Origin of the sequence: Vibrio sp. V31_P5A7T61 (assembly GCF_009904895.1) — a bacterium.
In the GTDB taxonomy this organism is placed as follows: Bacteria; Pseudomonadota; Gammaproteobacteria; order Enterobacterales; family Vibrionaceae; genus Vibrio; species Vibrio metschnikovii.
Genome location: NZ_WXWI01000071.1, coordinates 1 through 57,671, shown reverse-complemented (window position 1 = coordinate 57,671; position 57,671 = coordinate 1). Strand labels below are relative to the sequence as shown.

49 protein-coding genes and 1 other annotated feature (1 of these 50 running past the window's edge) are annotated in these 57,671 nt (G+C 44.0%); of the genes, 31 read left to right on the top strand and 18 right to left on the bottom strand.

Annotation, left to right across the window (positions count from 1 at the left end):
* Positions 1-461: the start of a sensor domain-containing protein gene (locus tag CAG58_RS15680; protein ID WP_161426257.1), read on the bottom strand. The gene continues 1,582 nt to the left of window position 1, outside the view; 461 of the gene's 2,043 nt are visible here — the first part of the coding sequence; the start codon lies at positions 459-461; the stop codon falls past the left edge of the window.
* 206 nt (positions 462-667) lie between these two features.
* Between CAG58_RS15680 and ubiT the strand changes: the two genes are divergently transcribed.
* The 4 genes from ubiT (at position 668) to rimI (ending at position 2,637) form a co-directional block, all read left to right on the top strand.
* A complete protein-coding gene (ubiT, locus tag CAG58_RS15675) occupies positions 668-1,195 on the top strand; it encodes a ubiquinone anaerobic biosynthesis accessory factor UbiT (RefSeq protein ID WP_040903790.1) in 528 nt (175 codons plus the stop codon).
* Complete coding sequence (locus CAG58_RS15670) at positions 1,179-1,700, top strand: GNAT family N-acetyltransferase (RefSeq protein WP_158138848.1); 522 nt, start codon at positions 1,179-1,181, stop codon at positions 1,698-1,700. The genes ubiT and CAG58_RS15670 overlap by 17 nt, the downstream gene beginning before the upstream one ends.
* Positions 1,701-1,785: 85 nt before the next feature.
* The gene (locus CAG58_RS15665) at positions 1,786-2,187 is read left to right on the top strand and encodes a DNA polymerase III subunit psi (RefSeq protein ID WP_040903788.1); all 402 of its coding nucleotides are present in this window, start codon (positions 1,786-1,788) and stop codon (positions 2,185-2,187) included.
* A 3-nt stretch (positions 2,188-2,190) separates the two neighbouring features.
* Positions 2,191-2,637 carry a ribosomal protein S18-alanine N-acetyltransferase gene (gene rimI, locus CAG58_RS15660; protein ID WP_040903786.1) on the top strand — a complete coding sequence of 149 codons (447 nt, stop codon included), beginning with the start codon at positions 2,191-2,193 and terminating at the stop codon, positions 2,635-2,637.
* Between the two features lie 56 nt (positions 2,638-2,693).
* On the opposite strand, the gene CAG58_RS15655 is transcribed toward rimI, so the two are convergent.
* Positions 2,694-4,718: a putative bifunctional diguanylate cyclase/phosphodiesterase gene (locus tag CAG58_RS15655; RefSeq protein ID WP_161426258.1), complete on the bottom strand. Its 2,025-nt coding sequence runs from the start codon at positions 4,716-4,718 to the stop codon at positions 2,694-2,696.
* A 192-nt stretch (positions 4,719-4,910) separates the two neighbouring features.
* On the opposite strand from CAG58_RS15655, the gene prfC reads away from it, so the two are divergent.
* Positions 4,911-6,500 (top strand): peptide chain release factor 3, encoded by a 1,590-nt coding sequence (gene prfC / locus CAG58_RS15650; RefSeq protein WP_161425558.1) that lies wholly within the window; start codon positions 4,911-4,913, stop codon positions 6,498-6,500.
* A gap of 65 nt (positions 6,501-6,565) precedes the next feature.
* On the opposite strand, the gene srmB is transcribed toward prfC, so the two are convergent.
* Together srmB and CAG58_RS15640 are read right to left on the bottom strand one after the other, a co-directional pair.
* Positions 6,566-7,801 (bottom strand): ATP-dependent RNA helicase SrmB, encoded by a 1,236-nt coding sequence (gene srmB / locus CAG58_RS15645; protein WP_004394142.1) that lies wholly within the window; start codon positions 7,799-7,801, stop codon positions 6,566-6,568.
* Positions 7,802-7,890: 89 nt separating this feature from the next.
* Positions 7,891-8,613 (bottom strand): tRNA1(Val) (adenine(37)-N6)-methyltransferase, encoded by a 723-nt coding sequence (locus tag CAG58_RS15640; protein WP_161425557.1) that lies wholly within the window; start codon positions 8,611-8,613, stop codon positions 7,891-7,893.
* A gap of 305 nt (positions 8,614-8,918) precedes the next feature.
* On the opposite strand from CAG58_RS15640, the gene brnQ reads away from it, so the two are divergent.
* The 4 genes from brnQ (at position 8,919) to vpsR (ending at position 14,853) form a co-directional block, all read left to right on the top strand.
* Positions 8,919-10,232: a branched-chain amino acid transport system II carrier protein gene (brnQ, locus tag CAG58_RS15635; RefSeq protein ID WP_158138845.1), complete on the top strand. Its 1,314-nt coding sequence runs from the start codon at positions 8,919-8,921 to the stop codon at positions 10,230-10,232.
* 229 nt (positions 10,233-10,461) lie between these two features.
* Positions 10,462-11,560, top strand: a protein-coding gene (gene prfB / locus CAG58_RS15630; protein WP_115152517.1) for a peptide chain release factor 2 whose coding sequence is annotated in 2 segments (ribosomal slippage) — positions 10,462-10,536 and positions 10,538-11,560 — 1,098 coding nt in all. Because the reading frame shifts where the segments join, the coding sequence is not laid out codon by codon here.
* Positions 11,561-11,592: 32 nt separating this feature from the next.
* Positions 11,593-13,125: a lysine--tRNA ligase gene (gene lysS, locus CAG58_RS15625; RefSeq protein ID WP_004394138.1), complete on the top strand. Its 1,533-nt coding sequence runs from the start codon at positions 11,593-11,595 to the stop codon at positions 13,123-13,125.
* Positions 13,126-13,524: 399 nt separating this feature from the next.
* Positions 13,525-14,853, top strand: a complete 1,329-nt coding sequence (gene vpsR, locus CAG58_RS15620) for a cyclic-di-GMP-binding transcriptional regulator VpsR (RefSeq protein WP_158144731.1) — start codon at positions 13,525-13,527, stop codon at positions 14,851-14,853.
* Between the two features lie 58 nt (positions 14,854-14,911).
* On the opposite strand, the gene CAG58_RS15615 is transcribed toward vpsR, so the two are convergent.
* Both CAG58_RS15615 and mutH read right to left on the bottom strand, forming a co-directional pair.
* Entirely contained in the window at positions 14,912-15,946 is a 1,035-nt protein-coding gene (locus CAG58_RS15615) for an NADP(H)-dependent aldo-keto reductase (protein WP_154170256.1), read from the bottom strand.
* 237 nt (positions 15,947-16,183) lie between these two features.
* On the bottom strand, positions 16,184-16,852 hold the full coding sequence (mutH, locus tag CAG58_RS15610) for a DNA mismatch repair endonuclease MutH (RefSeq protein ID WP_161425082.1): 669 nt from the start codon (positions 16,850-16,852) through the stop codon (positions 16,184-16,186).
* Between the two features lie 620 nt (positions 16,853-17,472).
* Between mutH and rppH the strand changes: the two genes are divergently transcribed.
* From rppH to CAG58_RS15585, 5 genes are read left to right on the top strand one after another with little or no spacing between them, the layout of a single operon-like run.
* Positions 17,473-17,991 (top strand): RNA pyrophosphohydrolase, encoded by a 519-nt coding sequence (rppH, locus tag CAG58_RS15605; RefSeq protein WP_040903856.1) that lies wholly within the window; start codon positions 17,473-17,475, stop codon positions 17,989-17,991.
* 1 nt (position 17,992) lies between these two features.
* Positions 17,993-20,239: a phosphoenolpyruvate--protein phosphotransferase gene (gene ptsP / locus CAG58_RS15600; RefSeq protein ID WP_154170260.1), complete on the top strand. Its 2,247-nt coding sequence runs from the start codon at positions 17,993-17,995 to the stop codon at positions 20,237-20,239.
* Positions 20,240-20,256: 17 nt separating this feature from the next.
* Complete coding sequence (locus CAG58_RS15595; RefSeq protein ID WP_154170262.1) at positions 20,257-21,054, top strand: sulfite exporter TauE/SafE family protein; 798 nt, start codon at positions 20,257-20,259, stop codon at positions 21,052-21,054.
* 30 nt (positions 21,055-21,084) lie between these two features.
* Positions 21,085-21,912: a prolipoprotein diacylglyceryl transferase gene (gene lgt, locus CAG58_RS15590; protein WP_004394132.1), complete on the top strand. Its 828-nt coding sequence runs from the start codon at positions 21,085-21,087 to the stop codon at positions 21,910-21,912.
* A complete protein-coding gene (locus CAG58_RS15585) occupies positions 21,909-22,760 on the top strand; it encodes a thymidylate synthase (RefSeq protein WP_158144733.1) in 852 nt (283 codons plus the stop codon). The genes lgt and CAG58_RS15585 overlap by 4 nt, the downstream gene beginning before the upstream one ends.
* Before the next feature lie 189 nt (positions 22,761-22,949).
* Here the strand turns inward: CAG58_RS15585 and CAG58_RS15580 are convergent, their stop codons facing one another.
* Complete coding sequence (locus tag CAG58_RS15580; protein ID WP_004394130.1) at positions 22,950-24,098, bottom strand: Na/Pi symporter; 1,149 nt, start codon at positions 24,096-24,098, stop codon at positions 22,950-22,952.
* 360 nt (positions 24,099-24,458) lie between these two features.
* Between CAG58_RS15580 and nhaR the strand changes: the two genes are divergently transcribed.
* Together nhaR and CAG58_RS15570 are read left to right on the top strand one after the other, a co-directional pair.
* The gene (nhaR, locus tag CAG58_RS15575; protein ID WP_161425083.1) at positions 24,459-25,349 is read left to right on the top strand and encodes a transcriptional activator NhaR; all 891 of its coding nucleotides are present in this window, start codon (positions 24,459-24,461) and stop codon (positions 25,347-25,349) included.
* Positions 25,350-25,654: 305 nt separating this feature from the next.
* Positions 25,655-25,951: an ArsR/SmtB family transcription factor gene (locus CAG58_RS15570; protein WP_158138840.1), complete on the top strand. Its 297-nt coding sequence runs from the start codon at positions 25,655-25,657 to the stop codon at positions 25,949-25,951.
* A gap of 157 nt (positions 25,952-26,108) precedes the next feature.
* Here the strand turns inward: CAG58_RS15570 and rpsT are convergent, their stop codons facing one another.
* The gene (gene rpsT, locus CAG58_RS15565) at positions 26,109-26,369 is read right to left on the bottom strand and encodes a 30S ribosomal protein S20 (protein ID WP_004394128.1); all 261 of its coding nucleotides are present in this window, start codon (positions 26,367-26,369) and stop codon (positions 26,109-26,111) included.
* Positions 26,370-26,722: 353 nt separating this feature from the next.
* Between rpsT and murJ the strand changes: the two genes are divergently transcribed.
* From murJ to ispH, 6 genes are all read left to right on the top strand, one after another.
* The gene (gene murJ / locus CAG58_RS15560) at positions 26,723-28,285 is read left to right on the top strand and encodes a murein biosynthesis integral membrane protein MurJ (protein ID WP_161425084.1); all 1,563 of its coding nucleotides are present in this window, start codon (positions 26,723-26,725) and stop codon (positions 28,283-28,285) included.
* 185 nt (positions 28,286-28,470) lie between these two features.
* Positions 28,471-29,439, top strand: coding sequence for a bifunctional riboflavin kinase/FAD synthetase (ribF, locus tag CAG58_RS15555; protein ID WP_040903781.1), 969 nt, complete (start codon positions 28,471-28,473; stop codon positions 29,437-29,439).
* Positions 29,440-29,469: 30 nt separating this feature from the next.
* Positions 29,470-32,316: an isoleucine--tRNA ligase gene (gene ileS / locus CAG58_RS15550; RefSeq protein WP_161429678.1), complete on the top strand. Its 2,847-nt coding sequence runs from the start codon at positions 29,470-29,472 to the stop codon at positions 32,314-32,316.
* 33 nt (positions 32,317-32,349) lie between these two features.
* Entirely contained in the window at positions 32,350-32,847 is a 498-nt protein-coding gene (lspA, locus tag CAG58_RS15545) for a signal peptidase II (RefSeq protein WP_040903778.1), read from the top strand.
* A gap of 219 nt (positions 32,848-33,066) precedes the next feature.
* A complete protein-coding gene (fkpB, locus tag CAG58_RS15540) occupies positions 33,067-33,498 on the top strand; it encodes an FKBP-type peptidyl-prolyl cis-trans isomerase (RefSeq protein WP_040903775.1) in 432 nt (143 codons plus the stop codon).
* 29 nt (positions 33,499-33,527) lie between these two features.
* Positions 33,528-34,490, top strand: coding sequence for a 4-hydroxy-3-methylbut-2-enyl diphosphate reductase (ispH, locus tag CAG58_RS15535; RefSeq protein ID WP_161426153.1), 963 nt, complete (start codon positions 33,528-33,530; stop codon positions 34,488-34,490).
* 115 nt (positions 34,491-34,605) lie between these two features.
* Here the strand turns inward: ispH and CAG58_RS15530 are convergent, their stop codons facing one another.
* Positions 34,606-36,093 (bottom strand): carbon starvation CstA family protein, encoded by a 1,488-nt coding sequence (locus CAG58_RS15530; RefSeq protein WP_158138835.1) that lies wholly within the window; start codon positions 36,091-36,093, stop codon positions 34,606-34,608.
* A 225-nt stretch (positions 36,094-36,318) separates the two neighbouring features.
* Here CAG58_RS15530 and CAG58_RS15525 point away from each other — a divergent pair, with 225 nt between their 5' ends.
* Complete coding sequence (locus CAG58_RS15525; RefSeq protein ID WP_040903772.1) at positions 36,319-36,660, top strand: DUF2799 domain-containing protein; 342 nt, start codon at positions 36,319-36,321, stop codon at positions 36,658-36,660.
* A gap of 21 nt (positions 36,661-36,681) precedes the next feature.
* On the opposite strand, the gene CAG58_RS15520 is transcribed toward CAG58_RS15525, so the two are convergent.
* The gene (locus tag CAG58_RS15520; protein WP_161426154.1) at positions 36,682-37,791 is read right to left on the bottom strand and encodes an anhydro-N-acetylmuramic acid kinase; all 1,110 of its coding nucleotides are present in this window, start codon (positions 37,789-37,791) and stop codon (positions 36,682-36,684) included.
* Positions 37,792-37,975: 184 nt separating this feature from the next.
* On the opposite strand from CAG58_RS15520, the gene nagZ reads away from it, so the two are divergent.
* Positions 37,976-38,965, top strand: coding sequence for a beta-N-acetylhexosaminidase (gene nagZ, locus CAG58_RS15515; RefSeq protein ID WP_161426155.1), 990 nt, complete (start codon positions 37,976-37,978; stop codon positions 38,963-38,965).
* A gap of 41 nt (positions 38,966-39,006) precedes the next feature.
* Here the strand turns inward: nagZ and btsR are convergent, their stop codons facing one another.
* Positions 39,007-39,729, bottom strand: coding sequence for a two-component system response regulator BtsR (gene btsR / locus CAG58_RS15510; RefSeq protein ID WP_154170280.1), 723 nt, complete (start codon positions 39,727-39,729; stop codon positions 39,007-39,009).
* A gap of 3 nt (positions 39,730-39,732) precedes the next feature.
* Positions 39,733-41,412 carry a sensor histidine kinase gene (locus tag CAG58_RS15505; RefSeq protein WP_161426156.1) on the bottom strand — a complete coding sequence of 560 codons (1,680 nt, stop codon included), beginning with the start codon at positions 41,410-41,412 and terminating at the stop codon, positions 39,733-39,735.
* Positions 41,413-41,658: 246 nt separating this feature from the next.
* On the opposite strand from CAG58_RS15505, the gene CAG58_RS15500 reads away from it, so the two are divergent.
* A complete protein-coding gene (locus CAG58_RS15500) occupies positions 41,659-42,732 on the top strand; it encodes a 3-deoxy-7-phosphoheptulonate synthase (protein ID WP_004394115.1) in 1,074 nt (357 codons plus the stop codon).
* 14 nt (positions 42,733-42,746) lie between these two features.
* Positions 42,747-43,871 carry a bifunctional chorismate mutase/prephenate dehydrogenase gene (gene tyrA, locus CAG58_RS15495; RefSeq protein WP_161426157.1) on the top strand — a complete coding sequence of 375 codons (1,125 nt, stop codon included), beginning with the start codon at positions 42,747-42,749 and terminating at the stop codon, positions 43,869-43,871.
* A 6-nt stretch (positions 43,872-43,877) separates the two neighbouring features.
* Here the strand turns inward: tyrA and CAG58_RS15490 are convergent, their stop codons facing one another.
* Positions 43,878-44,243, bottom strand: coding sequence for a PilZ domain-containing protein (locus CAG58_RS15490; RefSeq protein ID WP_040903853.1), 366 nt, complete (start codon positions 44,241-44,243; stop codon positions 43,878-43,880).
* A 137-nt stretch (positions 44,244-44,380) separates the two neighbouring features.
* A complete protein-coding gene (gene ettA, locus CAG58_RS15485) occupies positions 44,381-46,048 on the bottom strand; it encodes an energy-dependent translational throttle protein EttA (RefSeq protein WP_158144741.1) in 1,668 nt (555 codons plus the stop codon).
* Between the two features lie 272 nt (positions 46,049-46,320).
* Here ettA and CAG58_RS15480 point away from each other — a divergent pair, with 272 nt between their 5' ends.
* Positions 46,321-48,282 (top strand): transglycosylase SLT domain-containing protein, encoded by a 1,962-nt coding sequence (locus CAG58_RS15480; RefSeq protein WP_161425348.1) that lies wholly within the window; start codon positions 46,321-46,323, stop codon positions 48,280-48,282.
* Between the two features lie 55 nt (positions 48,283-48,337).
* Positions 48,338-48,631, top strand: a complete 294-nt coding sequence (gene trpR / locus CAG58_RS15475) for a trp operon repressor (protein WP_212752405.1) — start codon at positions 48,338-48,340, stop codon at positions 48,629-48,631.
* 114 nt (positions 48,632-48,745) lie between these two features.
* Here trpR and yjjX read toward each other — a convergent pair whose 3' ends face one another.
* The 4 genes from yjjX to CAG58_RS15455 form a co-directional block, all read right to left on the bottom strand.
* Positions 48,746-49,312 carry an inosine/xanthosine triphosphatase gene (gene yjjX / locus CAG58_RS15470; protein WP_154170289.1) on the bottom strand — a complete coding sequence of 189 codons (567 nt, stop codon included), beginning with the start codon at positions 49,310-49,312 and terminating at the stop codon, positions 48,746-48,748.
* 286 nt (positions 49,313-49,598) lie between these two features.
* A complete protein-coding gene (gene pheA, locus CAG58_RS15465; RefSeq protein ID WP_161425345.1) occupies positions 49,599-50,780 on the bottom strand; it encodes a prephenate dehydratase in 1,182 nt (393 codons plus the stop codon).
* 11 nt (positions 50,781-50,791) lie between these two features.
* Positions 50,792-50,916, bottom strand: a sequence feature (Phe leader region).
* 111 nt (positions 50,917-51,027) lie between these two features.
* Entirely contained in the window at positions 51,028-51,354 is a 327-nt protein-coding gene (gene hpf, locus CAG58_RS15460; RefSeq protein ID WP_004394106.1) for a ribosome hibernation-promoting factor, HPF/YfiA family, read from the bottom strand.
* A gap of 432 nt (positions 51,355-51,786) precedes the next feature.
* Positions 51,787-52,515, bottom strand: a complete 729-nt coding sequence (locus CAG58_RS15455; protein ID WP_154170293.1) for an outer membrane protein assembly factor BamD — start codon at positions 52,513-52,515, stop codon at positions 51,787-51,789.
* A gap of 154 nt (positions 52,516-52,669) precedes the next feature.
* On the opposite strand from CAG58_RS15455, the gene rluD reads away from it, so the two are divergent.
* The 3 genes from rluD (at position 52,670) to clpB (ending at position 57,183) form a co-directional block, all read left to right on the top strand.
* Positions 52,670-53,644, top strand: coding sequence for a 23S rRNA pseudouridine(1911/1915/1917) synthase RluD (rluD, locus tag CAG58_RS15450; RefSeq protein ID WP_154170295.1), 975 nt, complete (start codon positions 52,670-52,672; stop codon positions 53,642-53,644).
* Positions 53,645-53,647: 3 nt separating this feature from the next.
* Positions 53,648-54,373: a peptidoglycan editing factor PgeF gene (gene pgeF, locus CAG58_RS15445; protein WP_161425346.1), complete on the top strand. Its 726-nt coding sequence runs from the start codon at positions 53,648-53,650 to the stop codon at positions 54,371-54,373.
* Positions 54,374-54,609: 236 nt separating this feature from the next.
* Positions 54,610-57,183, top strand: a complete 2,574-nt coding sequence (gene clpB / locus CAG58_RS15440; RefSeq protein ID WP_158138824.1) for an ATP-dependent chaperone ClpB — start codon at positions 54,610-54,612, stop codon at positions 57,181-57,183.
* Positions 57,184-57,671: the final 488 nt, after the last annotated feature.

Genomic DNA, 57,671 nt, shown 5'->3' with positions numbered 1-57,671 from the left:
ATACAATCATCTTCAATTAAGAAAACCCCTTCATTAAGGAGTGCACTGAGTGCGCTGAACTTAAGTTCAGATTCTTGCAGTGAATGTAAGAGCCGGTGTTGTTCTGAGGTCTCTAAGGCATGAACAATAATATAATCAGGGTGGTGAGGCGTCTGAATCAGTGGTGTAATATTGAGGTGCCATTGACTCGTGCTACGTGATGGATGATTGAGAGTTAATGTCAGTTCTTGTGCCTGTCCAGCAAAGGCATTGATATAATAAGGTTTTACTTGCTGATAGAAAGCGTCTCCGAACGTATCGCTATCATTCATACCAATCAATTCAAAGCAAGTTAAACCGGTTAGTTCGGCATAACGCTCATTGATTAAAACATAGTGATGTTGGTTATCTAAAATAGCCATAAACGCCGGACTAGAATCGGCAAGATGGCCAAACCAATAGGATAAATCTTGAGCGGCCATCAAAATATGACCAATGCTATACAGTATGTGCTATTCACGGTAAGAATTACTCATCAGAAACCCATCAACTATAACCTTGATTTGATACGCTGGAAAGCGTCATTGCTCATCTTAATCGATAACCATTTTTTGATGCATAACAGGTATTGTGACCTTAACATCCATTATGATGGGCGTTCAGTCTCTTAAGGTAACGGATAATACGCGTGATAAACAAGATTCGTCGTCAACTCGTACAAAACGCCCCATCAATTTTGCGATCTCCAGTCCATTTATTGCCTCATCGAGTACAAAAAACAGCCTTGTTAGAGGGGCTGAAGTTAGTGTTTCAAGAAGCACTCGCTGATGGCGATTTTGAGTTTCTTGAGGGAAAATGGCTTAAAATCGAAATACATGATCTCGCATTACGTTGGTTTATTAGCTATCAACATCCGCAGTTAATTGTGGCCGATCGCCCTTGCCAAGAAGATGTCAGTTTTAGTGGGTATTTGAATGATTTTATTTTGATTGCTGGTCGTAAAGAGGATCCTGATACCTTGTTCTTCCAAAGACGTTTGTCGATTGAAGGAGATACCGAATTAGGATTGGCTGTCAAAAACTTGATGGATAGTGTGGATCTTGAACAATTACCTCCAGTATTGCAAATTTTGCTTCACCAGTTGGCTGATTTTGTGCATAAAGGCATGCAGATGCCAAACACACAAAATGAGGTAATGAATGCTTATTCGAACTGAAGCTCCTGCGGATATTCTCGCTGTTGAGCGATTATTAAGCGCGGTATTCGCTACCAATAGTGAAGCTAATTTGGTGACATCACTACGTGAGAATGGACGTCGAACGCTGTCATTAGTGGCTTGTGACGAGCAAGGAGAGATTGTCGGCTACGCTCTGTTTAGTCCAGTGACACTCAATGGTGAGGATCTCAACTGGCAAGGGTTAGCACCATTAGCCGTGGCGAAAGAACATCGCCAGCAAGGCATCGGTGCATTGCTGGTGAATGAAGGGTTAAGTTCACTCGGTGAGCTTGGTTATCCTGCTTGTGTGGTGTTAGGTGATCCTAATTACTATCAACGGTTTGGGTTTAAAGAAGCACAGACTCATGGTTTTTCTTGTCCATGGCCTGAGCTTGCCTCTGCTTTTCAAGTGGTCGCTTTATGGGAGGATGCCTTCATTGATCGTCAAGGTATCATTGAATATTGCCCTGAATTTACCGATGCCTTTAAGCATTTAGATAAGTAACAGAATAGCTCTCAATACTTCCGCTATAGGCTTGATGGTCGATATTTGTTAGCATATGCAGATAAATTTCGTGAAGTAGAACACTATGTTTGAGCAGCAACATTATTTACAAGCGATGGGTATTCAAGAGTGGCAGCTTATTCATCCACAGCGATTGGCTGGCTACTCCCCCCCGATAGAGTCTCTCGATAAACAGTGCCGATTATTATTGGTTAGCTCGCTTTTGCCTTCCGGTTCACAATTGGTTTGGTTGGAACGAGTATTAAACAGTTTTAATCTCAATTTATCACAAGCCAGACATGTCTATCCTCAGCAACTCTGTCAATTGGAACTCAATGATCTGCAATGGATATGGTATGTCGATTGTCAAGCAAGTGCCGTCACAACGGCAAATGCATTACACACGCCAGCGTTAAGCGAGGTTGAAGGCAACACGCATTATCGACGAGATTTATGGCAACAAATCTGTGCCTACGGAGCGCAATAAATAATGAGTATCCATTTTGTTCCCCTTTCTGTTGAACATTTACGCCAAGTTTGGTCGATAGAACAACAGGCTCATTCTCACCCTTGGTCACAGAGCATGATTAATGATTTAGCTAGCCGTGGCGCATGCCATCGAGCTATGTTACTTAACGATCAGCTATTGGGGTACTATTATGCGCAGCATGTTGTCGGTGAAATTACCTTACTTAACTTAGCGATTGCGCCAAGTGAGCAGGGTAAAGGTTACGGTAAGCAATTGATTGAAGACTTTATTCAGCAAGGTGAGCGCTTGCAAGCACAAAGTGCTTGGTTAGAAGTGCGAGCGAGTAACCAACGCGCTTTTCAGCTGTATCAAGATGCAGGTTTTAACGAGATTGATCGACGTTTTAATTATTACCCGACCGAGCATGGCAAAGAAGATGCGATCATCATGAGTTATTTCTTCCTTTGATTTCTTCATTCACTAATACTTCAGCGTTGTGGGTATCGCGCTCTTTTTATTCATCGCTAAGACGTTTTTGAGTAACAATGGTGAGTAAATCGTTGCTCAAGTTCTTGACAGGTCAACGGCTTATCAAACAAATAACCTTGAAACTGTGTGCAACCCATAGTTTTTAGTGCTTCTAGCTCGAACTTATCTTCAACGCCCTCGGCAATCACTTGCAAATCAAGACGTTTGGCAATCAATAAAATAGTATCGACAATCGCCTGTGCGCTAGGATCTAAGTGTAATTGGGTAACAAAAGAACGATCGATTTTTAATACGTCAACCGCAAGATCTTTTAAGTAGCGTAGCGATGAATACCCCGTGCCAAAATCATCAATCGCCAGATGCAGCGACTGACTTTTTAGTAGGGCAATTTTTTGAATGGCTTCATCGATATTCTCTAACAGTAAGCCTTCAGTGATTTCTAACTCAATATAATCACCACTGATCCCGCTTTGCTGCAAAGTTGCGACGATATGCTCTACAAAAGAAGCCTGTGAAAATTGAAGAGGGCTAATATTGATCGCTAGACGACGAAAATGTTCAGGAAGCACGCCACGTTTTTGCCATTGAGAGAGTTGATAACAAGCTTGCTCGATGATCCAGCGGCCAATCGGTAAAATCTGTCCGGTCTCTTCGGCGACCGGCATAAAAATACCGGGAGGAAGTAACCCTTTTTCTGGATGATGCCAACGGATTAACGCTTCGACACCGATCAATTGATGCTGCTCATTCACTTGTGGTTGGTAATAAAGCTCTAATTGATGGAATTGCAAAGCTTCATGAAGCCCCTTCTCTATATCAAGAAACGTCTCTACTTGCGCCTGCATTTCGGGTTCATAAAATAAATATTTATTTCGCCCACAGATTTTTGCACGATAAAGGGCGGTATCCGCTTGTCGAAACACATCTAAACTGGTGACCCCTTCAGAAGGGAAGGTGGCAATGCCAATGCTGGCAGTACAATACAGCTGGTGGCCATCGATCGAGTGAGGATTAGCCAACAAAGCCAGTAACTGCTGAGCGATACTGGAAATTTGTTGATAAGGTAAACTAGGAATAATGATTGCAAATTCATCACCACCGACTCTAGCGGCAGTATAACTATGGTTTGCCCAAGCTTGTAAACGGTGGGCAATGGATTGAATTAAGGTGTCACCAATCGTGTGTCCTAAAGAATCATTAATGGTTTTAAAGCGGTCTAAATCTAAGTAAAAAAGCGCACCCGTTTGCTGGCGTTGATGTGCGTATTCAATCGCTTGAGTCAGTGTTTGCAGCAATAGTCCTCGGTTAGCTAATCCAGTTAAGCCGTCGTAGTAGGCTAAATAGTTTAGTTTGGCTTGCGCTTTTTCTTTGTCTTGCCATAAAGAATGAAAGCTAGAGGCAAGCTCGCTTAATTCATCTTTGGGGCGTAGTAAATTGGTGGGGATGGGTGATTGAGCCGTAGGTAATGAACGTACCCAGTCAATTAAGCTGGTGATAGGACGCGAGAGTTTGCGGTAAAAAAAGGCCAGTAAAATAACCGTTAATAACGTATTACGCAGTAAGTCAAACAGAATCACTCGGGTGGTTTTGGCGATAAACGCATGAGCAATGCTATTGCCATCAATCATAAAAGTCAGTTTGCCGACCACAATCTGTGAATCGGGTTGATGTAATTCACTGACAAAAACTGGACTTTCAGGTGTAAGGTAACTCACCAAACCGTTTATCATTAATGAGTGATGACTGATAGGTCGTTGCTGCTTAGCCAGTACATCACCAAAATCATCAATCACTGCTGCGTTAATGATGGCAGGATCTGTCATTAAAGAAGAGACCACTTGCTCTGCCAATAGATGATTAAGGTGGTAAGCCGCTTGGCTGGCATTGGTGTAATTTTGCACGAGTTTGAATTGATAATATTCTTCAACTCGTTTTTGTTCATGATGCAAATCGACCAAAGTATGGTACATGCTAAAGCACAGGCCAACCAACACGGAGACCCAAAATACGGTGTTCGCTTGTCGAAACGCAAGGGAGTTGATAGGCTTTAATGTCATCAGCGTTGAATCTATTTTTAGGTGTTTAGTATTTATAGTTCATAATGATAGATAAATTAACTTTTCTGATTAAATAATGCGATACGCCTTTAGTTGCTCCAAGCCTTAAGATCAGCGAGAATATCCGATAATTTGAACCATAAGGTCGACACCTCGCATTGAGTTAGCTGTCGGCCGAAAAAGAAGATACCTTGCATGTCAACGACTCCTTTTATCGGCGAAGTCTCAAAGCGCCGAACCTTTGCTATTATTTCGCACCCCGATGCGGGTAAAACTACCATTACCGAAAAAGTCTTATTATTTGGACGCGCTATTCAAACCGCAGGTACAGTAAAAGGCCGTGGTTCTGCACAGCATGCTAAATCTGACTGGATGGAGATGGAGAAAGAGCGCGGCATTTCTGTCACCACATCGGTAATGCAGTTCCCTTATCAAAATGCGTTGGTCAATCTCCTTGATACTCCCGGACACGAAGATTTCTCGGAGGATACCTATCGGACATTAACCGCGGTCGATTCATGTCTGATGGTGATCGATGCGGCAAAAGGGGTTGAGGATCGAACGCGTAAGTTGATGGAAGTTACTCGTCTGCGCGATACGCCAATTATTACCTTTATGAATAAATTGGACCGCGAAATTCGAGATCCGATGGAGCTGCTCGATGAGGTCGAAGATGAGCTAAACATTGCTTGTGCACCGATCACATGGCCGATTGGTTGTGGTAAGGCGTTTAAAGGGGTATATCACATCCATCGTGATGAAACCATTTTATACTCTTCTGGACAGGGACATACTATCCAAGAGCAACGAGTGATCAAAGGGCTAAATAACCCGGAGTTAGATACTCAAATTGGGACTGATTTAGCCAATCAATTACGTGAAGAGTTAGAGTTGGTGTTGGGTGCCTCTCACGAGTTTGATCTTGATCTCTTTATGCAAGGTGCGCTGACGCCGGTATTTTTTGGTACCGCACTCGGTAACTTTGGTGTTGATCATATGCTCGATGGGCTAACCGAGTGGGCTCCTGCGCCTTTGGCTCGTCAAGCAAATGAGCGCGTGGTTGAAGCGACGGAAGAGAAGTTCTCCGGTTTTGTCTTTAAAATTCAAGCCAATATGGATCCTAAACACCGAGATCGTATTGCCTTTATGCGCATTGTTTCTGGGACGTACAAACAGGGCATGAAGATGAATCATGTTCGCCTTGGTAAGCAAGTCAGTATTTCTGATGCGGTGACCTTTATGGCTGGTGACCGCTCACGTGCCGAAGAAGCTTTCGCTGGAGATATCATTGGTTTGCATAACCACGGTACGATTCAAATTGGCGATACATTTACCCAAGGTGAATCATTGAAATTTTCTGGGATCCCTAACTTTGCTCCAGAGCTGTTCCGTCGCATTCGTCTGCGCGATCCTCTTAAACAAAAACAGCTACTGAAAGGGCTAGTGCAACTCTCTGAAGAGGGAGCCGTGCAAGTTTTCCGTCCACTGCAAAATAACGATTTGATTGTTGGTGCGGTGGGGGTACTGCAGTTTGACGTGGTCGTGGCACGTTTGAAATCAGAATACAATGTGGAAGCGATTTACGAAGGCGTCAATGTGGCAACCGCGCGTTGGGTTGAGTGTGCTGACGCGAAGAAGCTCGAAGAGTTTAAGCGTAAAAACCAAAGTAATTTAGCTCTGGATGGCGGTGATAACTTAGCGTATATCGCTCCAACCATGGTTAACCTTAACTTAGCGCAAGAACGTGCTCCGGAGATTATTTTCCGAGCGACACGTGAACACTAGCGGCATCGTTAACGGATGAGTAATAAAAAAGCCGATGGATTGTTCATCGGCTTTTTTGATTGGGCTTATTTCTTTTTCTTGGTTTTTTTCTTTACGCTTTTGGCGGCAACTTTCTTTTTACTCTCGTCTTTTTTCTTTTTCTTAAACACTGATTTTTTATGTGTTGGGCGTAATCCATCAATAAAGCGTTCTTTAATCTCTTCTTTTACATAGCGAGCGACACGATCCATCATCATTTGATCATGCGCTTCGACTAAAGAGATCGCATTGCCTTTTTTACCGGCTCGAGCAGTTCGACCAATACGGTGGAGATAGACGTCTGCACTGCGTGGCATATCAAAGTTAATCACGTGGCTGACATCGGGAATATCAATGCCTCGCGCAGCAACATCGGTCGCAAGTAGGATATTGATATCGCCTTCACGAAAACGACTGATGGCATTATTACGTCGATCTTGTGGCATTTCACCTTGGATCCAAGCGCAAGGGATTTGAGCCCGCTCTAACTCTCCGCGTAGTTCTGCTAAACGTTCACGAGTTTTGATAAACACGATTGAACGCTCAGCTTGCTGGGTAAGAATCACTTTCAATAGCTCGAGTTTATGCTTCATGCTGTCAGCACGATGATACCACTGTGCGATTTTTTTTCGTTCACGACGAGGCGGCTCTGCGGTAATTTCTGCTGGATTATTCAGGAGATCCGCGGTAAACCCTTCAACACCACGGCCTTCTAAGGTCGCGGAAAAGAGCAAGGTTTGTTTACGCCAGCGGCATTCGGCGGCTAAACGGTCGACCACAGGACCAAAGCCCATGTCCAGCATGCGGTCTGCTTCATCAAGGATCAACCACTCAATCGCTCGGCAATCAAAGCGCTCAGCGTTAATGTATTCAAGCAGACGCCCCGGCGTAGCCACTACAATATCTTGTGTGGTCGCTAAAATATCGGCGTGTTCTTGATATTGCACACCACCAGTGATGGTGAAGATATTCAGCCGAGTATGTTTGGCGAGCTGACGAGCTTGCTCAGTGATCTGCATCGCTAATTCACGTGTTGGGGTTAGGATCAGCATGCGCGCTGGTCCCGGTTTCTTACGTGGAAAATCTTGTAAATATTGCAGAGCTGGAATCACAAACGCTGCCGTTTTTCCGGTGCCTGTTGGAGCAGAGGCAAGAATATCTCTACCGTCCAGGGCGTGGGGAATCGCCTCCTCTTGCACTTGAGTTGGGCGTTCGAAGCCTAATTCTTTAATCGCATCAAGGAGATTGTCATCCAGTTCTAGGTCAGCAAAGGTTTTAGTCACAGTTTATTTACTCCGCAAGGCTCGGGCTGAATAGTCTAAAATAGAGGGCGCACATTATAGTTGGATCCTCGTCTAGATCACATCTTTAATTACACCATCTTAAGATAAAAAGCACGGGTAAGCTGAATAAATGCTTCACTATAGTCATTGGATTCACGAATGATCAGCTCGCTAGCTTGTAATGGTTGATGAATTCGGCTCAGTTCAAATAATAGCCGTTGAATCGGTTTGTGTGGTGTGGTCCTAACTTGACAGAGTCGAGTTAAATACCAACCTTGTTGCTGCGCTTGATCAATAAAAACTTGCCCTTCTTGCTGAGGTAAAATCAAGCTGGCGGTACCTTGCACGGATAAATGTTGTGCGAAACCGTCTAGTAATTGTTGGTGAGACAGTGTTTCTGTGTGGCGTGCGATCGCTCGCGTTTGTTGTTGAGCGGGTTGCCCGCTATTAAAATAGGGCGGGTTACAGATGATGGCATCAAACGACTGAGTAAAACGCAAGGTGGTAATATCACCATGCCTCACTTCAATGCGTGACGACCATACTGAGCGACGAATATTATTTGAAGCGGCTAAAAATGCTTGTTGGTCAATATCGACAGCGCAAATTTGGCTATTGGTAAAGCGTTGCGCACACATCAAGCTTAATAAGCCAGTACCACAACCGATATCCAGTAAACGATCGGGTGGTCGGCTGAAAGCCCAAGCTCCCAAGAGTACGCCATCAGTACTGACGGGCATCCCACTGTGTCCTGTTTCAATGGTAAATTGCTTAAAATGAAAGCCTTTGGTTATCGGTAAATCAGTATTCATTAAATATCGCTATGGATTTGTTTTTAGAAAGTTAAGCTACTGTTGGTTTTTTGTTTGGTGTTTTATGCTGGTCAACACCGGAACGTTTGGGGTGATAATTGAAATATCATTCCGTTAATGTTTTTAAAGTTAGTGTATTCAACTGCTATTGAACCTTCGGTATAAATTAATGTAGTGTTTTTCCCTTAGCTATTGCGAAATGCGGATAGGTTGTTCATTATTCGCCTTCACTAAAAATTAGATGGCTTGTACTGTCTAAAGATGCACACACAACATTCATTAAATACGTAATATAAGGGTTATCTGTGAAACAGACGTTAAAATTAACAGATATTGCCGCATTAGGCTTTATGCTATTTGCCTTCTTTTTAGGCGCAGGCAACATTATCTTTCCGCCATTAGCGGGTCAACAAGCTGGGATAAACTTGATGTCCGCCATGAGTGGCTTTTTATTGACGGCGGTAGGACTGCCTTTAGTGACGATCATTGCGGTGGCGATCGCTGGAGGCAGTTGGAATCACCTCACTAAAGATCTCCCCGCCAAAGTGGCGACACTGATTGCTGTATTGATCTTCATTATTATTGGTCCGGCTTTTGCTGCGCCACGAACCGGGCTCGTTGCTTATGAAATGGCCGTTAGTCCGCTCTTTGCTGATAGCTCCCAAGCTCACCTGACTATTTTTTCGATCCTTTTCTTTTTGGTGGCGATGTTTTTCTCTTGGTCGCAAGGGCGTTTAATTGATTTGATCGGTAAAGTGTTGACACCGGCCTTATTTATCGGTCTTGTAGTGTTGGCGATTGGCGTATTCCTAGACCCTCAAGGCGATTGGATGCCGGCCACCGGGCCTTATGCTACTCAGCCTTTCACTAAAGGTTTCTTGGAAGGTTACAACACCATGGATACCTTAGCAGCCTTGATGTTTGGGATGTTAATTGTTGATGCCTTGCGTAGTAAGGGCATCACCGAGCAGCGAGCGACGACGAAATACCTCATCAGTTCAGCCTTTATTGCTGCCTTTGGTCTTGCTTCGGTGTACATTTCTCTGTTTTATCTTGGCGCAACCAGCTCAGCCATCGCGGGTGGGGCGGACAATGGTGGCTTTATATTGAGCCAATATGTCCAAGCTTTATTTGGTCCTTATGGTCAATTAGTCTTATCCACGATCGTGCTTTTAGCCTGTTTAACGACGGCGATTGGTCTTATTTCTGCATGTTCTGACTATTTCTGCTCCTTGACGCCTCTTCCATACCGCGCTTGGGTAGTGATTAATGGCGTTGCTTGTGCAGTGGTTGCTAATGTTGGTTTATCTCAGCTGATTGCTTTATCGATTCCAGTCTTGGTTGCGCTTTATCCTGTCGCGATAGCTCTGGTGGTTCTCGCCTTTGTGCGCCACAAAATGCCGAATCCTAAAGTGGCATTTCGAGTCGTGACCTTGGTTGCGTTCTTGTTTGCTTTAATTGATGCTGCTCAGGTTGTCGGGCTTGATATGTCAATGTTCGACATGTTGCCACTGTTTGATGTTGGTATGGGTTGGGTTTTACCGTCTTTAGCGGCGCTAATATGCATGTTCTTTATGGCTCGCTCAGTGGTAGAACAATCTTCTAATGATGTCGCTTAGTGGCACTGTTGATTGGGCGTATTAATGAGGAGTCTCTCCTCTAGGTACCAAAAGTGCTTTACCGCCATTCATCCGAGTGATGGTTAATGGCGGCTTGTCGCTAAAATCAAACTTTCCCCTCGGCGGAGTCGTTGACTCCGCCTTTTTTCTAGACAACTTTTCCTGTATCTTCGTCACATTTTTCAGTAGAATTCTGCGGTTAAATTCTATTCATAAAGTCAAAATAACTATGTTTGAAATCAATCCGATTAAAACCCGTATCCAGGACGTGTCACAGCGCACATCGATCCTCAGGGGGTATCTTTGACTATGACGCTAAGCAAGAGCGTCTAGAAGAAGTCAATGCTGAACTTGAACAACCCAATGTCTGGAATGAACCTGAGCGCGCACAAGCGTTAGGCAAAGAGCGATCTTCGTTACAAGCGGTAGTGGAAACCATTAACCAGCTTGAACAGGGGGTTGATGATGTCGAAGGTTTACTTGAACTGGCGATTGAAGCTCAGGATCAAGAAACGTTTGATGAAGTTTTGCCTGAACTCGAAGAGCTTGAAGCGAAACTCGCGCAATTAGAGTTTCGGCGTATGTTTTCTGGTGATCACGATGCTGCGCATTGCTACATTGATTTGCAAGCTGGTTCTGGTGGTACAGAAGCTCAAGACTGGACGTCAATGCTGTTGCGGATGTATTTGCGTTGGGCGGATGATAAAGGCTTTAAAACCGAAGTGATTGAAGTTTCCGAGGGTGATGTTGCTGGACTTAAATCGGCGACTGTGCGTATTATCGGGGACTACGCTTATGGCTGGCTAAGAACCGAAACGGGAGTGCATCGTTTAGTTCGTAAATCCCCGTTTGATTCTGGCGGCCGTCGTCATACTTCTTTTGCTTCAGCATTTGTTTACCCAGAAATTGACGAAAATATTGCCGTAGATATTAACCCTGCAGATTTACGTATTGACGTATATCGTGCATCGGGGGCTGGTGGTCAGCACGTTAACACCACAGAATCGGCGGTGCGTATTACCCACGTTCCGACCAATACCGTGGTGCAGTGCCAAAACGATCGTTCTCAGCATAAAAACAAAGACCAAGCGATGAAGCAACTACGCGCCAAATTGTTTGAGTTGGAATTACAAAAACAAAATGCTGAAAAACAAGCCAATGAAGATGCTAAATCGGACATTGGTTGGGGAAGCCAAATTCGCTCTTACGTATTAGATGATTCACGGATCAAAGACTTGCGTACTGGAGTTGAGAACCGTAATACACAAGCGGTTCTCGATGGTGATTTAGATAAATTTATTGAAGCTAGCCTGAAATCAGGTCTGTAAGCTTTTTACCGACAAAACAAGGTACATGCAAAATGACTGATGCTGTTCAAAACGAAACGAATCAAGAGCAAATCGCGCAAGAAGAAAACAAACTAATTGCAGAGCGTCGTAGTAAGTTAGAGCACATCCGTAAAAGTTGTAAGGCGAACGGTCACCCGAATGACTTTCGTCGTGATAGCTTAGCGGGTGATCTACAAGCAGAGTTCGGTGAGAAGAGCAAAGAAGAACTGGAAGCACTCAATCATGTTGTTTCCATCGCGGGTCGAGTGATGGCTAAGCGTGGTCCTTTTTTAGTTATTCAAGAGACGTCTGGTCGTATTCAAGCTTATGCTGATAAAACGGTACAAGCTGAGCTAAAAGAAAAATATCAAGGGCTTGATATTGGTGACATTATTGGTGTAAAAGGCGCTTTGCATAAGTCTGGTAAAGGCGATCTTTACGTGAATATTGAGCAGTATGAACTGCTCACTAAAGCGCTGCGTCCATTACCTGAAAAGTTCCATGGTTTAACCGATCAAGAGATGCGTTATCGTCAACGTTACGTTGATTTGATAGTCAATGAAGATTCTCGTCAAGCGTTTGTCATCCGCTCTAAAGTGATGTCAGCGATTCGTAATTTCATGACTTCAAAACAATTTATGGAAGTCGAAACCCCGATGATGCATGTCATCCCTGGTGGTGCCAGTGCACGTCCATTTATCACCCATCATAACGCGCTTGATATGCCGATGTATTTACGTATTGCGCCAGAGCTTTACTTAAAACGTTTGGTTGTCGGTGGCTTTGATCGCGTTTTTGAAATCAACCGCAACTTCCGTAACGAAGGTTTGTCGCCGCGTCATAACCCAGAATTCACCATGATGGAATTCTATATGGCGTATGCAGATTATAAAGATTTGATGGATTTCACTGAAGAACTACTGAGTACGGTTGCGCTTGAAGTCCTCGGCTCAACGTCGATGCCTTATGGTGATGAAACCGTGGAATTTGGTGGTAAATACGCTCGCATGAGCATGTTTGAAGCCATCAAGCACTACAATCCTCAGCATGCGCAAATTCAAGCATTAACCGAAGATGATCTGCAAAATCGTGATCTTATGGTCTCGATTGCCAAATCGGTTCATGTTGATGTCGAACCTTTCTGGACTTGCGGCCAGCTTCTTGAAGAAATTTTTGGTGAAACCGCAGAGCCGAAACTGATGCAGCCGACATTCATTACTGGCTATCCAGCGGATATCTCACCATTGGCTCGTCGTAGTGATGATAATCCATTCTTTACTGATCGCTTTGAGTTTTTCATTGGCGGTCGTGAAGTAGCAAACGGCTTCTCAGAACTGAATGATGCTGAAGATCAAGATGCACGCTTTAAATCACAAGTTGAAGCGAAAGAGTCTGGTGATGATGAAGCGATGTTCTACGACGCAGATTATATTACTGCGCTTGAGCATGGTTTGCCGCCGACGGCAGGTCAAGGAATTGGTATTGACCGTTTAGTGATGTTATTGACTAATACGCATACGATTCGTGACGTTATTTTATTCCCAGCGATGCGTCCACAGCAGTAATGGTTGATGATGATTTGAAAACCGCCCACGAGGCGGTTTTTTTATGCTTGATACTGGGGAAGATGCATTGACGATGGCATTAACGAGTAATGGATTGGTGTAATAAAGGCCGTGCGATCAAAAAAACCGTCATTACCCCTTCGTTTATGGGTGATATTTCCTATAGTCTTACTCGTGAGATAGATTCTATTTTAGAGTACCGCTAAGGTAGCGAAAACGATCTTTGCTTTTTGGCCAATTGGTGCGCTAATCCGATTGGTTAAGCGGGGCTTTTTGTCATCGTTAGTGGTATTGATAGGCGGACCAAGCCCGTTTTGGTTGCCGACCGTATCTCCAAGCTGTATGGGTATCAATCAATTCAGCGCTGTATAACAATAATACTCATAAGGAAACCTGTTGATGGGCACTCAATTTCGGATGGATTGTGTTCCCGGTTCGCTGATTGTCGTTGGGGGCAGCTACGAACCGTGGTTAACCGTTTTAGAAAAGGCCGGATGGCGTTGCATGCAATGTGCTGATTTGCGTAAAGCAGACCAACAATTTACGAATACTGGGCCATGCATTGGTATTGTTGATCTTAGCCATGATGAATTTAGCTTAAATGGCATCGCTAATTTGGTGAGTAGCCATAAGCAGGTTCGTTGGTTGGCATTCATTCGTGAGTCTCAACTCAGCTCTGATACGATTTGCCAGTTTATCGTCAATTTCTGTATCGATTTTTTTACCGCACCAATCCCTGATGCTCAATTACTGAGCACCATTGGCCATCAATTGGGTATGTTGCAATTAGAAAAAAAAGTATGGCCGAACTACGGTATTAATAACCAAATGGACTTATTGGGGGAATCACTGCCAATTAAACGGCTACGCGATCAAATTAAACGCATCGCGCCAACGGATGTCAGTATTCTTATCTCCGGCGAAAATGGAGTCGGTAAAGAAAGGGTCGCCAGAGCCATTCATAATACCTCGTCTCGCGCTCATCAACCTTTTGTCAGTGTTAATTGCCGAGCGATACCCGAACATCAACTTGAAGCCGAGTTATTTGGTATTGGACATCCCGATTCAATCCCCCCTTTATTAGCGAAAGCTCATCAGGGGACACTATTACTCAATGACATCCTGGCCCTACCGAAACGACAACAGCTCAACTTATTGCATTTTTTCCAACAAGGGACCTTACCGGCGTCAATTGGTGCAAAGGCGGTGGATGTCAGAATTCTAGCCACCCATACGACTGATATTGAAAAAGCCTTGATTGATGGTGATTTTAATGAAGAGCTTTATCATTACATCAATGTACTGCGGATTAATGTGCCTAGCTTGCGAGAGCGAGCAAGTGATATTGCACTGTTTGCTGGCCATTTTTTAAAGGAGTACTCCAAAGAGTACAACGCGCAAGCCCGCAGCTTTTCTGAACAGGCGCTACAAAGTATGGAGCGATATGATTGGCCGGGTAACGTACGTGAGTTAATGAATCAAATTAAGCGAATGGTATTAATGTCTGATTCGATCATGCTTGATGAAACGCAGCTTGATCTACCTAAACGTGAAAGTAAAAGGACGTTAAAAAGTATTAAAGAGCGTTCAGAGCGAGAGGCATTAGTGCAAGCGTTAGAGTCTCATCGAGGGCAAATCACTCATGCAGCAAGAGAGTTGGCCATATCCAGAGCGACTATGTATCGTCTCTTGAATAAGCATGGCTTGCTCTCTGACTCGATTTTTTAGTGCTATTCACCTCAGCCGTTAGGCTCCTGAAAAAGAACCTAACGGTGCCGTATCGCGTTTATGGGCAGGGATTTGAGTATTGAATCGCAATCTGATTGATCTTACCAAGCAGCTCTTCGCTCAGCACAACCTCTACGCTATCAATATTGGCTTTTAATTGCTCAAGCGTCGTTGCCCCAATGATATTAGCAGCGACAAATGGTCTTTGATTAACAAAAGCCAGCGCCATCTGTGCGGGATCCAAATCAAACTCATGCGCTAAATCAACATACGCTTGTGTCGCGGCTATCCCTTGCGGTGTGAAATAACGCTGAAAACGTTCGTATAAAGAGCAGCGTGCACCGCTAGGGCGTGCACCATGTAAATATTTACCACTCAAGGCACCAAACGCCAATGGAGAGTAAGCGAGTAACTTAACGCCTTCGTGGTGGCTTATCTCTGAAAGCCCGACTTCAAAACTACGATTCAGTAAGTTGTAAGGGTTTTGGATCGAGACCATGCGTGGTAAATCGTGTTTCTCCGCCAGACGAAGATACGTCATTAATCCCCAAGGAGTTTCATTTGAAACGCCGATATAACGCACTTTTCCCATCCGAACCAAATCGTTCATGGCTTCTAAGGTTTCGATCAAGGTGATCTCTTCTTGAGTCTCCGGATAAGGGTAATTGAGGAGACCAAAGGTATTGGTTTGACGTTGCGGCCAGTGCAATTGGTAGAGATCGACATAATCGGTTTTTAAGCGACGTAAACTATCGTCGATCGCTTGATGAATATTACGATGATCCAGAGCCATTTTATCGCGAATATAACTGACACTACGCGGGCCTGCCACTTTGGTGGCGAGAACGACTTTTTCGCGTTTCGAAGATTTCTCTAACCAGCGACCGATGTACTCTTCGGTTAGGCCTTGGGTTTTTGCGCTGGGTGGGACAGGATACATCTCAGCCGTGTCGATAAAGTTGACGCCACGTTCAAGAGCGTAATCCAGTTGCTGAAAGGCCTGTGCTTGATCATTTTGTTCACCAAACGTCATGGTACCTAAGCAAATTTTGCTTATTTCTAATGTTGAATGCGGTAATTTTGTATATTGCATTGTACTTCCTTGTTACCGTTAAGCTCCCTTACCTCTAGTCGGCGCTTCGTAAAACCGTAGGGACGAAAAGTCCTCGTTTGTCGTAAACGCTCAGGATTTCGGGAGATAGAAACTGAATAGATTGATTCCACTATAATCCAAGGGACAGGGTAAAGTCACTGCCCGTTTCACCTTAAACGGGTTTCACCTTAACGTAGAAGAGAAGGGATCACCCGTTGACAGTTTGGTGAGCATGGCTTAATACAGATAATGCTGTTGGAGTATTTGCGCGGTAAATTGAGTACGCAGATAAAAGCCACGTGGCAACGTTCGGATAGGGCGACCATTGGCGCCATAGGCTTCGGTTAACGCTCGGCTATTAGCGGCTTTCGGCCTAAGTTGTAATACTTCACCATGTCTTGCGGTAATATCAGCAATTCTACCGAGTACAATAAACTCCATCAATTCTTCCCAATCGGCTTTTAATTGTGCTTCTTCTGTAGCTGAAGGGCTCCAAATCAGAGGCGATCCTACTCGACGTTCCGCTAACGGGATCTCTCGCTCTCCTTGAACGGGGATCCATAACACGCGAGACAGTTTATGTCGGACATGACTATTTTCCCATGTCAGTCCTTGGACACCCGTTAACGGTGCGACGCACACAAAGGTGGTTTCAAGAGGCTTACCAGTATAACCAATCGGAATGCTTTTTAGCTCGATACCTAAATCGGCAAAGTCTTGTTGCGGTTTACTGCCAGCACTTGCGCCTAAATGCCACTCTAATAGTTGACCCACCCAACCTTTATCTTTTTTTAGATCCGCAGGAACGGGAATCCGCGCATGCTCAGCAAGTTCTGCAAAACTCAGTCCTGCAATGTGTTGTGCTCGATAAAGAAGCTCTTGTTCACTTTTAGGTTCTAATGGCATAGGAAAGGCACTGAGGTAAAAGTCCTAGTGTAACAAAAACTCCTTTCCGGGAGTAATAGACTCTTTACGATGAAGTGATGAAAAGATCATCATTAAAAGTTATCCACAACCGAACCTAAATAATCGTCGATAGTTAGGGTTTATCTAATTCATGTATGAATAAACAGGGTTTTCACTAGCGATATGAGCGATGAAAAACCAATATTAGGCTGATAAATTCATTCAAGTGTGGATAACCACACATTTGATGGATCTTTGAGCGGCGTAGTTATACGTTTGATCTTTCCCTCGATATTCTAAGTGTTATATTTTAATTATGTTCATCCTTTTGTTTTTTAAGGTTTATTTCTCGTTTTATTTTTTGTTATCGGTTTAATGATAGGATTAAATGTAGCATTTCTTTCCTAGCTCTTCGTTTTCTTCACATGGTTATTCACAGAAAACGTGAATAAATGTGCTCTGTCTCTCATTCTGTTGTTGATAACTATAGGAGTGAGTGAAAGTTATGCAGTTTTCTCTTGATCGTTAATAAATCTCGCTTGAATCACACGAGTTCGTTTGCTCCTGCTGGGGATATGTGGAAAAATCAACATCATTAAGATTTTATGAGAGGTTTGCCAGTGATCGATGGCGATGGTTACCGACTCAATGTAGGTATTGTGATTTGTAACAATCATGGTCAGGTATTCTGGGCGAAACGATATGGACAACACTCATGGCAGTTTCCTCAAGGGGGAATTGATGAGGGTGAATCTCCCGAACAAGCAATGTTTAGGGAGCTTTACGAAGAGGTTGGCTTAACGAAGAAAGATGTCAAAGTCATTGCCACTAGTCGTCATTGGTTAAGATACAAATTACCAAAACGCTTAGTGCGATGGGACTCTCAACCTGTCTGTATTGGACAAAAACAGAAATGGTTCTTACTGCGTCTGGAATGTGATGAATCAAAAATCAACATGCAACGCGGTAGTACCCCTGAATTTGATGGTTGGCGCTGGGTAAGCTATTGGTATCCAGTTAGGCAAGTTGTGTCTTTTAAGCGTGATGTTTATCGGCGAGCAATGAAAGAGTTTGTCTCTTTAGCCATGCCGTTTAAGGAACGTAAAATAAAAGGTAAACGAAAAAACCGTAGGGGATAACATGCTCTCTCAGCTAAGGGATATTGTTGAACAAGTATCAAAAGTGGAAGATGTTTATCAAGCATTGGATATTTTTGTCAAACAGACGTGCACAGCGATGAGCACCGAGTGTTGTACGGTCTACTTAGCAAATGAAGAGATGTCTCGCCTCGAGTTAATGGCGACGCAAGGGTTAAAATTCAAAGGCGATAAAATTCATATTGGCTTTGATGAAGGCTTAGTGGGTTTAGTCAAACGCACCGCTGAGCCGATTAACCTTGCTAAAGCGTCACAACATCCTAATTTTAAATATTTTAAACAACTGGGAGAGGAGGTTTATCACTCTTTTCTTGGTACGCCCATCATTTATCGTAAACAAGTGTTGGGAGTTTTGGTGGTACAGCAAAAATCGCCCCGTCTGTTTAGCGAGATGGAAGTCTCTTTCTTGGTGACGCTGGCGGCTCAGTTAGCGGTGATCATTGCCCACTCACAAACGCAAGGACATTGGCTGTTATCTAAGAAACAACAGTCTGTCAGTGGCATCGCTGCTTCAACGGGAGTCGCGATTGGTGAGTTATGGTGGGATGACTCTCAACCGCAGTTAACAGACGTCTCTCCCGCCTCAACCTTAGATAAAGAGAGAGAACAAGCTTGGTTAACGCGGGCAATTGAAAATGCGTTGAATGATTTTCGTAAGTTACGTAAAAAGCTTGATAACGATATCAATAAAGAAGCGCTGGCGATTTTCGATTTATTTACCCACTTACTCAATGATCCGATGTTGCGTAATGATCTGAAAGCGCAAGTTCTGAAAGGTGATCGCGCTGACTGGGCGGTGCGCCAAGTTGTCGAAAGCTATTCCAACCGCTTTGCTCGTATGTCCGATGCTTATTTGCGTGAGCGTTCACAAGACATACGTGAACTGGGGCAGCGGTTACTCTATTTTCTTTACAATACAGAACATGAACAGCAGCAGTTAGATAAACCGATTATCTTAGTGGTACGAGAGCTTACCGCATCGATACTGGCGGGGTTACCAAAAGATAAGTTATTGGCCGTGGTCTCTTTAGAGGGGGCAGCCAATTCACATGCCGCCATTTTATCTCGCGCGTTGGGTATTCCAGCGGTGATGGGTGTGTCACTGAACTTAAAGCAAGTGAATGGCAAAAAAGGCATTGTTGATGGCTACAGTGGTAAATTATATATTTCCCCTAGTAAGCCTATTCTTGCTGAATATCGTGCGTTGGCTTACGAAGAGCGACAATTGGCACAAATGGTGAATGAGGCCATTTTAGAGCCCGCATTAACCGAAGATGGTGTGCAGATAGAGTTACTGTTAAACGCCGGTTTAAGCGCAGATACGAATATCGCTATTAACCAAGGCATTGATGGCATCGGGCTCTACCGTACCGAAATTTCTTTTTTACTCCAACAGCGTTTACCTTCTGAAGAAGAGCAAATTCAGCAATATCGAGCGGTCCTTGAAGGTTATCCTGATCAGCCTGTCGTGATGCGGACCTTAGATATCGGTGGTGATAAACCGCTCCCTTATTTACCCATTGATGAAGATAATCCCTTTTTAGGTTGGCGTGGCATTCGTTTTACGCTGGATCATCCAGACATTTTCTTAATTCAATTACGAGCCATGCTGCGAGCCAGTAGTGGTCATGATAATTTGCGTATTTTGTTGCCGATGATTTCTGGGGTAAAAGAGCTTGATGATGCGAGGCGATTTATCGAGCAAGCCTATCAAGAATCGATCAAAGTCGATGCCAGCATTGTCAGACCTAAAATCGGTATTATGCTTGAAGTGCCTTCCATGCTCTATCTATTGCCATTGATCGCTAAGAAAGTTGATTTTATTTCAGTAGGAACCAACGATTTAACACAGTATCTTTTAGCGGTTGATAGGAACAATACCCACGTTTCGGATGTCTATGATTCAATGCATCCTGCAGTGATTATGGCATTGAAACAAATTTCGCAAACCTGTCAGCAGTATTCTTTACCCGTCTGTGTCTGTGGTGAGCTAGCGGGAGATCCCTTTGGTGCTTTATTACTCATCGGTTTAGGCTACTCCACGTTGAGTATGAATGCGTCGAATGTAGCTAAAGTAAAGTATTTGGTTCGCCATTCGGCAAGACGTGAATTACAGTTATTGGCGGACAAAGCCTTGATGCAATCGTACGGTCATGACATTTATAATATGATGCTCGATCATTTTGAAACGAAAGGCTTCGCTGGATTTGTGCGGGCTGGTAAAAAATAGAGAAATAGGACACAACTGTGGGTATTGAGTATATTCTTTTGCTGATCCTATTAGGTTCGGTTGTCGGATTGTTAGCGGGTTTATTGGGCATTGGTGGCGGCTTGTTGGTGGTTCCTGCCTTATTGTTTTTGTTACCGAAAATGGGCATTAGCCCAGAGATCGTCATGCATATTGCGCTTGCGACCTCTTTAGCGACGATCATCATCACCTCGATTTCTTCAGCGCTGAATCATCTTAAACTGGGTAATATCGATTTATTTGTTGTTAAATGGTTACTACCGGGCGTGCTTACTGGTGGTTTTTTAGGCTCAGTGGTTGCCGAGTGGATACCGAGCCATTATCTACCTAAAGTATTTGGTGTTATCGTTTTAGCTCTCGCGCTGCAGATGGTGCGTTCTTCGATGCAAGCCCGTTCAACACGGCCGATGCCGGGAGCAATAGTGACGTTATTATCAGGGAATGGGATCGGGATTATTTCTACGTTAGCGGGAATTGGCGGCGGATCATTGACGGTGCCTTTCCTCAATCACCACGGCGTTGAGATGCGCAAAGCAGTGGGTTCATCGGCGGTGTGTGGTTTGGTGATTGCCATTTCAGGGATGTTAGGTTTTATATTGCATGGTTATCGAGTCGAAAACTTACCTGAGTACAGCTTAGGTTATGTGTATCTTCCTGCATTATTCGCGATTGCCTCCACCTCAATCTTGACTACTCGGATCGGAGCAAAATTAGCGTCACGATTACCGACGGTCACGTTAAAACGTTTTTTTGCTTTTTTCCTGATGCTCGTAGCAATAACGATGTTGTTGCAATAACTTTTTATCTAAGACAGAGAACGTTACTTTATGTCTCAAGGCTATCTTACTTTTCCTAATATTGATCCGGTGTTGTTTTCTATCGGTCCACTTTCTGTGCGCTGGTACGGAATGATGTATTTATTTGGCTTCTTATTTGCGATGTGGTTGGCTAATCGCCGAGCCGATAAGCCAGGCAGCGGTTGGACGCGTGAGCAGGTTTCAGATTTGCTTTTTGCTGGCTTTTTAGGGGTCGTGATTGGAGGACGAGTTGGTTATGTTCTTTTCTATAACTTTGAACTTTTCTTAGCTGATCCCTTGTACCTTTTTAAAGTATGGACTGGTGGAATGTCTTTTCACGGTGGTTTGCTCGGTGTGATAACCGCGATGTTCTGGTACGCTCGTCGTCAGCAACGTACTTTTTTTGGTGTTGCTGATTTTGTCGCCCCTTTAGTACCATTTGGTTTAGGCATGGGTAGATTAGGTAACTTCATGAACTCTGAACTGTGGGGACGAGTGACCGATGTTCCTTGGGCATTTGTCTTCCCTAATGGTGGGCCATTACCACGCCACCCATCACAACTTTATGAACTGGTTTTAGAAGGCATCGTACTGTTTTTCATTTTAAATTGGTTTATCAAAAAGCCGCGTCCTCTAGGTGCCGTTTCTGGGCTATTTTTGATCGGATATGGTACATTCCGTTTCCTTGTCGAGTTTGTTCGCGAACCGGATGTGCAACTCGGTTTGTTTGGTGATGTGATCTCCATGGGACAAATTCTATCTACGCCGATGATTATCTTCGGAATGATATTAATGGTATGGGCGTATCAACGCCAAATGTATCAAGATAGCCCGCAAAAAAGTAAGGTTGTAAAGTGAAGCAGTATTTAGACCTTTGCCAGAGAATTGTTGATCAAGGTATCTGGGTTGAGAACGAACGAACCGGTAAGCGCTGTCTGACCGTGATTAATGCCGATCTCACTTACGATGTCGCAAATAATCAGTTTCCCTTAGTCACGACACGAAAGAGTTTTTGGAAATCAGCGGTTGCCGAATTGCTTGGTTATATCCGTGGTTATGACAGTGCCGCAGATTTTCGTCAGCTAGGCACCAAAACATGGGATGCGAATGCGAATATGAACGCGGCTTGGCTCGCCAATCCTTATCGTAAAGGTGAAGATGATATGGGGCGAGTTTATGGCGTTCAAGGACGTGCATGGGCTAAGCCTGATGGTGGTCATATTGATCAACTGAAAAAAATTGTTGATGATTTAACTCACGGTATTGACGATAGAGGGGAAATTCTCAATTTTTACAATCCGGGTGAGTTTCACATGGGCTGTTTACGGCCGTGTATGTATAGCCATCATTTCTCGTTATTGGGCGATACCTTGTACCTTAATAGTACTCAGCGTTCTTGTGATGTGCCGTTAGGTTTAAACTTTAACATGGTTCAAGTGTATGTTTTTTTGGCAGTTATGGCACAGATTACCGGTAAAAAACCGGGCTTGGCTTACCATAAAATTGTTAACGCGCACATCTATGAAGACCAACTGGAATTAATGCGTGATGTTCAATTAAAGCGCCACCCATTACCGGCAGCCAAGTTCCACATTAATCCAGAGATCCGTTCACTGGAAGATTTAGAAACATGGGTAACCCTTGATGATTTCTCGGTGACTGATTATCAGCATCATGATCCGATTCAATATCCTTTCTCAGTCTAGTGGTGGGTTCTTATCTATGTGTAGCGTGAGATAAGAGCCAACGCCGAGAAAGACAATCACTAAAGATAAGCGTGATGAGTTTTGGTGAACCGTTGATTAAAACATGAGTCGATGAACAATAACGTCAAAGCCGCCAAGCACTATGCTTTGGCGGCTTTGTTATTTTGGCGTAGCCGATTGTGCTAAGGATTAGGTTGTCAGTGTGAGAACTGATCCAGGAAGAAGAACAAAGACCATGAATAAATAGAGTGCAACTGAAGCTTTATTCTTTACCGCACGATCTGAAATCCAATCTGCCCCTTTCAGTGGAAGCTCACGTAAAAATGGAATGCCAAAGATTAAGAGTGTTGCACTGATATTAAACACCAAATGCACCAGAGCAATTTGTAAGGCAAAGACCGCAAATTCACCTGAGACTGCGGTTGCGGCTAGAAGAGCGGTAATACAGGTTCCAATATTAGCCCCAAGGGTGAAAGGATAAACATCACGAACTTTTAACACCCCTGAGCCAACCAAAGGCACGATCAAGGTAGTGGTGGTGGTGGATGATTGGACTAAAACCGTAACTACGGTACCTGAAGCGATACCATGTAAAGGACCTTTGCCTATCGCGCTTTTCAAAATATCGCGAGCGGGGCCGACCATCAGTTTTTTCATTAATTTACCCATCATCAGTATCGCGACAAAAATAATGCTGATCCCGAGTACAATCATGCTAACCCCGCCCCAGACATTACCGAATACGCTAAGCTGGTCTTGCAGCCCATTAACGATAGGTTTAGTCACTGGGCCAATAAAATCGAGGCCTTTGACGCTCATATCACCCGTTGACATAAGAGGAGATACTAGCCAATAAGAGATTTTTTCGAAAATCCCAAACATCATCTCTAAAGGTAAGAAAATAAGTACGGCGAGCAAATTGAAAAAATCATGAATGGTTGCGCTAGCAAATGCTCGTTTAAACTCATGCTTACAGTGAACATGGCCTAAGCTAACCAGTGTGTTGGTGACGGTTGTACCAATATTGGCTCCCATGACCATCGGAATAGCAATCTCAACGGGTAACCCTCCCGCGACTAAACCGACAATAATTGAGGTGACGGTACTGGATGATTGAATTAAGGCTGTGGCGACTAAGCCAATCATTAAACCGGCGATAGGGTGAGCGGCAAAGGCAAAGAGCGCTTTGGCATGCTCTCCCGTTGACCATTTAAATCCACTGCCTACCATTGCTACGGCGAGTAACAATAGATAGAGCATCAGTGCCAAGTTAATCCAGCGTAGCCAACGTGTCATTGCTAAGCTTGGCACCGCTGTGGATGTCGCTTGGTTTATCATGGGGTTCTCCATTGACCTGATGATTGTTTGAGGTCTGTTGTTGAATCTGTTCGCGATGTTAGATGACAAATATTTCAGTAATATTACAAAGGAGGGGTTAAGTCAGCGCTTGGTTAAAACGATGGGGTTAAAGGTCTTATTTCTTTATTAACTAGATAATATTATTGAGTTTTTGAATTTGTATCTGAATGTGTTTTCGTCGAGAAAATGATGTTTTTTATGTCTGAATGATGACGGTTTGTTTTTTTTGATTCGTTAAAATAAAGAATGTTTTAGTAAATGTTTCGGTTAAACCGAAGTGTTTGCTGGTGAGGACTGAGTTTGTTATAACAGACGGACCATATATTGATTGAGTACGCCATGTCACATCTTAATTATAATCATCTCTACTATTTTTGGATGGTCTGTAAGCAAGGCTCGGTTACTAAAGCGGCTGATGCACTTTTTCTTACTCCCCAAACTGTAACGGGGCAAATAAAAGCGCTAGAGGATAGGTTAGCGGGGAAGTTAACTAAGCGTAATGGTCGCAGTGTAGAACCAACCGAGTTAGGGCAGTTGGTGTTTAAATACGCTGACCGGATGTTTGGGCTCAGCTATGAGATGCTTGATATTGTTAATTATAGCCAGCGCTCCAATGTGCTCTTCGATGTCGGGGTTGCAGATGCGCTTTCTAAACGTTTAGTCAGTAAAATTTTGATGAGTACCGTGCCGGAAGACAATCGGATTCATTTGCGTTGTTTTGAATCGACCCATGAGTTACTGCTGGAACAATTATCTCAGCATAAATTGGATATGATCCTTTCCGATTGTCCGGTTGATTCGAGTCAGAGCCCTGGTTTATTCAGCAAAAAATTAGGTGAAAGCCACATGGGGTTTTTCTCCAGTGGTGCGGTAGAGCATGGCCAATATCCTGCAGTACTCACTCAGCGTAAATTGTTGCTTCCCGGAGGGCGTACGGCGATGGGACGTAAAGTGAGGCAGTGGTTTGATCGTCAAGGTATGCAGCCGAATATTCTGGGAGAATTTGATGATGCGGCTTTAATGAAGGCGTTTGCTTTGTATCATCCAGATGTGATTTTTATGGCTCCGCTTTTATTACGTTCAGAGATGGAACAGGAAGGTTCTTTACATTTACTGAGTCGTTTAGAAGAAATTAAAGAAGAATACTACGTGATTTTTGCGGAAAGAATGATCCAGCACCCCGCAGTCAAGAGTGTCTGTGATGCTGATTTTAGTCATTTTTTTGAATAATCACGCTTGAATGGAACGCTTGTCTCAATTCGTGGTGCAGGGCTTTTTCGATTTGTTTTGGTGTGTATTATTGTTAACAAATAGATTACTATCTGTCAGATTGGTCAATCCATAGCAGGTTCGTTCTGATCTTGGATGCGCTGATATATTTAAACGAACTGCAGTGTTATTTGTCTCTTAAGAGTTATAACTCATCGTCAAAATAATAAGTTGTTGAGCGTACGCTGAATGGCTTCACTTTTACTGTGTCGGATAGCACGTTAAGGTCAGTTTGTTTAAGTTGTTATTTTTAAAGGGGCTTGCTCATGAACCTAGAACAAATGGAACAAAACTCCGCTCAGGCAGTGGTGTTATTAAAAGCCATGGCCAATGAGAGGCGGCTACAAATTCTTTGCTTGTTGCACAATCAAGAACTTTCCGTTGGTGAGTTATGCAGCAAGTTAGAGTTGAGTCAGTCTGCGTTGTCACAACACCTAGCTTGGCTAAGACGGGATGGCTTAGTTGAGACGCGCAAAGAGGCGCAAACGGTATTTTATACCTTGAGCAGTAATGAAGTAAAAGCAATGATTGAGCTTTTACATGGTTTATATTGCGCTCACTGACAGGATGTTCCCCAACTTTGATTGAATGGAAATGAAAAACGATGCCCTCATGACAAAAAATCTTGTTATGATCAACAGAGTGAAAAATCAAAGTTGTTAGATAAATAAAAAACCGGCCTTAGCCGGTTTTTTTATCACTGATGGATATCAAGTTCTATTATAGAGCTTTAATCGCAGCAGAGAAACGAGACTTATGACGAGCTGCTTTATTCTTATGAATAAGGCCTTTAGTCGCCATGCGGTCAAGGATTGGTGTAACTACAGCAAACGCAGCAGTTGCAGCTTCTTTGTCGCCAGCAGCAATTGCAGCAACTGTTTTCTTCATATAAGTGCGCATCATTGAACGACGGCTAGCATTGTGCTGACGACGTTTTTCAGATTGGATAGCGCGCTTCTTAGCAGATTTGTTATTTGCCAAGGGTCTAACTCCCAAAAACTTTAGTTCGGTGACAATTTAAGGGCCGGAAATATCCCTTATTTGCACTTAAATGTCAAATGATTTGTGCAAAAACCCGTCTAAACCAAACAAGTTTGGTATCACAAGGCTTTCACGGTTAAGATGGCGTGGATTCTAACAGTATTTTTTGGGCAATGCTAATACTTATCTGATCTCATCCTGACATTCTTATTTAAGATTACGCGATATTATCCTTCATCCAGTGGTTACCCTCACTTGGGAGCGTGATTGTTCAGGTAAGTTGGCGAGAAGGGCGGTTTATGCGCTCTACTCATTCTTTGTATTTATATTCAGGTTTTTTCTTCGAGGTTACTGTGAGTAAACGCTTACTCAAGTCTGGTATTGTTGTCAGTACTATGACCTTTATTTCCCGAGTGTTGGGACTGGTGCGGGATATTGTCGTGGCCAATTTAATGGGAGCGGGAGCGAGTGCAGATGTGTTTTTCTTTGCTAATCGTATCCCCAACTTTTTACGCCGTTTATTTGCTGAGGGCGCTTTCTCGCAAGCTTTTGTTCCTGTCTTAACGGAATATCATGCAGCGGGGGACAAACAGAAAACACGAGAGTTGATTGCCAAAGTCTCTGGTACTCTTGGTTTGTTAGTGACGATCGTGACTTTAATCGGTGTGCTGTTTTCCGGTGTCGTAACGGCACTATTCGGCGCTGGCTGGTTTTTAGATTGGTTATCGGGAGGTCCGGCTGCCGAAAAGTTTGAGTTGGCCAGCTTATTACTTAAAATCACGTTCCCTTATTTATGGTTTATTACCTTTGTCGCGCTTTCTGGGGCGGTACTAAACACGTTAGGAAAATTTGCCGTCTCGTCTTTTACGCCGGTATTTCTTAATGTAATGATGATTTTATCTGCTTGGTATATTTCGCCTAATCTCGCTAAACCAGAAATCGGTTTGGCAATAGGTGTGTTTTTGGGCGGTTTAGTCCAATTTCTATTCCAACTGCCATTTTTGATCCAAGCAGGTATGTTAGTTAGGCCGAAATGGGCTTGGAAAGATCCCGGTGTGGTTAAAATTCGCACATTGATGATTCCGGCACTTTTTGGGGTCTCTGTTAGCCAAATTAACCTGCTATTTGACTCTTTTATTGCCAGTTTCTTACAAACGGGGTCGATCAGTTGGCTTTATTATTCCGATCGGTTACTTGAGTTTCCGCTTGGTTTGTTCGGAATCGCTATTGCAACCGTTATTTTACCCGCTTTATCCCGTAAGCATGTCGATGCTCATCAAGCCGGTTTTGCGCAGACCATGGATTGGGGAGTTAGAATGGTCATCTTACTGGGCATTCCGGCGATGCTCGGATTGATGGTGTTAGCCAAACCGATGTTGATGGTGCTTTTTATGCGTGGTGAGTTTTCTGCTCATGATGTTCAACAGGCGTCACTGTCTTTGTTTGCTTATTCTGCAGGCTTATTAAACTTTATGTTAATTAAAGTCTTAGCGCCAGGTTATTACTCACGACAAGACATTAAAACCCCGGTTCGTTATGGCATTATAGCTATGCTAAGTAATATTATTTTTAATGCGATTTTTGCTTGGCCTTTTGGTTATGTTGGTTTAGCGGCAGCGACGGCCTTATCGGCATTCATTAATATGGCCCTACTTTATCGTGGATTGCATCAGCAAGGCGTGTATAAAGTGACCACCCAAACGCTAGCATTTATTGCTCGTTTAGTTATTGCTGGTGCTGTGATGGTCATGGCGATTTATTGGCAGTTGGATTCCATGGCCGATTGGCTCAAGTGGGGTTTAACTGAACGAGCATTGACTTTATGTGGGTTGATTGTACTCGGAGCGGTCGCCTATTTGTTAACGGCCTTATTGTTAGGGATACGTTTAAAAGATTTAAAAGCGGCGACAGATTAATGACAATTAAGGTATAATCCGTCGGTTTTACATCCATATTAGAGATGCCCTGCTGATCGTCAGTTCTAATCGTGCTGGTGGTGTGTGTTTCTTGCCGTTAATGATGGTTGAGATTCACTTGCGCCAGTCTGTTTTGCGATCGGGTGTCGGTACCATTAAGAATAATAGGTTTTAAGTTTATCCCAATGGAATTGATCCGCGGTATTCATAATATCAAGCCTCATCATCATGGTTGTGTGCTAACTATCGGTAACTTTGATGGTGTGCATCTTGGTCATCAACAAGTATTAAGCCAAGTTTCTCAGCGAGCCAAACAGCTGAATTTGCCTTCCGTGGTGATGACTTTTGAACCGCAGCCCATGGAGCTGTTTTTAACATCGAAAGCTCCCGCAAGGCTTACTCGTTTAAGAGATAAGTTTGTTCAGTTAGGGAAATTAGGCATTGATCGCTTACTGTGCGTTAATTTTAACCACCGTTTTGCTAATTTAGAAGCGCAGGCTTTTATCCGTGACTTGTTGGTCGGGCAATTGGGTGTTAAGTTTCTGGTTGTTGGTGATGATTTCTGTTTTGGACAAGGTCGCAAAGGTGATTTTGCGATGCTACGTCAAGCCGGTGAGCAATACGGTTTCGAGGTTGTCAGTACACAAAGTTTTTGTGTTCAGCAGTCACGTGTCAGTAGTACCTTAATCAGAGAAGCATTGGCCAGCGATCAACTTGCAACGGCCGATACGATGTTAGGCAGAGCCTACAGTATCAGTGGTCGTGTTTCGCACGGTCGTAAACTGGGGCGAACGATTGGTTTTCCAACGGCAAATATTCCTCTTAAACGATGCGTATCACCGGTTTCTGGTGTTTACGTGGTTGAGGTCTATGGTCTTTCGACATTGCCTTTAGGCGGCGTCGCGAATATTGGTCAACGTCCGACAGTCAATGGTGTTCGGCAACAACTTGAAGTGCATCTTTTTGACTTTCAAGGCAATCTATATGGTAAGCAACTTGAAGTGGCTTTATTGCACAAGTTGCGTGATGAGCAAAAATTTGCATCTTTTGATGCACTGAAACAACAAATTGAATTGGATGCTGAGGCAGCAAGGGTGTGGCTGCAGCAGCTTTACAGCGAATCGGTTGATTCCACCGATTCGTATAATGTCTAACGTCGCCCAATACAACGGAATTAAGAATCGATGAGTGAATATAAAGATACCCTGAACTTACCTGAAACAGGGTTTCCAATGCGTGGCGATCTGGCTAAACGTGAGCCAGAAATGCTAGCACGTTGGTACAAAGAAGATCTGTACGGAGCAATCCGTCAAGCGAAACAAGGCAAAAAATCTTTCGTCCTGCACGATGGCCCTCCTTATGCCAACGGCGACATTCATATTGGTCACGCACTCAATAAGATTCTTAAAGACATTATTATTAAATCCAAAACGTTATCAGGTTTTGATGCGCCCTATATCCCTGGGTGGGATTGTCATGGCTTACCGATTGAATTAATGGTTGAGAAAAAAGTCGGTAAACCGGGTCAAAAAGTCACGGCGGCAGAGTTTCGCGAAAAATGTCGTGACTATGCGGCGGGGCAAGTTGAAGGACAAAAAGAGAGCTTTAAACGGTTAGGCATTCTTGGTGAATGGGATAAACCTTACCGGACAATGGATTTTGCCACTGAAGCGAACATTATCCGCGCGTTAGGTAAAATTGCCGATAATGGCCATCTGCTTAAGGGCTTTAAACCGGTTCACTGGTGTACCGATTGTGGCTCGGCGTTGGCTGAAGCAGAAGTTGAGTATAAGAACAAAGTATCGCCGTCGATTGATGTCCGTTTTCGTGCTACTGATGAAGCCAGCTTACTAGCAAAATTTGGCTTATCAGAGGGGCATCAAGGTCATGGGCCGGTTTCGATTGTGATTTGGACTACCACACCATGGACTTTGCCAGCTAACCGTGCGGTTTGTTTACGCAATGATTTAGAATATGTCTTGATCCAAGTTGAAGGTGAGCAACCTGAGCGAATCATCGTTGCTTCTGACCTTGCTAAGCAAGTCATCGATCGCGCTGGTATTGAGCACTTCCATAATCTTGGCTTTGCCACGGGTGCCGATCTTGAGCTCACTCAGTTTAACCATCCATTCTATGATTTTACGGTTCCCGCCATTTTGGGCGATCATGTGACGACCGAATCGGGGACGGGTGTGGTGCATACTGCGCCAGGACACGGTCAAGAAGACTTTGCCGTTGGTCAAAAATACGGTCTTGAAGTTGCCAACCCTGTCGGTTCAAATGGGGTTTATCTTTCAGATACCGAACTGTTTGCAGGACAACATGTCTTTAAAGCCAACGATGCGGTGGTTGAAGTATTGAAAGAAAAAGGTGCGTTGTTGCATCACCATGCTTATGAGCACAGCTATCCACATTGCTGGCGTCATAAAACGCCGATCATTTTCCGTGCGACGCCTCAATGGTTTATCTCGATGGATCAAGCGGGTCTTCGTGAACAAGCCTTAAGTGAAATCAAAGGCGTAAAATGGATGCCAGATTGGGGTCAAAGCCGTATTGAAGGCATGATTGAAGGCCGTCCTGAGTGGTGTATTTCTCGTCAGCGTACTTGGGGCGTTCCGATTGCTCTATTTGTGCATAAAGAGACGGCAGAATTACATCCTAACTCGCCTGCTTTGATTGAGAAAGTTGCACAGTTGGTTGAGCAAAAAGGCATTCAAGCGTGGTGGGATGTCGATGCTGCTGAACTCTTGGGTGCTGACGCTGAACAGTATGAAAAAGTACTGGATACATTGGATGTTTGGTTCGATTCAGGCGTAACTCATTATGCGGTTGTTGATACTCGTCCTGAGTTTAACGGAGCACAAGCTGACATGTACCTTGAAGGTTCGGATCAGCATCGCGGTTGGTTCCAATCGTCATTGATCTCATCGGTCGCAATGAAAGGTAAAGCACCTTATAAAGAGGTGTTAACCCATGGATTTGTGGTGGATGGTCAAGGACGTAAAATGTCTAAATCGATTGGTAACGTGGTTGCGCCGAAAGATGTCACCAATAAATTAGGTGCTGATATCTTACGTTTGTGGGTCGCTTCAACCGATTATACTGGTGAAGTGGCGGTATCTGATGAAATCTTAAAACGCAGCGCCGATGCTTATCGCCGAATTCGTAATACGGCTCGTTTCTTCCTCGCTAACCTTAATGGCTTTAATCCTGCGACGGATATGATCCCTGTTGAGGAAATGGTGGCATTGGATCGTTGGGCTGTCGGTCGTGCATTGGCTGCTCAGCAAGAGATCATCAAAGCGTATGATGAATACAACACCCATGCGGTCGTACAGCGTCTAATGCATTTCTGTTCAATTGAAATGGGTTCATTCTATTTAGATGTGATCAAAGATCGTCAATACACGGCAAAACGCGGTAGTCATGCGCAGCGTAGCTGCCAAACGGCCTTGTATTACATCGTGGAAGCGTTAGTACGTTGGATGGCACCGATTATGTCATTCACCGCCGATGAGATTTGGCACGCGATGCCAGCCAAGCAAGCTGACGGTCAAGCACGCGGTCAATTTGTCTTTACCAGCGAATGGTACCAAGGTCTGGTTGGTTTAGACGAAAGTGAAACGTTTAACAACGCATTTTGGAATGATATCCAACACGTTCGTGGTGCGGTGAATAAGCTACTCGAAAATGCTCGAAATGAAAAAGTGATTGGTGGTTCGTTACAAGCACAGGTGACTTTGTTTGTCGATGATGCACTGGCCGCTAAGCTTAAGCGACTGCATAACGAGTTACGTTTTGTTTTGTTAACGTCTAAAGCTGAAGTCAAATCGTTGAGTGAAAAAAGTGCACTGGCCCAAGCCACTGAGATTAATGGTCTATGGGTTGAGGTGAGTAAAGTAGACGCCGAGAAATGCGAGCGCTGTTGGCACCATACCGATGATGTGGGTACGATTGCTGGCCATGAAACCATTTGTGGTCGTTGCGTGTCTAACATTGATGGCGATGGTGAACAACGTCAGTTCGCGTAATCGTATTGGTTTCTTTCATTACCAAGGTTATCTATGACTCAACAGGCATTAACGTTAAAACAATCCGGTGTGCGTTGGCTGTGGCTAGCACTGCTGATTTTTCTGGCTGACATCGGGATTAAATCGATCGTCATGAACAACATGGGTTATGGATGGCATAATCGGATAGAAGTACTGCCATTTTTTAATTTATTGTATGTTCATAACTACGGCGCAGCATTCAGTTTTCTCAGTGAACAGGCGGGATGGCAGCGTTGGCTATTTACGGCCATTGCTTTTGCTGTCACAGCGTTATTGGTGTATTGGATGCGCCGTTTACCCGCGACAGAGAAATGGAATAACATTGCTTATGCATTGATCATTGGTGGTGCGGTTGGTAATGTTTTTGACCGCGTCGTGCACGGTTTTGTGGTCGATTATCTCGATTTTTATTGGAAAACTTACCACTGGCCAGCCTTTAATTTAGCGGATAGCGCGATCTGTATTGGGGCTGCGATGGTTATTTTAGATGGCTTTCGCAATAAGAAATAACGGTTTTAAGTCTATCGTCATTGAATAACCTTAAGCGTCGTCCGTTGATTCGGTCGGCGCTTTTTGTTAGAACGTGTCGGGAGTATTTCAATAACGCTAACGTGTTTATCACTCAGCGTCGAGATGTACAGCGATGAGCATGAAGGCAGTCATCTCTGTCATTGTTTATAATAAGTCGCTCCAGAGAGGCGATTGACCATTTTAAGGAAGCCTAATAACGTGAGTATCATTACTGATAATTCTGCTGTGACGTTACATTTTACTATTAAACTCAAGGATGGATCGGTAGCGGATAGTACCCATAATATGGGAAAACCTGCCAAATTGATCATGGGGGATGGTAGTCTCAGTGATAATTTTGAACGTCACTTGCATGGTATGCAAGCGGGAGAAAAAAAAGTGATTGAGCTGGCTGCTGAAGATGCTTTTGGATTGCCAAATCCTGATCATATCCATTATATGGATCGTGGTAAATTTGTCGGTGACAGTGACGTCGATGTTGGGACTATTATGGCATTTAGTGGTCCTGATGGGATGGAAATTCCTGGTATTATTACCGCAATCGCTGGCGACTCAGTGACCGTTGATTTTAATCACCCTCTTGCTGGCCAAGAGGTTATTTTCGATGTCGAAATTGTCTCCGTTGATTAATTTACTTTACACTAGCCCGATTTGAATCCATGAGCCATAACATGAAAATATTGTTAGCTAACCCACGCGGTTTTTGCGCTGGCGTTGATCGCGCGATCAGCATTGTTGAACGTGCATTAGAGCTGTATCAGCCGCCGATCTATGTACGCCATGAAGTGGTCCATAACCGTTTCGTGGTTGAAGGACTAAAACAGCGTGGTGCTGTTTTTGTTGAAGAGCTCAGTGAGGTTCCTGACGATAGTATCGTCATTTTCTCTGCACATGGTGTTTCCCAAGCGGTTCGTCAAGAAGCTAAAGCTCGATCTTTGACGGTGTTTGATGCCACTTGTCCTTTGGTCACTAAAGTTCATATGGAAGTGGCACGTGCGAGTCGTCGCCATATGGAAGTGGTTTTGATTGGTCATGCGGGGCACCCTGAAGTGGAAGGCACGATGGGGCAATACGCCAGTCAAAAAGGCAAGATGTATTTGGTGGAAAAGCCGGAAGATGTCGATGCTTTAAAAACTCAAGTAAAAGATCCAACTCATTTACATTATGTCAGTCAAACCACCCTATCCGTGGACGAAACGGCTGATGTGATTGAAAAGCTGCGTGAGGTTTTCCCTGAGATCCAAGGGCCGCGTAAAGATGATATCTGCTACGCGACACAAAATCGCCAAGACGCGGTGCGTATTTTGGCCGAGCAAGTGGACGTGATGGTCGTTGTCGGATCGAAAAATTCGTCCAACTCAACTCGGTTAAAAGAACTGGCAGAAAAATTAGGCACGCCTAGTTATTTGATTGATTGTATTGAAGATATCTCACCAGATTGGTTCAATGATGTCACTATGATCGGGGTAACGGCGGGTGCTTCTGCTCCTGAAGCGCTGGTTAATCAAATTTTGCAGCAAATCAAAGATTTTGGAGCCACAGACGTTGAAGAGGTATTAGGCCGAGAAGAAAATATGTTCTTTGAGGTACCTAAAGAGCTCCAAATTAAGCAGATTAATTGATAACCGATTTAATGAGCCTGTTGGCTTAACCGTCACAGGCTAAAAAGGGGCTAATGTATTTAGCCCCTTTTTTACGCCTATCTTAATACGAGTTGCTTAATGATGACGTATTTTGCTAAGCGGTTTCGACTGAGTTTTTCTCAATCTCTTGTTGCTCGGCCAAATCGATATCGCCTTTGCCTTTTGAAATACGCATCACATAGACCATCGCGATTAATGATGTGCTTATTCCAATAATGGTCGAGAGTGTCATGGCTAAGCCAAAGCCCAGCGCACTATTACTGAGGATAAAGGTCACACAAACCGTGGTCATAAACAGGGCTGGGACGGTTGTGATCCAATGCAACTTATTGTGACGCAGTAGATAAGCGGATGCGGTCCATAACATCATTACCGCGGTCAATTGGTTAGCGAAACCAAAGTAGCGCCAGATAATTGCAAAATCGACTTGGGTTAAAATCCCACCCAGAATAAACAGTGGTAGCGCCATCATGAGTCGATTGCGCAGCGTTTTTTGCTCCATATTAAAATATTCGGCAAGAATCAAACGGCTGGAACGAAACGCCGTATCACCTGAGGTGATCGGTAAAATTACCACGCCGAGAAAAGCCAGTATTCCACCAAATACGCCAAGCAAACCAAAGGAAGCACTATAAACGACATTGCCTGGCCCCCCATTTGCTACCGCCGCTGAAAGTGAATCGAGTGAACCGAAGAAAGACAGGGCAATCGTACACCAAATCAGAGCAATGATCCCTTCCCCGATCATCGCGCCAAAGAACACGAAGCGGCCATTTTTTTCATTTTCCATACAGCGTGCCATGAGCGGCGATTGCGTGGCATGAAAACCTGAGATAGCACCGCAAGCGATAGTAATAAACAATGCAGGCCAAAGTGGCATATCATTAGGGTTGAGATTACTGAACATATCTCGCATCTCAAAGCCACCAAGCACTTGATGATCGCTCGACCAAGCGATAGCGCTCATTAGCCCCACTGACATAAAAATCAGCAGCGCGCCAAACAGTGGATAAAAACGGCCAATAATTTTATCCACCGGGACAATGGTGGCGATAATGTAGTAAGCAAAAATGATCACCACCATGCTGGTCATGGTGACGGTGAAATGGGTTTGTGAGTTGATAAGGTTGGTTATCATGCCAGCTGGCGCTGAGACGAAGACGACACCGACCAGCAGTAGTAGAACAATGGCAAAAATGTTCATAAAATGTTTGGCGCCATTGCCTAAGTAACGTCCGGTGATCGCCGGTACCGATGCGCCACCGTTACGAATCGATAGCATACCGGAGAAATAATCGTGAACCGCACCAGCAAAAATACAGCCGACGACAATCCACAGCATTGCCGCTGGACCATAAAGTGCACCCATAATTGGACCAAAAATAGGGCCCACACCAGCAATATTAAGCAACTGGACTAAGTAGACTTTAGGTGTCGACATCGGTACATAATCGACACCATCGGTTTTGGTGTGCGCGGGGGTTTTGCGTTGTTCATTGATGCCAAAGATTTTTTCAACGGCTAAACCGTAGAGAAAATAACCACCAATCAGCGCGGCAACACAGGTGAGAAACCACAACATAGTCAGTATCCTTTATCAGGTTGTATTATACCTAGCTCACTTTTCGTTGAGTGGCTTAGGTGTAGGATGTGTAGGGGTAAAATCGGTAGAAGACTAAATGAACAATTCGTAACTAGCACGGCGTTTTGTTATCAGTGGTCGTATAATTTATTAAGCGGCATTTAAGCTTGGTAAGTGGTTTTTAATAAAAGGTTACAATGGTTAACAACAGTGGATAGGTGACTTATGAAAAGATGGGTAATGGCTTTATGGTTATTAGCAATGCTCGGTTGTGCCGCTAGCGATGATCAACTCGCCGCGAAAGGAGATTGGTATCAAATCGGTTATAACGATGGCATTGCTGGAAATTTACAACGCTCTTATCAAACGCTATCTCAATTAGGTAGTGCCAAGCATGCTGATTATGAACGTGGTTATTTAGACGGTGTTCAAGAATATTGTAACCCTAACTTTGCCTATCAGATGGGGCTCAGTGGGCAATATTACGAAGGCGTGTGCGAGGGGACCGAGCAAGCCCATAAGTTTCGCATGGAATGGCAGCGCGGTTGGCGAGAATACAACCGCTGATGTTCTGCCATGTTCGTTTATTTAAGGTAAGTAAATAACGCCTAACGAAGTGCTTCGTTTAGCGCCGGTGACCTCCGGTAAGTTGCTTGGTAAATCATGGATCCGTCGCTGGGCTAACCAAGCAAAAGCCATGGCTTCCATATAATCACCATCGACGCCTTTCGCTTGAGTGGGAGCAACCAACCAAGTGGGTAAATTGGCTTGTAAGCGTTCCATTAGCAAGGGATTTTGTGCCCCTCCACCGCAGACTAATAACTGCGGTGCGGCTCCTTGAGCATACTGATTAACTTGTTCACTAATGGTTTGTGCGGTGAGTTCGCATAACGTACGTTGAACATCTTGCTGGTTTACGCTTAATCCTGCCAATTTGCTTTCAAGCCAAGCGAGATTAAACCATTCCCTACCGGTACTTTTGGGCGCAGGTTGCGAAAAGTAAGTATCTTTTTTTAATCGCTGCAGGAGTGCTAAATCAAGTTTGCCTTGTCGAGCCCATTGACCATTTTCGTCATAAGCTCGACCAGTGTGCTGCGCGCACCAATAATCCATCAGCACATTGCCTGGCCCTGTATCGTAGCCGATGACACGCTTATCAGTGGTGAGTACTGAGATATTGGCAATGCCACCAATGTTAAGAACGACGAGAGTTGAATCGGTGGCATTAAAAATGGTTTGGTGAAAAGCCGGGACCAGCGGGGCTCCTTGGCCGCCCAGTGCGATATCTTTACGTCGAAAATCGGCTACAGTAGTGATCCCAGTACAGGTGGCAAGAATGTTCGCATCGCCCAACTGAGTGGTAAATGGTGTTTCCCCCGTAGGTTGATGAAAGACGGTTTGCCCATGATTACCAATCGCTGTGATTTGCTCAGGGCGATAACCACTGCGCGCCAGTAATTGTTCTACTGCGTGTGCGTATAGGTGACCCAGTTGATGATCCAACTGACCAATCTCGTGTAAGTTGGTGGGCTGACCTAAGCAAATATTTAACAAGCGCTGCTTGATAGATTCTGGCATCGGTAAACTATCGTGTGCTAATAGTTTGATGGTATTGCCAGTGAGGGAGACTAATGCACTGTCGACGCCATCCATACTGGTGCCAGACATGATGCCAATATACAGTTCAGGATTGTCCACAAGCGACTCCGATCGTTATACGATTTGCCAAGTGATTGATAAGATAAACGACATTGTAATTGAAAAACTACCTGAATAACTTTACTCGCTATGCTAATTTGCATTTTTATTGCTCGTATCACGCTAACGACACGAGCATGACGTCGATAATACTCTCAACTTTCTCATTGAATAAGGAGCCAACATGGGACCGTTATGGCTTGATGTCGCCGGTTATGAATTGACGGCGGAAGATCGTGAAATTCTCGCTCATCCTACCGTGGGAGGCGTGATACTGTTTGCTCGTAATTACCATGATAGCCAACAGTTAGTTGCCCTCAATCACGCTATTCGTCAAGCGGCTAAACGGCCAATATTGATTGGCGTTGATCAAGAAGGGGGACGAGTACAGCGTTTTCGTGACGGTTTTAGTCCTATTCCTGCTGCGCAGCGTTACGCGCAATCGACTGATGGTGAAGCGTTGGCGTATCGTGGTGGTTGGTTAATGGCTGCTGAACTGATTGCTCATGATATTGATCTCAGTTTCGCCCCAGTATTGGATAAAGGTTTTGATTGTCGGGCAATTGGTAACCGAGCTTTTGGTGATGATGTACAGAGTGTTCTGACCTATAGCGGAGCTTACCTGCGCGGTATGAAAGCTGCGGGTATGGCTACCACAGGGAAGCATTTTCCTGGGCATGGAGCGGTGCTGGCAGACTCACATCTCGAAACGCCATTTGATGAACGTGACTCGATTGCTGATGATATGGCCATTTTCAACGCTCATATCGATCAAGGTCTTTTGGATGCGATGATGCCTGCCCATGTGATTTATCCTCATTATGATCCACAACCGGCCAGTGGCTCGGCTTATTGGTTAAAACAAGTACTGCGTCAACAGCTCGGTTTTCAAGGGATTGTCTTTTCTGATGATTTGAGTATGGAAGGGGCGGCAGTAATGGGCGACCCAGCACAACGTGCACAGCAGTCTTTAGCGGCGGGATGCGACATGATTTTGATGTGTAATCGACGCGAGTCGGCGGTTGAGGTGCTGGATAATCTGCCGATCAGTGAAGTACCACAAGCGTTATCCTTATTGAAAAAGCAGAGTTTTACTTATCGTCAACTACAGTCCTCATCAGAATGGCAGCAAGCGTCTTTGGCAATGCGCCGTTTGGTTGAGGCTTCCGCTTAACTCTAGCGTGGCAATAGGATTCTCTCATCAATAAATTGGGGCTAATAAAACCCCAATTTCTCTTTGAGTTCTTTTAAAAAACGGCGGCTTACTGGGACGATGTAGCCTGAACGGGTGATGATCTCTGCAAGACCGTTGTCTAATAATTTGATCTCTTTGATGGCTTTAAGATTGATCAGATATTGACGATGACAACGTAGCAGAGGCGTTTTTTCTTCTAGGACTTTTAACGTCAGTTGACTACTGGCTCGCTGCTGCGCGGTTTGCACGTGCACTCCAGCGATATCACTACAAGCAAATTCGACCTCTCCCGTTGGGATGATCATGATCCGATTGAGGCCAATACACGGTACTTGATCAAGCTGACTGGGGGCGAGAATCGAGTAATCCGGCGTTTTCGCTACGCTACGTTGTAAACGTTGAATGGTTTTTTCAAGTCGCGTCGGATCGACCGGTTTGAGTAAATAATCAAAGGCGTTATCTTCAAAGGCTTGCAGTGCGTATTGGTCATAGGCAGTCACAAACACTACCTTGGGCATGGTGTCAGGATCGAGCATCGCGAGCAGTTCAATCCCAGTAATTTGTGGCATTTGAATATCCAAAAACACCACATCCGGCTTAAACTGATTGATTTTTTTCAGTCCCTCAATCGCATTATTCGCTTCACCAATTACCTGCATGTTGCCATTTTCATTGAGTAATTCAATGAGTTCCTCTCGGGCCAAACACTCATCATCAATTACTAAAGCTGATAACGTTACCATCCCTTAAGCTCCTCGTTGTTGTTCAGGAATGAGAAAACTCATTCGCGTGCAATGGTTTGGCTCAACGTCAATTTTAAGCGTTGCTGAGTGACCAAACTGATGGATTAAACGTTTATCGACAATGTGCATTCCTAAACCATCGTGATCGTGTTGTGGCGTTTGATAACTCCCCGCATTATCTTCAACCACTATGCGCTGACCGGCAGGCTCGGCGAGATTATAGATGCGTATTTTACCGCCTTCGAGCAGATTAGATACTCCATGTTTAATCGCATTCTCCACTAAGGGCTGCAAAGTAAAGCTCGGTAATTGACGAGTTAATAGTGGCTCATCGATCGTAATCTCAACTTCTAAACGATCGCTAAAACGTGCTTTTTCAATGGTTAAATAGGCATTCACGTGTGCGAGCTCATCTTGCAAGGTGACCGTTTCAACATTTTGCTTGAGATTGCTGCGGAAAAATTGCGAAAGATGCTGAATAAGATCGCGGGCTTTAGCTGGATCACGTCGGATCACGGCGCTAATCGTATTGAGTGCATTGAATAAAAAATGTGGGTTGACTTGAGCTTGCAGTAACTTGATTTCAGCTCGTGAGAGAAGAATTTGTTTCGCTTGATATTCACCATACAGAATTTGGCTTGAGAGTAATTGAGCAATACCTTGGCCCATTGAGACATTAATGGTTGAAAACAATTTCCGTTTTGGTTCGTACAACTTGATGGTCCCGATCACTCGATCTCCTGCTCGTAGTGGAATAATCAATGCGGAACCCAATTTACAGTTTGCCGATAATGAGCATTGATAGGGATGCTCTTTACCATCAAGATAAATGATCGCATTACGATTTATGGCGTCTAAAGTGCTTTGTGAAGATATCGCGGTATTCGGTCGATGGTGATCATCGCCAACGCCGACAAAAGCGAGGATCTTGTCGCAATCGGTAATTGAAACGGCACCCACATTGGTTTGTTCATAAACAATACGAGCAATTTTATGGGCATTTTCAGGGGTAAAACCTGCCGCTAAAATGCCAACCGAACGTTCGGCGATGTTTAATGCTCGGCGAGAAAAAGTCGCCGAATACTCATCAAAAATGGTTTTCCTATCTTGTAAAATACTCATAAACAATGCCGCCCCTACTGAGTTGGCAATGATCATCGGCGCCGCAATCGCAGATACGAGGTGATAAGCCTCACTAAACGGCTTAGCAATCAGTAAGATCAAAACCATCTGCACAATTTCAGCGACGAAGGTAATGCCAAACACCACACTAGGGCTAAACAGTAAATGGCGTTTGCCTCGTTTAAGTAAATAAGCATGAAACACGCCGCCAATGACTCCTTCGGCGGTGGTCGAGATAGCACAGGCAAGATCGGTAAACCCACCAAGAGAATAACGGTGCAGACCTCCTGTTAACCCGACAGCAAAACCGACCAAAGGACCACCAAATAACCCGCCCATAACCGCGCCAATGGCTCGCGTGTTGGCTATCGCATCATCAATGTGCAATCCGAAGTAGGTGCCCATAATACAAAACAATGAAAACAGCACATAAACGGTCATTTTATGACTAAAATGACCTGAAATGTTGAGTAATGGCAGAAAGATTGGGGTTTTACTCAGCATATAAGCCAAGACTAAGTAGACACACATTTGCTGTAGTAGGGAGAGGATCAGTTCCATCGATGTTTGCGCCTAGTCATAAAGAGTCAAAGCCGCTATTTTAAGTAACTTGAAGGCAATAAAATACATTGGTTGAATGAATTACTTTTCCAATGCTATGTTGCACCTGATGTGTAATTTTTAGTTTACACGATTTGTTTTTTTAAATTTACACTTGCAATGTTTTTTTAGCCTGTTATTTTGTGTTTAGTTGAGTTTTGGTCGCCAAATACATTTTGGTGTAAATTAAAGATTACAGGTGTAGCGATGAAGAAAAGTGATTTAAGTGACATTAATATCGTTGATGAACAGGTATTGATTACCCCTGATGCATTAAAAGCTAAACTGCCATTAAGTGAAAAAGCCAGACTGTCGATTCGACAATCTCGGCAAACCATCGCGGATATTATCCATAAACGTGATCACCGTTTATTGGTGGTTTGTGGCCCTTGTTCTATTCATGATATTCAAGCCGCAAAAGAGTATGCTAAACGTCTGCAGGCATTGGCGGCTGAGCTGAGCGATCAACTGTATATTGTGATGCGAGTTTACTTTGAGAAACCACGTACCACGGTTGGCTGGAAAGGCCTGATTAATGACCCGCATCTTGATGGATCGTTTGATATTGAGCATGGTTTACATGTCGGACGTCAATTATTGGTAGATTTAGCGGAGATGGGCATGCCACTTGCGACAGAGGCGCTTGATCCGATCAGTCCGCAATATTTAGCCGATACTTTCAGTTGGGCAGCGATTGGCGCTCGAACGACGGAATCACAAACTCACCGTGAGATGGCCAGTGGTCTTTCTATGCCGATTGGCTTTAAAAATGGTACCGATGGTAGCTTATCGACGGCGATTAACGCGATGCAAGCCGCGTCATCAAGCCACCGTTTTATGGGCATTAATCGTGAAGGGCAAGTGGCTCTTTTAACCACACAAGGCAATATGAATGGCCATGTGATTTTACGTGGCGGCAAACAAACCAATTACGATTCCGTTTCGGTCGCTGAGTGTGAACAACAATTAACCGGTTTTGGGTTGGACGCGGCATTGATGGTCGATTGCAGTCATGCCAACTCACGTAAAGATTATCGTCGCCAGCCATTGGTGGCCGAAGATGTGATTCATCAAATTCGCGAAGGAAACCGCTCGATCATCGGTGTGATGATTGAAAGTCACTTAAACGAAGGAAATCAATCAGCGGAGCTACCTAAATCGCAAATGCAATACGGCGTTTCAATCACGGATGCGTGTATTGATTGGCAAACGACAGAACAATTATTGCGTCATGCTCACCAGGCGCTGGTGCCTTTTTTAGCAGACCGCTGTAAATCGTAGATAAAGGAACAACGATGGCTGAAGAGTTGAATGCATTACGGGAACAAATCGACGCATTGGATAAACAGATGATTGATTTACTGGCTCGCCGTTTAGCATTAGTTGAGCAAGTCGGAGAGGTCAAAAGCCGTTACGGATTGCCGATTTATGTTCCAGAACGGGAAGCGAGTATGCTGGCGTCGCGCCGTACTGAAGCTGAAGCACAAGGTGTGCCACCACAATTAATCGAAGATATTTTACGCCGAACCATGCGCGAGTCTTACGCCAGTGAGAAAGATTCAGGCTTTAAATGTTTAAAGCCTGAATTACGTTCAGTGGTGATCATCGGTGGTCATGGCCAACTTGGCCGCCTGTTCGCTCGTATGTTTGAGTTATCCGGTTATCAGGTCAAAGTGCTGGGTAGCCAAGATTGGCATCGCGCCGATGAACTCTTACATGATGCAGGTTTAGTGGTGGTGACAGTACCGATAGATTTGACTGTCGGTGTGATTGAGAAACTCAATAAACTCCCTTCCGATTGTATTTTATGTGATTTAACGTCAATTAAATCGAAGCCGTTGGCGGCCATGTTGAAGGTTCATTCTGGCCCTGTGGTTGGTTTACACCCGATGTTCGGACCTGATGTTCCAAGCTTAGCAAAGCAAGTCATCGTGTATTGTGATGGCCGAGGAGTGGAGCAGTATCAATGGCTGCTGGACCAATTTGCGATTTGGGGAGCGAGTTTATGTGCCATTGATGCCCAAGAGCACGATCAAGGTATGACCTTAATTCAAGCATTACGTCACTTCACTTCATTTGTTTACGGTCTGCATTTAAGTAAAGTTAATCCTAATATTGAACAGTTGCTTAAATTAAGCTCACCGATTTACCGTCTCGAATTGGCGATGGTCGGGCGTTTGTTTGGGCAAGACCCAAATTTATACGCGGATATTATTTTATCTTCGCAAGAGAATATTGAGATGATTGGCCGTTTTCAGGATAGTTTAGAACAAGCGGTCGGCTTGCTTAAACAAGGGGATAAACTAGGTTTTGTTAGCCAATTTAACCAAGTGAGCGATTGGTTTGGCGACTATTCTCAGCAGTTTATGCAAGAGAGTCAGCACTTACTTAAACACGCCAGCGATGCTTGGCAACGTTGATAAACGTTATGGAGCCTCAGTCACTAAATGTTCTAAATCGCGGTGTAAAAGCTCGTCATCACCGATATTGAGTTCTACTAGGCGTTTTAAATGGGCGATACTCTCTAAATCAATATGAACTATCTTGATATGCAGAATACGCTCATTTTGCCGCACCAATTGTCCGCTTAAACGAATCGTGATCTCGCTTTCCGGCAGGGTAAACGCCACGTCTACTAACTGATCGCTATCTAAATTGGGTTCATCGACGGCCCACAAGAGTAAACCTCGTAAAGAGAGATCGTGGATACAAGTCGTGAGCTGTATATCACCTTGCTGTAACATTGCTGGCGCTTGGTAAAGGATGCGTGAAAACTGTCGACGTTCGATCATAAGTCCTACAATTGCGTAATGAGTACGCATTAAGCATAGCAGAGTGCAGGTGCCTTAACTCGAATTTGGCGCACGAAATAAGGTTTTGTGCAGAGCAAAAAAAGCTACCCGAAGGTAGCTTTAATCTGGGCAACGGATTATTTGCTGATCCGTTTGTACTTAATACGATGTGGCTCAGCCGCTTGAGCGCCAAGCGTGCGCTTTAGCCATTCCATATATTCGGTATAGTTACCTTCATAGAAGTTCACTTGTCCCTCATCCCGATAATCAAGGATATGAGTGGCAATACGGTCAAGGAACCAACGGTCGTGCGAAATCACCATCGCACAGCCTGGGAATTCCAATAAGGCTTCTTCGAGTGCGCGTAGGGTTTCAACATCTAAGTCGTTGGTTGGTTCATCGAGCAGTAGGACGTTGCCTCCCGCTTTAAGCAGCTTGGCTAGATGGACGCGGTTACGCTCACCACCAGACAGCTCGCCAATGATTTTTTGCTGGTCATTGCCTTTAAAGTTGAAGCGAGAGCAGTACGCTCGCGCTGGAATTTCAAAGTTATTGATCTTAATGATATCCGCGCCTTCAGAGATCTCTTGGAAGACCGTTTTCTTGTCATCCATGCTGTCACGGAACTGGTCGACCGAAGCTAATTTAACCGTTTCACCTAACTCAATGGTTCCTGAATCGGGCTGCTCAGCGCCACTAAGCATTTTAAATAAGGTTGATTTACCGGCGCCGTTAGCACCGACAATACCAACGATCGCGCCTTTCGGCATGCTGAATGACAGATTATCAATCAGTACGCGATCACCAAACGATTTGGTTAGGTTGTTGACTTCCAGCACTTTATCACCAAGACGCTCACCAGGTGGGATGAACAATTCATTGGTTTCGTTACGTTTTTGGTATTGGCCGGTGGTCATCTCTTCAAAGCGAGCCATCCGCGCTTTAGATTTAGCTTGACGACCTTTTGGATTTTGACGAACCCATTCTAGCTCTTTTTCGATGGTTTTTTGACGGGCACTTTCCCCGGCTTTTTCTTGTTTCAAACGTTCATCTTTTTGTTCTAGCCAAGACGTGTAGTTACCTTGCCATGGAATACCTTCACCACGGTCCAGTTCTAAAATCCAACCTGCAGCATTATCGAGGAAGTAACGGTCGTGGGTAATCGCCACCACAGTACCGCTATAATCAACCAAGAAGTGCTCAAGCCAAGCCACGGATTCTGCATCTAAGTGGTTGGTGGGCTCATCAAGCAGTAGCATATCGGGCTTTTCAAGCAGTAAACGACAAATCGCGACTCGGCGGCGTTCACCACCTGATAGAGTGGCGATTTTGGCATCCCATTCAGGCAGACGTAAAGCGTCGGCGGCGCGCTCAAGAGCGGCTTCTAAATTATGACCATCTTTGGCTTGGATCAGCGATTCTAACTCGCCTTGCTCTTTGGCTAGGGCGTCGAAGTCTGCGTCCGGTTCAGCATAAGCGGCGTAGACTTCATCGAGTCGCTTGAGTGCATGGGCCACATCAGCAACCGCTTCTTCAACCACTTCACGGACCGTCTTATTTTCGTCCAAGACAGGCTCTTGGGGAAGGTATCCCACATTTAAGCCGGGTTGCGGACGAGCTTCGCCATCAAAATCTTGATCAATCCCTGCCATAATGCGTAGGAGTGTCGATTTACCTGAGCCATTGAGGCCAAGCACGCCGATTTTAGCACCAGGGAAAAAGCTTAACGAAATATCTTTGAGGATTTGACGCTTAGGAGGCACAACTTTGCTCACCCGCGACATGGTATAGACGTATTCAGCCATTGCCGATCATTCCTAATCTTTCAAACAGAACAAAGCCATTATTCTATATCAAAGCTAATCCTTTTGTTACTCGTCAGCCAGTTATTTTGCTTGGTTGACGGTTTCTGACTGGGGAAATGAACCACACAATGTGTAAGAAAATTAAATGCAACAAGTGGATTAAGGTTTTTTATTACTATTGACTTCAAGTTTACATCTTACATCTTTACATTTCTCTGAAGAATCTGCGTAATAATGTGAATTGGGAAAGGGAAATAGAAGGGATCATCGCAATGGGGTATCGGGCTTTATTGAAACGGCATAAGCACAGTTCATCAATGCTGCTCGGCTGCGTTTTGATCGGTGCAATGAGTTTTAGTCACTTAGGGGTTAGCAAAACCTTAGACTTAGAAGCGCAACGTGAATTGTATGAACAAGCGCAGCAATGGTTAGATAATAAAGATGTCACACGTTTCAAAAAAGCGCGCAAACAGATAGCCGATTATCCATTAACACCATATCTCGATTATCGGAGCTTTTTGATTGATTTAGGTGACAAGTCTCCGATTGTGGTGCGTAATTTTATCGATAGTCATAAAACATTTCCTTTTTCAAATCGGATCAGTGCACCTTATTTTGATGCTTTAGCGAGTCAGGGAAAGTGGGCGGAGATGTTGAAGTTTTCACCGAATGAACCCAATGGAGAAACGTATCGCTGTCACTATTATCATGCCAAGTTAAAAACTGGGCGTTACAACGAAGCCTTCGTTGGCGCTAAAGCGCTGTGGCAAAGTGGCGCAAGTGTTTCTTCGGCTTGCGATCCGCTCTTCACGGTGTGGGAGCAGCAAGGTGGCTTGACGGATAGTCTAGTTTTACAACGTATGCTATTGGCTTTTGAAGGGCGAAATCGGTCATTAATGCGTCATTTAGCCAGTAAGCTTAATGGCAAACCGACACATGCAGAAGCGTTGGCAATGATCGGCTTGTACGACAAACCTGAAACGGTAGTGAGTTTTATTACCCAGTATCGCGATAAAACCCTGTTGTATCGTCAGGTGGAGCTGGCGTTAGAAAAAGCAGCGAGAGCCGATGCGATTCAAGCCCAACGGTTATGGATATTAGTTGATAAACAGCTAGATTGGTCGGATTCGTTGCGTGCTCGGACTGGGCAATATATCGCTTTACGTATGATGAGTGTCGAACCACCTGAGCTTCAACAATGGCGCGATAGTATGATTATGGGCAGTGATAATACCCACTTAATTGAAACTCGAATACGTTTAGCGTTGCGCAGTATGGATTGGCAGGGAATAGCTAAGTGGATAGAGCAATTACCCGCAGAAGATAAAGCTTCAACGCGTTGGCAATATTGGTTAGCACGCAGTGAATTACAAGCAGGACAAGCGGAACAGGGACTGAAAAGAATGCGTAGCTTACTCGGGTTACGTAATTTTTATAGTGTTGCTGCAGCAGAAGCATTACAACAATCGATTCAATACCCAAGTTCGACGCTCTCTTTAAATCGCGAGTTGATTAAACCTTATCAAACAGAGCTCATTCGCATCGGTGAGTTGATTGAGCGCGATAAAATCGCCGCAGCGAAGAGCGAATGGAATTGGCTATTGCAGCGAGTGGAACAACCCAGCAAAGAGATGCTCGCGGTCTATGCTGCCACACAACATTGGTATCATTTAACGGTCCGCGCGACGATATCGGCCAATTTATGGGATAACACTCAGTTACGTTTTCCTCTCGCCCATCAATGGTGGTTCAATTTTTATGGAGAGAAACATGGTATTGATCCGATTACCTTGATGTCGTTGGCGAGGCAAGAAAGTGCGATGGATATCGAAGCGCGTTCTCCTGTTGGTGCTCGGGGCATTATGCAGGTCATGCCGACAACGGCTCGCTATACCGCGCAAAAATATCGCTTAAGTTATCAACATGAAGATGAGCTTTTCCAAGTTGGTAAAAATATTGAAATTGGCAGTCACTATCTGAATGATTTATTAGCGAGATACAACAATAATCGTATTTTGGCTTTTGCTGCTTACAATGCTGGCCCCAGCCGAGTCGATCGCTGGCGAGAACAGACTCAAGGGCAGTTAGATGCTTATGCGTTTATTGAGGCGATTCCGTTTCGCGAAACCAGAGGCTATATCCAAAACGTGTTGATGTTTGAAACTTACTATCGCGATGTGATGGGAGTCAATGGCCCATTTTTAACCGACAATGAGTTGCAGACTATGTATTGATTCCCTCGCAGTCTGTTCTACAATACGGAGCATGTATCACTTAACGAGTACAACCATGTCAACACAACCGGATTACAGTGACTGGAGCGAATTATTAACCTTGGTGCAACAAGCTGCATCACTCGATCAACATGAGATGCTACTGACCATGTTAATGACGCCTGATGAACGAGAGGCATTAGTTGCACGAATCAATATTCTCTGTGAGTTATTGAAAGGGGAGTTATCTCAACGGCAAATGAGTCAATTACTGGGAGTGGGGGTCGCAACCATTACTCGTGGCTCTAATGAGTTGAAATCACGCTCATTAACTGAGCGTGAAGCTTTGGCATCGTTGCTACTCAAATAGCTTATTGTATGATTTGCTGTGATATGAATGATATTGCGGTAAGTTAAAAGGAAAAAGCGTTTTATTTCGATAGGTTAAATTCGCACCTGTTTGCTTGAGTCGTGTAAGTGGTGACTATTTTTTCGGTGCTTTATCTAAATCTAAAGGCATAAATAGCTCGGGATGCAAAAATGGTACTAAGGCTAAAATAAGAGCCTGATGGTAAACTGAGCTACGAGTTAAATGATGTTGAGTAAGTAAACTGATCGCTCCTCCTTTTTGTTTGATGTTATCGGTACCAAAAACGTCATCCATAATCTCACCAAGTTCATTGTTGGCGTGTAAACGTTGGTTAATGGCGGGGGGTAGCATGAGGCTGGCAGAACGAGACTCGCCATATTGTTCTGCCGATTTAACGATCATCCAAGCAAACGTCATCCCCTGCTCAATGCCTGCTTCTAAGCCGACATAAAAATCGGCTCCTGGATAAGCTTGCTCTGCATGGTGCACTCGATTAAGTGCGCCTTGTTTGGTCTCTTCATCGCTCATTGGTTGAGCCGCAACGCCGCTATCAACCGTCACGCCCTGTAATTGCAATGTATGATTAGGAAATAATTGCTCAAAAGCGCTTTTAACGGCGTTAATTTTGGCAGGATTCAGTGAAGCGACGATGATATGGATAATGGCTTGATTTGATGACATGCTGAGATTCTCTTTATTTCTTAGTCAATATGTTGTTGCTAGTTGAATTGTTGCGGTGTTATCCCTTTCCTACTTGAAGCAGCCGCGGTGTTGGCTCCCCAATCACATAGTTTGCCTATGCTCATCGGGATTTACTTACTTGTCGCCTACCTGCAACTCCAAGTCGTTTGGGTATAGCTACGTTCGTTTGTCCCAATCACTATGGTTATCTATATTAATGGTGACTGACGTGCTTTCCACTTAGCAATCACTCAACATTGTTAGAGATTGCACCATCAGCAGTTTTTTACGCTGGGATTAACTTAACCTGAGTGGGTTTAATATTCTCAATAGGATAACAGCCAAGTACCTTTAAATGTTTGGTCAGTTTAGTTAGTTCACTAAGTGCTTTTTGCATCTCTTCTGAATCCAGATGAGCTTGCAAGTCGACATAGAACATTTCTTCCCACGGATTACCCATGATAGGTCTGGATTCCAGTTTGGTCATATTAATACCATAACGTTGGAGCACTAATAGGGTGGCGACTAATGAGCCAGCTTCTTGTGCCGTTGACATGATCAGGGTAGTTTTTGCTGGAATTTGAGTTGAGACTTCAATTGGTTTACGGGCCACAACAATAAACCGAGTATGGTTTTCTGTTTGGTTAGCGATATTGGTTTGAATCGATTGTAAGCCATACAATTTGCCACTTGCTGCATTGCCGATTGCTGCAACATCATCACGTTGCAGTTGTTGTACTTTTTTCATCGCATCGGCAGTGCTAGCACAGGTTTCCAGTTTGACCCCTTGCAAGCGACTTAAAAACTCACTGCATTGTTGGTGTGGCTGTGGGTGTGAATAGAGAATTTTCAACGCTTCTAAGCGGATATCTTGTGTGGCAACTAAGCAGTGTTCTATCGGTTGAGTGATCTCGCCGACGATATATAGGGTGGTATGTTGAAGTAAGTCATACACTTCATTAATCGAGCCTGAACTGGTGTTTTCAATTGGTAAAACACCATAATCTGCATGGCCAGATTCAACGGTTTTGGTAATGTCTCTAAATTGTTCGCAATTGAGTTCGATAAGCTTAGTATTTTTACGGCTGAAATATTCTCGGGTCGCAAGATGTGAGTAAGAGCCTTTCGCTCCGAGAAAAGCAACTCTAGCCAATGGCTTGCGGTTTTGTGGATTGGCTAGGTTTTGTAAATAAGCTTGCTGCAGTAATACGGAGTCTTCAATAATCGTATGGAACAGTTTGGTAATGTATTGGGCGTCTAATTGATAATCCTGTTTACCGACTTGAATTAACTTGACCAATAGTTGCTGCTCGCGAACGGGATCGCGTACGGGCTTTGAGGTTTGTACTTTACTCTTGGCGACCTCGACACTCAGTTGGCGACGTTCGGAAAGTAGCCTAAGTAATTGATTATCAATGGTGTTTAATCGGTCGCGAATCTCTTCTAGTGACAGTTTTGGGCTGGTCATAACTAAATCCTTATAAAAAAGCCTCCCGATGGGAGGCTTTCTGTCTGTTCGTTTTTGACTTATTTTCTTTAAACGAGCAAGCCTCCAAGATTATTGGAGAAAAAAGAAGTTAAAAACAAACAGAAAATGAGAGGTTAACATCGGTTATTGCTACCTTAGCGATTGAATGGACACAATAAGCAAGCCAGTAAACAGCGTCAAGCAAAAAAATAGCGCCCTAAGGCGCTAAATGGATAACAGGGGAAGATTATTCTTCGACTTCTACAATTTCAGGTTTCTCGGTACGACGAGCATCGGGTTTATGGCGCAATTTATTGAGCTGTCGCTCTAATTTTTGTTCAACTTCATTAATCGCGGCATAGAGATCCTCGTGAATTGCAGAAGCGACTAGTTGACCTTTCGGGATAGTGACCGTCGCTTCAAATTTTTTCTGCTTATTGGGTTGTTCACTAAAGCTTGCTTGGCAACCGGTGATGTCGACTTGCCATTTTTCGAGCTTTTTAAACTTACTCTCAATGTAGCTACGGATTGCAGAGGTGATTTCAATGTTTTTGCCAGTGATGTTCATTTGCATAGTGTTTTTCCTCTGTTGCATCCCTTATGGGTTAACTTCAGATTACAGGTTTCTGGATAAAATAATGTGATCAAGATCTCTTTTTTGTTGGGTGTTGATACGCTTGAAAGCAAACGTGATCTTTCGCAAAGAGTGGTAGGAATAGTGGATAAAAAGACTTGTTATTATCAAAGAAAGCGCTAGATTGATGAGTGGAATCACTAAATATTACGCCTATTTTAGCGCTTTGTTACGGCCTAAAAAAATGTCATATACCTTCCTTAATGCTTCGCTTTATTACGATTTCACCCTTTTCTGCTTATCCACTTGAGTCAACGATTTCCCCCACTTGCATTATTGATTAATGCAAGTGGGGACATGGATTTTTCGCTTACCCATAACTCAGTCGTTTAGTTATAGAAACGAGGGGTAATAATGATGCTGAATTTAAGCTTAAGGACGAGCGTTCAGTTGCATTAGCTGTTTGGTTCGCTCGGCCGCATCAGTCAAGCCTAGTTGCTGATAAGCTTTTAGCTGAATAGATAAGGATTTGCGTGCTGCTTCAGTACCCGGATAGGTTTTCTGTAGCTCTTGAGTTCGATTAATCGCGGCGATCCAAGCCTCACGGCGTAAATAAAAATCAGCCGTCGCTAAGTCATATTCAGCTAAACGATTTTTCAAAGCAATCATGCGCTGTTGTGCATCATTAGCGTATAAACTGTTTGGGTAACGTTCAAGTAGACGTTTAAAATCTGCGAAAGCAGCTTTTACTGGTTCTGGGTCGCGATCACTACGGTCAATATTGAATAGATCGTGCATAAAGTTTCGATCTTGGGCCATATGAGTTAAGCCGCGCATGTACAGAACCCAATCCATTTTTTCATGAGTGGGATTGAGTCGAATAAAACGTTCAATGGTCGCAAGCCCTAAAGCGAGATCATCATTTTTATAGTAAGCGTAGATCAAGTCCAACTGAACCTGCTCTGAATACGCTCCGAAGGGGTAGCGAGAGTCTAGTGCTTCTAACTTATCGATGGCGGTTAACCAATTACCGCTTTGCAATGAAGTTTGAGCATCACTGTACAACTCTGCGGGTGGAACGTCAGGGACAATCTCTTCTTTACTTGAACAGCCAACTAATAAAGATAATGCGAGTAAGCCTGATAAAGTTTGGTATTTCATGTCAGGGTTAGGTTCCTTGCAATAAAGCTTCTAAACTTGGAGCGAGCTTGCTCCGTAAATCGTTTCGTTACTTTCCGATCAGTAACAGATACAATGAAAACATATTTTTCCACACTCGTGGCTATTAGTCTCACGGTTTTTAAAAAAGTTCGATATGGCTCAGCAGATTGAATTAACTCAAACAGTAAAAGAAAGCCAGCTTGGTCAGCGTTTAGACCAAGCGGTAGCAGAATTATTTGTCGATTTTTCCCGCTCTCGTCTTAAAGAGTGGTTGTTAGATGGCAAAATTACAGTCAATGGAACGGTGGTCACTAAGCCTCGGACCAAAGTGATGGGAGGAGAGAGCATTACCGTTCTGGCCGAGCTAGAAGATGAACAACGCTGGGAAGCGCAAGATATTCCACTTAATATCGTTTATGAAGATGACGATATTCTGGTGATCAATAAACCCAGAGATTTTGTCGTTCATCCTGGGGCGGGAACGCCAGATCGTACCGTATTAAATGCTTTACTCTTTCATTATCCACCAATTGCAGAAGTTCCACGTGCAGGGATTGTGCATCGTCTTGATAAAGATACGACGGGTTTAATGGTGGTCGCGAAGACAGTCCCAGCACAAACACGTTTGGTAAGAGATTTGCAAAAACGCAATATTACCCGTGAATATGAAGCGATTGCGATCGGTAAAATGACCGCGGGTGGCATGATTGATAAACCAATCGGTCGTCACTCAACAAAGCGTACTTTAATGGCGGTGAATCAAATGGGTAAACCTGCGGTTACGCATTATCGTGTCGCAGAACATTTTCGTGAACATACCCGGATTCGCTTGCGTTTAGAAACCGGGCGAACTCACCAAATTCGAGTACACATGGCTTATCTGCAACATCCGTTGTTAGGTGACAGTGCTTATGGTGGTCGGGCGCGTATTCCTAAAGGAGCAACCCCTGAGCTCACGGAAATGATTAGAGCTTTTGATAGACAAGCACTGCATGCCGTAATGTTAAAGTTTGAACACCCGATCACTGGCGAGGAGCTTGAGTTTCATGCTCCAGTGCCCGATGATATGGTTATTATGACAGAAGCGTTACGTGAAGATGCTAAACTGAACTATTCGCAAGAGTATTAAACCATGTCGGTGATCATTCCTAACTGGCCAGCGCCTAACAATGTGAAAGCGTTTTGTTCAACCCGTCATGGTGGATTTTCTCTTCCGCCTTACGATGGTTTGAATGTTGGCATGCATGTTGGGGATGATCCGTCGATAGTGGCAAAAAATCGCGACTGGTTGCAACAATACTGTCGGATGCCATCCCCGCCTATCTGGCTTAATCAAACACATTCCACTCGAGTGATTGAAGTCAGCCAGCCTAGTTATAAAGTGCTGGATGCTGATGGTATTGTTACATCAACTCCGCGTGTCGTCTGTTCAGCCATGACAGCTGATTGTTTACCAATATTGATTACCAATATGCAAGGTACTCGAGTTGCCGCGGTTCATGCGGGTTGGCGAGGATTAGCCGGAGGGATTATTGAGCAGGCTTTAGACAAGTTTTCTGATGATGTTTTAATCTGGCTTGGTCCTGCGATTGGTCCTCAAGCCTTTGAGGTTGGTGATGAAGTCAGGCAGGTTTTTTGCGATTATGATAGTCATGCGCAAAGGGCTTTTTCAGCAACATCCAATTGCGGCAAATGGTTGGCCGATATCGCTCAACTTGCACAATTACGTTTAGCAAAAATTGGTATTGATCAGGTGGTTAAAAGTGATTTATGTACTTATCAACATGATCAGCAATTTTATTCGTACCGACGCGATGGCGTAACTGGCCGACAGGCTTGCTTCATCTGGATAGAATAGTCAGACAAAATAGCACGGTTTCGTGATTAAAATCTGACTCTGTATGGCTAACCTTCTTTTCTGTTACCTAATAAGCTATCGCTTGTTAGTCCACTTTAAGTTTGTCCTTTGTTCTATAGCCTTATATAGCGCATTTTCTGCTCATAAAGTTATCCCCTTTGACTTGAAATATCTTCTTTGCGTAACCATGTTCTCTATGTGATTAGTTTCTCTTGAATGAGATTAGGAAGGTGGTTATGCGTCTTGATAGATTTACCAGTAAATTTCAAATAGCCATTTCTGATGCGCAGTCTTTGGCTCTAGGTCGTGATCATCAGTATATCGAGCCAGTTCATTTAATGGTGGCACTGCTCGATCAAAATGGCAGTCCTATTCGTCCGTTGTTAACCATGTTGAATATTGACGTGGCACAGCTACGCTCAAAACTAGGCGAGATGCTCGACAGGCTCCCTAAAGTGAGTGGGATTGGTGGTGATGTTCAGCTATCTGGTGCGTTGGGTACGTTATTTAATCTCTGTGATAAAGTGGCACAAAAACGCCAAGATGCGTACATCTCCTCTGAAATATTTTTGCTAGCGGCAATCGAAGATAAAGGACCTCTTGGTCAATTATTAAAAGAGGTTGGATTGAGTGAGAAAAAGCTCTCTGCAGCGATTGAAACCATCCGTGGTGGGCAAAAAGTTAATGATCCTAATGCCGAAGAACTGCGTCAAGCTTTAGAAAAATTCACGATTGATCTGACTGAACGAGCTGAGCAAGGCAAATTAGACCCTGTGATAGGCCGTGACGATGAAATTCGCCGTACCATTCAAGTATTGCAACGGCGTACGAAAAATAACCCAGTGATCATCGGTGAACCTGGTGTGGGTAAAACCGCCATTGTCGAAGGTTTAGCACAGCGAATTATTAATAATGAAGTGCCAGAAGGGCTACGCGGCCGACGGGTACTTTCTCTCGATATGGGCGCTTTAGTCGCAGGAGCTAAATATCGCGGTGAATTTGAAGAGCGTTTAAAATCGGTGCTGAACGAGCTGGCCAAAGAAGAAGGTAATGTCATCTTATTTATTGATGAATTACATACCATGGTCGGCGCCGGTAAAGGTGAAGGGTCTATGGATGCCGGGAATATGCTCAAACCGGCCTTGGCGCGTGGAGAATTGCATTGCGTTGGCGCGACAACACTCGATGAATATCGCCAGTATATCGAAAAAGATCCTGCATTGGAGCGTCGCTTCCAAAAAGTTTTAGTGGATGAACCGAGCGTTGAAGATACGGTGGCGATCCTACGAGGGTTAAAAGAGCGCTATGAATTGCATCATCATGTTGAGATTACCGATCCTGCGATTGTTGCTGCGGCAACATTATCGCATCGTTATATCTCCGATCGTCAATTGCCAGATAAAGCGATCGATTTAATCGATGAAGCCGCTTCGAGTATTCGTATCCAAATGGATTCAAAACCGGAAGTGCTTGATAAATTGGAACGAAAAATTATCCAATTGAAGATTGAACAGCAAGCATTAAGTAATGAACACGATGATGCGAGCGAAAAACGTCTGGGCATTATTAATGATGAGTTAAAAGAAAAAGAGCGCGAGTATTCAGAATTAGAAGAAATTTGGAACACAGAAAAAGCAGCGTTATCGGGAACGCAACACATTAAATCAGCATTAGAACAAGCGCGTTTAGATTTAGAAGTGGCAAGACGTGCTGGTGATTTAAACCGCATGTCTGAGTTGCAATATGGACGGATTCCTGAACTAGAAAAACAGCTAGATTTAGCGACTCAAGCTGAAATGCAAGAGATGACCTTGTTACGCAATAAAGTTACCGATGAAGAAATTGCTGAAGTATTGTCAAAACAGACGGGGATTCCTGTTGCGAAAATGCTGGAAGCCGAAAAAGAGAAGCTGTTGCAGATGGAAACGTTTTTACATCAACGTGTCATCGGGCAGTCGGAGGCGGTTGAGGTGGTTGCTGATGCTATTCGTCGTAGTCGAGCTGGATTATCGGATCCTAATCGCCCAATAGGTTCTTTTTTATTCTTAGGTCCAACGGGTGTAGGGAAAACTGAGCTTTGTAAAACGCTGGCTAATTTCATGTTCGATAGTGAAGATGCCATGGTGCGTATCGACATGTCTGAATTTATGGAAAAACATTCAGTAGCTCGTCTTGTTGGTGCGCCTCCTGGTTATGTAGGTTATGAAGAGGGCGGATACTTGACTGAAGCGGTACGGCGTAAACCCTATTCCGTATTGTTGTTGGACGAGGTTGAGAAAGCGCATCCTGATGTGTTCAATATTTTATTACAAGTGCTCGATGATGGTCGATTAACCGATGGTCAAGGTCGAACCGTTGATTTTCGTAATACGGTAGTGATCATGACCTCCAATTTAGGGTCATCACGCATCCAAGAAAATTTTGCTCATTTGGATTATCAGACTATGAAAGAGCAAGTTATGGAGGTCGTGAGCAAACATTTTCGTCCCGAGTTTTTAAACCGGATTGATGAAAGTGTGGTGTTCCACCCATTAGCTCAAGAGCAGATTAAATCTATTGCCTTTATTCAGTTAGAGCGTTTACGTCAACGTTTAGCCGATAAAGATTATGGATTAATTGTTAGCGATGACGCGTTAGATCTTGTTGCCCACATTGGATTTGATCCAGTATATGGTGCAAGACCGTTAAAACGTGCTATTCAGCAAACAATAGAGAATCCATTAGCAAAATCGATATTATCAGGGCAATTTATTCCTGGTACACCAATCTATCTTGATGTTAAAGAGGGTGATATCGTCGCTCATCAGTAACTCTTTTTTATGAAGGCTATGCCCGTGGCATAGCCTTCTTTGTTTATTGTCCAAGGTCGAAATCAGTCAATAAATCGGGTGAATTCAGTTTTTTGATGGTTTATTGAGCGCTTGATTCACTTGTGTGCTTTTTTCTTGTTTTTACTATTGCCAACCTGAATTTTATGCCTATAATGCGCCCTCACTGACACGGCAGACGCCGCAAGGCTTCAGGCAGTGTTGGTTGAGGGAAAGCTTCTAAAAAAGAAAATTTGAAAAAGTGTTTGACTCTTCAAATTAACTCGCTAGAATTCACCTCCGCTTCGAAGCTCAACGAGAGATTCGCAAGCCAGCTCTTTAACAATTTAAACCAATCAATCTGTGTGGGCACTCGTTGATGATAATCAAAATGCTTAGCAATAAGCACTTCGGTTTCAATGAACTGAGTGACCAAATTGATAGGGCTTTTAGCACTATCGGCACAGTCAATTCATTATCGTTCTGTTGGA

What these genes read in the sequence shown, in the direction of transcription:
- hpf (WP_004394106.1), bottom strand. Translation starts at nt 51,354, where the DNA reads ATGCAAATGAACATCACTGGCAAAAACATTGAAATCACCTCTGCAATC.
- yjjX (WP_154170289.1), bottom strand. Translation starts at nt 49,312, where the DNA reads ATGTCATCAAATCAAGCCATTATCCATATCATCGTCGCTTCACTGAAT.
- ispH (WP_161426153.1), top strand. Translation starts at nt 33,528, where the DNA reads ATGAGCCATAACATGAAAATATTGTTAGCTAACCCACGCGGTTTTTGC.
- pheA (WP_161425345.1), bottom strand. Translation starts at nt 50,780, where the DNA reads ATGACCAGCCCAAAACTGTCACTAGAAGAGATTCGCGACCGATTAAAC.
- trpR (WP_212752405.1), top strand. Translation starts at nt 48,338, where the DNA reads ATGTCAACACAACCGGATTACAGTGACTGGAGCGAATTATTAACCTTG.
- ileS (WP_161429678.1), top strand. Translation starts at nt 29,470, where the DNA reads ATGAGTGAATATAAAGATACCCTGAACTTACCTGAAACAGGGTTTCCA.
- lgt (WP_004394132.1), top strand. Translation starts at nt 21,085, where the DNA reads ATGTCTCAAGGCTATCTTACTTTTCCTAATATTGATCCGGTGTTGTTT.
- CAG58_RS15500 (WP_004394115.1), top strand. Translation starts at nt 41,659, where the DNA reads ATGAAGAAAAGTGATTTAAGTGACATTAATATCGTTGATGAACAGGTA.
- vpsR (WP_158144731.1), top strand. Translation starts at nt 13,525, where the DNA reads ATGGGCACTCAATTTCGGATGGATTGTGTTCCCGGTTCGCTGATTGTC.
- CAG58_RS15525 (WP_040903772.1), top strand. Translation starts at nt 36,319, where the DNA reads ATGAAAAGATGGGTAATGGCTTTATGGTTATTAGCAATGCTCGGTTGT.
- CAG58_RS15665 (WP_040903788.1), top strand. Translation starts at nt 1,786, where the DNA reads ATGTTTGAGCAGCAACATTATTTACAAGCGATGGGTATTCAAGAGTGG.
- ribF (WP_040903781.1), top strand. Translation starts at nt 28,471, where the DNA reads ATGGAATTGATCCGCGGTATTCATAATATCAAGCCTCATCATCATGGT.
- CAG58_RS15580 (WP_004394130.1), bottom strand. Translation starts at nt 24,098, where the DNA reads ATGATAAACCAAGCGACATCCACAGCGGTGCCAAGCTTAGCAATGACA.
- CAG58_RS15570 (WP_158138840.1), top strand. Translation starts at nt 25,655, where the DNA reads ATGAACCTAGAACAAATGGAACAAAACTCCGCTCAGGCAGTGGTGTTA.
- nhaR (WP_161425083.1), top strand. Translation starts at nt 24,459, where the DNA reads ATGTCACATCTTAATTATAATCATCTCTACTATTTTTGGATGGTCTGT.
- nagZ (WP_161426155.1), top strand. Translation starts at nt 37,976, where the DNA reads ATGGGACCGTTATGGCTTGATGTCGCCGGTTATGAATTGACGGCGGAA.
- rluD (WP_154170295.1), top strand. Translation starts at nt 52,670, where the DNA reads ATGGCTCAGCAGATTGAATTAACTCAAACAGTAAAAGAAAGCCAGCTT.
- CAG58_RS15530 (WP_158138835.1), bottom strand. Translation starts at nt 36,093, where the DNA reads ATGTTGTGGTTTCTCACCTGTGTTGCCGCGCTGATTGGTGGTTATTTT.
- tyrA (WP_161426157.1), top strand. Translation starts at nt 42,747, where the DNA reads ATGGCTGAAGAGTTGAATGCATTACGGGAACAAATCGACGCATTGGAT.
- pgeF (WP_161425346.1), top strand. Translation starts at nt 53,648, where the DNA reads ATGTCGGTGATCATTCCTAACTGGCCAGCGCCTAACAATGTGAAAGCG.
- ptsP (WP_154170260.1), top strand. Translation starts at nt 17,993, where the DNA reads ATGCTCTCTCAGCTAAGGGATATTGTTGAACAAGTATCAAAAGTGGAA.
- lspA (WP_040903778.1), top strand. Translation starts at nt 32,350, where the DNA reads ATGACTCAACAGGCATTAACGTTAAAACAATCCGGTGTGCGTTGGCTG.
- rimI (WP_040903786.1), top strand. Translation starts at nt 2,191, where the DNA reads ATGAGTATCCATTTTGTTCCCCTTTCTGTTGAACATTTACGCCAAGTT.
- clpB (WP_158138824.1), top strand. Translation starts at nt 54,610, where the DNA reads ATGCGTCTTGATAGATTTACCAGTAAATTTCAAATAGCCATTTCTGAT.
- prfC (WP_161425558.1), top strand. Translation starts at nt 4,911, where the DNA reads ATGTCAACGACTCCTTTTATCGGCGAAGTCTCAAAGCGCCGAACCTTT.
- mutH (WP_161425082.1), bottom strand. Translation starts at nt 16,852, where the DNA reads ATGCCATTAGAACCTAAAAGTGAACAAGAGCTTCTTTATCGAGCACAA.
- CAG58_RS15480 (WP_161425348.1), top strand. Translation starts at nt 46,321, where the DNA reads ATGGGGTATCGGGCTTTATTGAAACGGCATAAGCACAGTTCATCAATG.
- CAG58_RS15490 (WP_040903853.1), bottom strand. Translation starts at nt 44,243, where the DNA reads ATGATCGAACGTCGACAGTTTTCACGCATCCTTTACCAAGCGCCAGCA.
- CAG58_RS15640 (WP_161425557.1), bottom strand. Translation starts at nt 8,613, where the DNA reads ATGAATACTGATTTACCGATAACCAAAGGCTTTCATTTTAAGCAATTT.
- btsR (WP_154170280.1), bottom strand. Translation starts at nt 39,729, where the DNA reads ATGGTAACGTTATCAGCTTTAGTAATTGATGATGAGTGTTTGGCCCGA.
- CAG58_RS15505 (WP_161426156.1), bottom strand. Translation starts at nt 41,412, where the DNA reads ATGGAACTGATCCTCTCCCTACTACAGCAAATGTGTGTCTACTTAGTC.
- CAG58_RS15455 (WP_154170293.1), bottom strand. Translation starts at nt 52,515, where the DNA reads ATGAAATACCAAACTTTATCAGGCTTACTCGCATTATCTTTATTAGTT.
- CAG58_RS15615 (WP_154170256.1), bottom strand. Translation starts at nt 15,946, where the DNA reads ATGCAATATACAAAATTACCGCATTCAACATTAGAAATAAGCAAAATT.
- ettA (WP_158144741.1), bottom strand. Translation starts at nt 46,048, where the DNA reads ATGGCTGAATACGTCTATACCATGTCGCGGGTGAGCAAAGTTGTGCCT.
- lysS (WP_004394138.1), top strand. Translation starts at nt 11,593, where the DNA reads ATGACTGATGCTGTTCAAAACGAAACGAATCAAGAGCAAATCGCGCAA.
- CAG58_RS15670 (WP_158138848.1), top strand. Translation starts at nt 1,179, where the DNA reads ATGCTTATTCGAACTGAAGCTCCTGCGGATATTCTCGCTGTTGAGCGA.